Source organism: Polyangiaceae bacterium (assembly GCA_020633205.1).
Classification (GTDB): Bacteria; Myxococcota_A; Polyangia; order Polyangiales; family Polyangiaceae; genus JAHBVY01.
Genome location: JACKEB010000010.1, coordinates 978,314 through 1,035,259 on the forward strand (window position 1 = coordinate 978,314; position 56,946 = coordinate 1,035,259).

General features: G+C 62.6%; 55 protein-coding genes (2 of these 55 only partly in view). 27 read left to right on the plus strand and 28 right to left on the minus strand.

Annotated features, from left to right (window positions below):
- From H6718_04120 to H6718_04180, 13 genes are all read right to left on the minus strand, one after another.
- Window positions 1–365, minus strand: the 5' portion of a protein-coding gene (locus H6718_04120) for a hypothetical protein (GenBank protein MCB9584554.1). 34 nt of this gene lie to the left of the window's left edge; the window shows 365 of its 399 coding nt (coding positions 1–365); it begins with the start codon at window positions 363–365; its stop codon lies off the left edge, out of view.
- Between the two features lie 43 nt (window positions 366–408).
- Window positions 409–903 carry a hypothetical protein gene (locus H6718_04125; protein ID MCB9584555.1) on the minus strand — a complete coding sequence of 165 codons (495 nt, stop codon included), beginning with the start codon at window positions 901–903 and terminating at the stop codon, window positions 409–411.
- Window positions 904–919: 16 nt separating this feature from the next.
- Entirely contained in the window at window positions 920–2,398 is a 1,479-nt protein-coding gene (locus H6718_04130) for a hypothetical protein (GenBank protein MCB9584556.1), read from the minus strand.
- A gap of 48 nt (window positions 2,399–2,446) precedes the next feature.
- Window positions 2,447–2,980, minus strand: coding sequence for a hypothetical protein (locus H6718_04135; GenBank protein ID MCB9584557.1), 534 nt, complete (start codon window positions 2,978–2,980; stop codon window positions 2,447–2,449).
- Window positions 2,981–3,009: 29 nt separating this feature from the next.
- Entirely contained in the window at window positions 3,010–3,408 is a 399-nt protein-coding gene (locus tag H6718_04140; GenBank protein ID MCB9584558.1) for a hypothetical protein, read from the minus strand.
- On the minus strand, window positions 3,408–3,851 hold the full coding sequence (locus tag H6718_04145; protein ID MCB9584559.1) for a hypothetical protein: 444 nt from the start codon (window positions 3,849–3,851) through the stop codon (window positions 3,408–3,410). Before H6718_04145 ends, H6718_04140 begins: the two co-directional genes overlap by 1 nt.
- 85 nt (window positions 3,852–3,936) lie before the next feature.
- Window positions 3,937–4,938, minus strand: a complete 1,002-nt coding sequence (locus tag H6718_04150) for a Mu-like prophage major head subunit gpT family protein (protein MCB9584560.1) — start codon at window positions 4,936–4,938, stop codon at window positions 3,937–3,939.
- Between the two features lie 47 nt (window positions 4,939–4,985).
- Window positions 4,986–5,420 carry a hypothetical protein gene (locus tag H6718_04155; protein MCB9584561.1) on the minus strand — a complete coding sequence of 145 codons (435 nt, stop codon included), beginning with the start codon at window positions 5,418–5,420 and terminating at the stop codon, window positions 4,986–4,988.
- Window positions 5,421–5,430: 10 nt separating this feature from the next.
- Window positions 5,431–6,819 (minus strand): S49 family peptidase, encoded by a 1,389-nt coding sequence (locus H6718_04160; protein ID MCB9584562.1) that lies wholly within the window; start codon window positions 6,817–6,819, stop codon window positions 5,431–5,433.
- Window positions 6,816–8,450 (minus strand): DUF935 family protein, encoded by a 1,635-nt coding sequence (locus tag H6718_04165; protein MCB9584563.1) that lies wholly within the window; start codon window positions 8,448–8,450, stop codon window positions 6,816–6,818. Before H6718_04165 ends, H6718_04160 begins: the two co-directional genes overlap by 4 nt.
- Before the next feature lie 29 nt (window positions 8,451–8,479).
- On the minus strand, window positions 8,480–10,039 hold the full coding sequence (locus H6718_04170; protein MCB9584564.1) for a DEAD/DEAH box helicase family protein: 1,560 nt from the start codon (window positions 10,037–10,039) through the stop codon (window positions 8,480–8,482).
- Window positions 10,032–10,535 (minus strand): hypothetical protein, encoded by a 504-nt coding sequence (locus H6718_04175; protein ID MCB9584565.1) that lies wholly within the window; start codon window positions 10,533–10,535, stop codon window positions 10,032–10,034. The genes H6718_04170 and H6718_04175 overlap by 8 nt, the downstream gene beginning before the upstream one ends.
- Before the next feature lie 119 nt (window positions 10,536–10,654).
- A complete protein-coding gene (locus H6718_04180) occupies window positions 10,655–11,278 on the minus strand; it encodes a hypothetical protein (protein ID MCB9584566.1) in 624 nt (207 codons plus the stop codon).
- 212 nt (window positions 11,279–11,490) lie between these two features.
- Between H6718_04180 and H6718_04185 the strand changes: the two genes are divergently transcribed.
- From H6718_04185 to H6718_04200, 4 genes are all read left to right on the plus strand, one after another.
- On the plus strand, window positions 11,491–12,216 hold the full coding sequence (locus H6718_04185; GenBank protein ID MCB9584567.1) for a hypothetical protein: 726 nt from the start codon (window positions 11,491–11,493) through the stop codon (window positions 12,214–12,216).
- Between the two features lie 525 nt (window positions 12,217–12,741).
- A complete protein-coding gene (locus H6718_04190) occupies window positions 12,742–13,017 on the plus strand; it encodes a hypothetical protein (GenBank protein MCB9584568.1) in 276 nt (91 codons plus the stop codon).
- Between the two features lie 12 nt (window positions 13,018–13,029).
- Window positions 13,030–13,722: a hypothetical protein gene (locus tag H6718_04195; protein MCB9584569.1), complete on the plus strand. Its 693-nt coding sequence runs from the start codon at window positions 13,030–13,032 to the stop codon at window positions 13,720–13,722.
- A gap of 40 nt (window positions 13,723–13,762) precedes the next feature.
- A complete protein-coding gene (locus tag H6718_04200) occupies window positions 13,763–14,419 on the plus strand; it encodes a hypothetical protein (protein MCB9584570.1) in 657 nt (218 codons plus the stop codon).
- Window positions 14,420–14,526: 107 nt separating this feature from the next.
- On the opposite strand, the gene H6718_04205 is transcribed toward H6718_04200, so the two are convergent.
- Window positions 14,527–14,787, minus strand: a complete 261-nt coding sequence (locus tag H6718_04205) for a hypothetical protein (GenBank protein ID MCB9584571.1) — start codon at window positions 14,785–14,787, stop codon at window positions 14,527–14,529.
- Between the two features lie 382 nt (window positions 14,788–15,169).
- Window positions 15,170–15,454, minus strand: coding sequence for a hypothetical protein (locus tag H6718_04210; GenBank protein MCB9584572.1), 285 nt, complete (start codon window positions 15,452–15,454; stop codon window positions 15,170–15,172).
- Between the two features lie 207 nt (window positions 15,455–15,661).
- On the opposite strand from H6718_04210, the gene H6718_04215 reads away from it, so the two are divergent.
- Entirely contained in the window at window positions 15,662–16,039 is a 378-nt protein-coding gene (locus H6718_04215; protein MCB9584573.1) for a hypothetical protein, read from the plus strand.
- Window positions 16,040–16,839: 800 nt separating this feature from the next.
- On the opposite strand, the gene H6718_04220 is transcribed toward H6718_04215, so the two are convergent.
- The 7 genes from H6718_04220 to H6718_04250 form a co-directional block, all read right to left on the minus strand.
- Window positions 16,840–17,361 carry a CopG family transcriptional regulator gene (locus tag H6718_04220; GenBank protein ID MCB9584574.1) on the minus strand — a complete coding sequence of 174 codons (522 nt, stop codon included), beginning with the start codon at window positions 17,359–17,361 and terminating at the stop codon, window positions 16,840–16,842.
- Window positions 17,361–18,221: a hypothetical protein gene (locus tag H6718_04225; protein MCB9584575.1), complete on the minus strand. Its 861-nt coding sequence runs from the start codon at window positions 18,219–18,221 to the stop codon at window positions 17,361–17,363. Before H6718_04225 ends, H6718_04220 begins: the two co-directional genes overlap by 1 nt.
- Window positions 18,222–18,458: 237 nt before the next feature.
- Window positions 18,459–19,058 (minus strand): hypothetical protein, encoded by a 600-nt coding sequence (locus H6718_04230; GenBank protein ID MCB9584576.1) that lies wholly within the window; start codon window positions 19,056–19,058, stop codon window positions 18,459–18,461.
- Window positions 19,055–19,204, minus strand: coding sequence for a hypothetical protein (locus H6718_04235; GenBank protein ID MCB9584577.1), 150 nt, complete (start codon window positions 19,202–19,204; stop codon window positions 19,055–19,057). The genes H6718_04230 and H6718_04235 overlap by 4 nt, the downstream gene beginning before the upstream one ends.
- Before the next feature lie 187 nt (window positions 19,205–19,391).
- Window positions 19,392–19,700: a hypothetical protein gene (locus tag H6718_04240; protein ID MCB9584578.1), complete on the minus strand. Its 309-nt coding sequence runs from the start codon at window positions 19,698–19,700 to the stop codon at window positions 19,392–19,394.
- A 485-nt stretch (window positions 19,701–20,185) separates the two neighbouring features.
- Window positions 20,186–20,725 (minus strand): hypothetical protein, encoded by a 540-nt coding sequence (locus tag H6718_04245; GenBank protein MCB9584579.1) that lies wholly within the window; start codon window positions 20,723–20,725, stop codon window positions 20,186–20,188.
- 32 nt (window positions 20,726–20,757) lie between these two features.
- Window positions 20,758–20,916, minus strand: a complete 159-nt coding sequence (locus tag H6718_04250) for a hypothetical protein (protein MCB9584580.1) — start codon at window positions 20,914–20,916, stop codon at window positions 20,758–20,760.
- Between the two features lie 331 nt (window positions 20,917–21,247).
- Here H6718_04250 and H6718_04255 point away from each other — a divergent pair, with 331 nt between their 5' ends.
- Window positions 21,248–21,967, plus strand: a complete 720-nt coding sequence (locus tag H6718_04255; GenBank protein MCB9584581.1) for a hypothetical protein — start codon at window positions 21,248–21,250, stop codon at window positions 21,965–21,967.
- Window positions 21,964–22,296, plus strand: coding sequence for a hypothetical protein (locus H6718_04260; protein ID MCB9584582.1), 333 nt, complete (start codon window positions 21,964–21,966; stop codon window positions 22,294–22,296). Before H6718_04255 ends, H6718_04260 begins: the two co-directional genes overlap by 4 nt.
- Before the next feature lie 395 nt (window positions 22,297–22,691).
- Here H6718_04260 and H6718_04265 read toward each other — a convergent pair whose 3' ends face one another.
- Window positions 22,692–23,825, minus strand: a complete 1,134-nt coding sequence (locus H6718_04265) for a site-specific integrase (GenBank protein MCB9584583.1) — start codon at window positions 23,823–23,825, stop codon at window positions 22,692–22,694.
- Window positions 23,826–24,736: 911 nt separating this feature from the next.
- On the opposite strand from H6718_04265, the gene H6718_04270 reads away from it, so the two are divergent.
- Window positions 24,737–25,438 carry a siderophore-interacting protein gene (locus H6718_04270; GenBank protein MCB9584584.1) on the plus strand — a complete coding sequence of 234 codons (702 nt, stop codon included), beginning with the start codon at window positions 24,737–24,739 and terminating at the stop codon, window positions 25,436–25,438.
- Between the two features lies 1 nt (window position 25,439).
- Here H6718_04270 and H6718_04275 read toward each other — a convergent pair whose 3' ends face one another.
- Window positions 25,440–25,790 (minus strand): hypothetical protein, encoded by a 351-nt coding sequence (locus H6718_04275; GenBank protein ID MCB9584585.1) that lies wholly within the window; start codon window positions 25,788–25,790, stop codon window positions 25,440–25,442.
- Window positions 25,791–26,209: 419 nt separating this feature from the next.
- On the opposite strand from H6718_04275, the gene argJ reads away from it, so the two are divergent.
- The 8 genes from argJ (at window position 26,210) to H6718_04315 (ending at window position 37,879) form a co-directional block, all read left to right on the plus strand.
- Window positions 26,210–27,409, plus strand: coding sequence for a bifunctional glutamate N-acetyltransferase/amino-acid acetyltransferase ArgJ (gene argJ, locus H6718_04280; GenBank protein ID MCB9584586.1), 1,200 nt, complete (start codon window positions 26,210–26,212; stop codon window positions 27,407–27,409).
- Window positions 27,410–27,412: 3 nt separating this feature from the next.
- Window positions 27,413–27,865, plus strand: a complete 453-nt coding sequence (locus H6718_04285; protein ID MCB9584587.1) for a PDZ domain-containing protein — start codon at window positions 27,413–27,415, stop codon at window positions 27,863–27,865.
- A gap of 63 nt (window positions 27,866–27,928) precedes the next feature.
- Complete coding sequence (locus H6718_04290; protein ID MCB9584588.1) at window positions 27,929–30,583, plus strand: response regulator; 2,655 nt, start codon at window positions 27,929–27,931, stop codon at window positions 30,581–30,583.
- Between the two features lie 295 nt (window positions 30,584–30,878).
- The gene (locus H6718_04295; protein ID MCB9584589.1) at window positions 30,879–32,249 is read left to right on the plus strand and encodes a methionine adenosyltransferase; all 1,371 of its coding nucleotides are present in this window, start codon (window positions 30,879–30,881) and stop codon (window positions 32,247–32,249) included.
- 362 nt (window positions 32,250–32,611) lie between these two features.
- A complete protein-coding gene (locus H6718_04300) occupies window positions 32,612–33,883 on the plus strand; it encodes a putative metal-binding motif-containing protein (protein MCB9584590.1) in 1,272 nt (423 codons plus the stop codon).
- A 71-nt stretch (window positions 33,884–33,954) separates the two neighbouring features.
- Window positions 33,955–35,172, plus strand: a complete 1,218-nt coding sequence (locus H6718_04305) for a HupE/UreJ family protein (GenBank protein MCB9584591.1) — start codon at window positions 33,955–33,957, stop codon at window positions 35,170–35,172.
- Between the two features lie 40 nt (window positions 35,173–35,212).
- On the plus strand, window positions 35,213–35,833 hold the full coding sequence (locus H6718_04310) for a hypothetical protein (protein MCB9584592.1): 621 nt from the start codon (window positions 35,213–35,215) through the stop codon (window positions 35,831–35,833).
- Between the two features lie 117 nt (window positions 35,834–35,950).
- Window positions 35,951–37,879 (plus strand): polysaccharide deacetylase family protein, encoded by a 1,929-nt coding sequence (locus H6718_04315; protein ID MCB9584593.1) that lies wholly within the window; start codon window positions 35,951–35,953, stop codon window positions 37,877–37,879.
- A gap of 62 nt (window positions 37,880–37,941) precedes the next feature.
- Here the strand turns inward: H6718_04315 and H6718_04320 are convergent, their stop codons facing one another.
- Both H6718_04320 and H6718_04325 read right to left on the minus strand, forming a co-directional pair.
- A complete protein-coding gene (locus H6718_04320) occupies window positions 37,942–38,187 on the minus strand; it encodes a hypothetical protein (GenBank protein MCB9584594.1) in 246 nt (81 codons plus the stop codon).
- Between the two features lie 2 nt (window positions 38,188–38,189).
- A complete protein-coding gene (locus H6718_04325; protein MCB9584595.1) occupies window positions 38,190–39,140 on the minus strand; it encodes a diiron oxygenase in 951 nt (316 codons plus the stop codon).
- 379 nt (window positions 39,141–39,519) lie between these two features.
- On the opposite strand from H6718_04325, the gene H6718_04330 reads away from it, so the two are divergent.
- The 3 genes from H6718_04330 (at window position 39,520) to glnA (ending at window position 42,704) form a co-directional block, all read left to right on the plus strand.
- Complete coding sequence (locus H6718_04330) at window positions 39,520–40,386, plus strand: mechanosensitive ion channel family protein (GenBank protein MCB9584596.1); 867 nt, start codon at window positions 39,520–39,522, stop codon at window positions 40,384–40,386.
- 307 nt (window positions 40,387–40,693) lie between these two features.
- Window positions 40,694–41,032, plus strand: coding sequence for a P-II family nitrogen regulator (locus H6718_04335; GenBank protein MCB9584597.1), 339 nt, complete (start codon window positions 40,694–40,696; stop codon window positions 41,030–41,032).
- 259 nt (window positions 41,033–41,291) lie between these two features.
- Window positions 41,292–42,704, plus strand: a complete 1,413-nt coding sequence (glnA, locus tag H6718_04340) for a type I glutamate--ammonia ligase (protein MCB9584598.1) — start codon at window positions 41,292–41,294, stop codon at window positions 42,702–42,704.
- A 168-nt stretch (window positions 42,705–42,872) separates the two neighbouring features.
- Here glnA and H6718_04345 read toward each other — a convergent pair whose 3' ends face one another.
- Window positions 42,873–44,027 carry an ATP-dependent 6-phosphofructokinase gene (locus H6718_04345; GenBank protein MCB9584599.1) on the minus strand — a complete coding sequence of 385 codons (1,155 nt, stop codon included), beginning with the start codon at window positions 44,025–44,027 and terminating at the stop codon, window positions 42,873–42,875.
- A 26-nt stretch (window positions 44,028–44,053) separates the two neighbouring features.
- Here H6718_04345 and H6718_04350 point away from each other — a divergent pair, with 26 nt between their 5' ends.
- From H6718_04350 to H6718_04360, 3 genes are all read left to right on the plus strand, one after another.
- Entirely contained in the window at window positions 44,054–45,103 is a 1,050-nt protein-coding gene (locus H6718_04350) for a pyridoxal-phosphate dependent enzyme (GenBank protein MCB9584600.1), read from the plus strand.
- Window positions 45,104–45,248: 145 nt separating this feature from the next.
- Complete coding sequence (locus tag H6718_04355) at window positions 45,249–47,855, plus strand: protein kinase (GenBank protein ID MCB9584601.1); 2,607 nt, start codon at window positions 45,249–45,251, stop codon at window positions 47,853–47,855.
- An 11-nt stretch (window positions 47,856–47,866) separates the two neighbouring features.
- A complete protein-coding gene (locus H6718_04360; protein MCB9584602.1) occupies window positions 47,867–48,457 on the plus strand; it encodes a GNAT family N-acetyltransferase in 591 nt (196 codons plus the stop codon).
- On the opposite strand, the gene lepB is transcribed toward H6718_04360, so the two are convergent.
- A complete protein-coding gene (gene lepB, locus H6718_04365; GenBank protein ID MCB9584603.1) occupies window positions 48,458–49,087 on the minus strand; it encodes a signal peptidase I in 630 nt (209 codons plus the stop codon).
- Window positions 49,088–49,186: 99 nt separating this feature from the next.
- Between lepB and H6718_04370 the strand changes: the two genes are divergently transcribed.
- The 5 genes from H6718_04370 to H6718_04390 all read left to right on the plus strand — a co-directional run.
- Window positions 49,187–50,602: an AI-2E family transporter gene (locus tag H6718_04370; protein MCB9584604.1), complete on the plus strand. Its 1,416-nt coding sequence runs from the start codon at window positions 49,187–49,189 to the stop codon at window positions 50,600–50,602.
- Between the two features lie 299 nt (window positions 50,603–50,901).
- Window positions 50,902–52,365 (plus strand): HAMP domain-containing histidine kinase, encoded by a 1,464-nt coding sequence (locus H6718_04375; GenBank protein MCB9584605.1) that lies wholly within the window; start codon window positions 50,902–50,904, stop codon window positions 52,363–52,365.
- The gene (locus H6718_04380) at window positions 52,362–54,281 is read left to right on the plus strand and encodes a HAMP domain-containing histidine kinase (GenBank protein MCB9584606.1); all 1,920 of its coding nucleotides are present in this window, start codon (window positions 52,362–52,364) and stop codon (window positions 54,279–54,281) included. The genes H6718_04375 and H6718_04380 overlap by 4 nt, the downstream gene beginning before the upstream one ends.
- 90 nt (window positions 54,282–54,371) lie before the next feature.
- A complete protein-coding gene (locus H6718_04385) occupies window positions 54,372–56,129 on the plus strand; it encodes a hypothetical protein (GenBank protein MCB9584607.1) in 1,758 nt (585 codons plus the stop codon).
- A protein-coding gene (locus H6718_04390; protein MCB9584608.1) for a hypothetical protein crosses the window boundary here: on the plus strand, window positions 56,126–56,946 show its 5' portion. The gene runs 622 nt beyond the window's last position; only the first 821 of its 1,443 coding nucleotides appear in the window; it begins with the start codon at window positions 56,126–56,128; its stop codon lies beyond the right edge, outside the window. Before H6718_04385 ends, H6718_04390 begins: the two co-directional genes overlap by 4 nt.

The following is a 56,946-nucleotide window of genomic DNA, read 5'->3' on the forward strand; positions in this document are numbered from 1 at the left end:
CTCACCTTGCCCTCGCCGGACTGGATGTCCGTGGTGGCCACCGACACGGAGCTGACGTCTGTGGCAGTAGGCCCGCCCAAGATCATGAGGCCGCCAGCGACAAGCAGGAGGGGCGTGTCACCACCGGAGATGGTCACGTCGAGGTCCTGGTTTCCCTTGTTGGAGAGGATGATCATCGTCGGTGCGGCGATGGATCCGAACGACACGCTGAAGCTCGTGGCTGCTGCCGTTGCATCCGGGATGTCGATTTGAGTGGCGGCCGAGGCCTGATACGGAGCCGCTGCCTCGAGGGAGCTGCTGAGGGAGTTGCCTAGAGCGTCGATGAAGGAGAGGACGGTCTTTGCCTTAGCGTTGCTGTTTGCCATTCGGAAATTCCTAAAAGTCTAGAGGGGAGTCTTTGGACGAGGGTCAGCTCTGCGGATCTTCGTAGAGGGTCAGACCGTTGCGACGGATGCCGAAGCAAGTGAACTCAACGTCCTCCAAGAGTCCGTCAGGGCCCTCGGAGTAGGAGTCAGCCGTCGAGATGTACCGGCAGTTCAGCAGCTCGTGGAGGTGAGCCCGGTCCACAGAGTTGGGAACGCCTGGCTGTGCAGCGATCACGAACTGCACCGTGATGACGGGAATGATCACCGTGCCGTAGCTGACCCCGCTAGCGCTCTGTGCAGACAGGGCAGCACGCAGGTCAGCAGCCTGATCTTGGGTCATCTTCGCCTTCACGTTCTCGCAGGAGTACTTGCCCTTGGTTTGAGAACGTGGGCGATAGGCGGAGCCTGCACCGTACTGAAAGGCGGGCTCCAGCTTGTCGCTGTAGGAGATCTCGGTGAACCCGTCATAGACGGTGTCCCCGATAGTGAGGCTGATCTCTGACCAGCTGAACTCTAGTCCATTGATGGTTTGCGCCATTTCTTAGGTCTCCAGATCAGGCAGCCAGCGTGGCGACGAAGGCCACCTCAGCCGTGATTTCCTTGGCGTAGGCCAGGGGCAAAATGGATAGCCGCCCGGAAAACCGGAACGGATTGGTGAGGATCGGGTCGTTCCTGCTGGCAGTGAACTTCACGGCCGAGGCCATGGGCTTCACGAGCAGACCGGTCTGCAAGATGGCGTTGATCCGAGCCTCGATGCTCTGGATCTGCTTCTCACTCAGGAAGCCTGTCCGACGGTCCACCTGGAGCGGCTTGGACAGTATCCGCACGGCAGCCTGGTAAAACAGGCCGCGGGCCAGGTTGAGGACCCGGCGATGCTGAAGCCAGGTGGCGTCAGAGTCCGGCGAGGAGAGCAGACGCAGGTTGTTGATGTACGTGCCTGAGTAGCCCTGCCAGCTCCGAAGCACCGTGGCCTGGAGGTCATCCAGAGCCGAACCAACGCCTAGGGTTGCGTCCGTGTAGACAGGGTTCCCGTTGCTGTCCTTGATGGACACGCCCAAGAGCGGACCCCGGTCGTTGGCGTACTTGGAGTCGAGGGCCGCCCCATCCGTCTCGGGGGACATCACACTGACCAAGCCAGCGATGGCCAAGGACGGTGGACGACGCAGACGACCCGACACACCAGGGATGCTCGAGAGAAGGTCACACCTATCCGCTGTGACGACGAGGTCGGAAGACTCGACCGCACCACGGAACGTTTCGAAGGCCGTGAGGTAGTCGTTCGCCGTCTCGGTGCTCGACTGAGCCCTGAAGCTCACAATGCCGAACTTGTGCTTGTTCTGGCTGTGCAACGTCGCCAGCCAGGTGGCCACGGTCATCGCCATCGTGGCGTCCACATCCAGAGCCACCAGCACGAACTCCCAGTCCTTCGACGTGGAGGCCAGCGAGTCCAAGGCGGTCGAAAGCTCACCGTCCGTGAAGGTCTCCGGGAAGGCCTCGAAGCTGAAGGAGTCTCCCGCTACCAGCGTGCCCGCCGAGAGGTTCACCTTGACCCCACCAGTGAAGGCCGGGAGCGTGATGCTCGTTGCAGTTCCTAGCGGATACACGGGTCCGAAGGTCGTGCCCCCATCCAACGAGTAGCGGTACTTGATACCGCTGGTAGCGATCACACCCCCGCTCACCACCTCGATGTAGACTTGGTACTCATCAAGGGGGACGACGTTGGAGTCCACCGAGGGCGTGCAGGTTCCGGTGACGCCCGAGTCATCCAGGGTCGAGTAGCTGGAGCTATTCCCCGACGCCGTGCGAACGACAACTACGCTCGAAGCACCCAAATCGAGGGCGTAACAAGCAGCGTCCAGTGCTGCTCCGGCGGAGCCATACTCAGCGACCAGATCAGTCTTCGACCTGAAGACTTGGGGGTTGAAGGAGCCGGAGGCCGCAGGGCCCACCACGGCCATCGGCTGGCCGCTTAGGTTCTTGGTGTTGTTGAGGCCACCGTCAACTTCGGTGGTAGTAACTCTCGGAGTCGCCATTCAGCAGTCCTCGGAAAAGGGGTCTGCTGTTGAGGGGCGATAAAAGGATTAGACGACTGTGATGGTGTCGACTCCGTCTACGGTCTCCGAGGGCGCTTCATAGGTGCCCCCCAAGATCACGGTCTCGAGTTCGGCGTAGGCTGTGGCCGTCTCATCGGCGATGTCCTCGATGGGACTCAGCACGTTCATGGGCTGCTTGAGCTCCATGCCGGAGCTGAACTCGATGTCCTTCAGAACCAACTCGGGTTCGCCGAAGGTCAACAACGCTATGTGGGAGAGATGCATCGCTCGAGTCACCTGGTTGTGGAGAGCGGTGAGCGCCTTGTATTGAGCCAACTCGTTCTTGGGGTCGTCGGGGTCACGAGCCCAAATCCAAACAGTGAAGGCCTCTTCCCAGCTTCGGAGGACACGAGCACTGCTGGTGTTCTTGCGTGCCCCAACGATCTTGCCCAGCTTGGCGGACTGACCGGGCTCGATGATCACTCGAGTGTCGCCACCTGGGTCCTTGCTTTGCCTCGTCACCTGACGTCGGCCGAAGCGCACAACGATGCCTGCGGCCTCATCATCAAAGAGGGCCTGCATTCGTTCGATGAGTGCTGGGATTGAGGAACTCACTTGCCCCCCATGATTCGCTTCCACTCCTTCTCAAGAGCGTCGGTCACAGCCTTGGCGTGCTTGGGCCTAAGATTCCCACGAGGTAAAACCCCACGTTGAGGCACGCCCTTGCCAGTCGTATGGTAGTAGTACCTGCGCTCCTTCACCTTAAGCACAATCGTGGACCCAACAGCTGACCCTTGGATGGCGTCCGTCGCTGCGTTCTTGAGGGGGCGCTTGCCGTCCTTGGTGGGCTGCCACGCAGCTCCGGTGGCGGGATCAACACCGGAAGCGAGGTCCTCTTGGACCGACTTCGTGAGTGCCTCAGCGACCTTCGGGGCGGCCTTCTTGGCTAGGCCCTTCACTTCTTTGAGCTTGGCAATCCAAGAGTCGATGGCATCGATTGCGTCGGCCATCAGCTGTCCCCTTGGTTGTTGGGCCAGTCATAGGGGCTCTTGCCAGACCTCACGAGAGGACGACCCTTCGAGATGCCCGAGGTGCCCGGAGTGTCCTGACGGAGCGGGATGCCGAACAACCCGGTCTCACTGTTGGCCGCCTCCAGCAGATCGGCCTTTGCTTGATCGGCCTTGGCTACGATCTGAGCATCCTGGTCCGAGGATGGGCTGAAGCCGAGCCGCATGTAGCAATCGAGCGTCACCAGGTCCGTCAGCCAGATCAGGATGATTCTCGGAACTGATGTCGAGTCGAACGGTGCGTACCGCTTGGACAAGCGGGACCAGATGTAGGACGAGTAGTCCTCCAGCTTGGCCTCGACGAACCCATCCGTGTTGAGCTGAGCAACGTCGTCGGGGTTCATGCAGCTACGAGCAGTGAACTCAGTTGTGGTCAGGTAGGCCATGTGTCCTCAAAAACCAGAACCCCCAAGGAGCCGGCGACTCGTTGGGGGTTCGGTTGGCTTGGTCGCCTTCGGGAAGAGGCTAGGCTCAGCTGGCCTTGACCTTGATCATTCCGTAGGGAAATGCGGCAGTCACAGCGTTGCGGCCTCGTACGATGTACTCAAAAGCCTGAGAGCGACGGATTTCTGCATCCGTGAACTCGTCATGATTGGTGATCGTGAAGGCCTCACGCTCGACGTAGAGGAACGGTGCCGTGTCGGAGTCGACGATGGCGTCGGTGATTAGGTAGTACGAGGTGTCGTCACCACCAGCGGCCAAGCTCAACTCGGCAGCCGAGAAGACCTCGATGTCCGAGAAGCTGGCAGGAGCCAGGTCAGCCGTAGCAGCCACACCACCAACGGGACCGAAGCGGCCCTTGGTGATCAGGTCCGCACGAGTCTTGAGCTTCGGCGGAACCAGGACGGCCTTGACCTTGAGGTTCCTCGGCGTCTTGCCATCGGCACACATGATCGAGCCAACGTGGGCACACGCAGCTGCGAAGTTGTCGACGGCGGTGTTGTAGTTCCCATTGATCGGCAGGGCGTTGCCGCCATCCAAGAGGTTGGAATAGGTGCCAGCGCTTGAACGGAACGGGTTGTTTGGGTGAGTCTCAGAGAAGAAGAACTCACCATCGAACGACTTCACCGAAGCCTCGCCTCCGAGGATCGCCTCGGAGATCATGGCCTGAGGAAAGTAGGCCATGTAGCGACCGATGTCCGTTGCCCACTTGGCCGCACGCTTGAGGCCATGACCGTCAGCGTCAGTCAGCTCGTCCTTGCCGAGGCGAAGACCAGCAGCCGCTGGCTCCATCTCGACGGAGTGAGTCAGCTCGACCAGATCCTCGAAGGGAACCTCACCGATGCTGCCCGTGCGTTCGATGCGAGCGGTGGTCAGCATCCAGACGAGCTGCTCCACCTTGGACACGCTGTTCTCGACCTTGGCGCACTGATCCCACCACATATTTTGGGTGAGGCGTAGGTACGAATCCTCCGAGAGGATCCGGATGTTGTGATCCACTTGGTGGATGAAGGAGGGGGTAATTACGCTCATTGTCTACTCCAAGAAGAAGCTAAGAAAGGAAGCTAAGCGGCTAGGGATCAGACCCCGGGCTCACCCTGGATGCCCTGGAGGCCGATGACGCCGTGCTCAACGGCTACGCCGAGTGCACTGTCCACAGCCCACACTCGGCCAGCGAGTGAGGTGCCAGAGTCGTCACTGCTGACCGTTTCACTGTCCTCGACGTAGCAAGGGCCGAGGAGCATGGCGGACGTGACGGCGTTGCTGCCGCTATTTTCCCACCAGATCACGGTGACCTCACGGAAGAGCTTCACCTTGATCGGCTCATCGCCAGAAGCCGTCTTGGACTCCATGAAGGTCCCCACCGGAACCAGTCCGGTGTCCACCGTGCCGGCTACAGCCTTGCCGGTGCTTGTGTCGATGCAGCAGAGCTTGCCCTGTTCGGCAACCTCAGTGTCGGTCAGCGTGAACGTCCGAGTGCTCCAGCACTCCGTGCGGTTTTGTCGCTTTGCCATGTTGAAATCCTCACTTGGCCTTGGCCGCTAGAGCGGCACGGGCCTGAGATGCAGTCATGCGGGAGTAGACGGTCACGCCGTCCTTGGAGTGGACCTCGGGAGTTTCCGCCCGGAGACCCATGAGGGCCGCCACGTCGGGCTCACCGGGAGCGGGCTTGTAGGCCTGGCCCAAGGTGGTCACCTGGTCCTTGCCCTTGGTGGGCACGACCTGGGCAGCGGCTGCCGGATTCGGAGCCGGGTTCTTGGGGGTGAGAGCAACGGCCTGTCGAAGGTCCTTCAACGACAGCTGCTCCATGTACGCCCGGTACTTGGAGTCGCTCGTGAGGTCGGGACGCTTGGCCATCAAAGCCTTGCGTTCGTCGACCTGCTTGAGGGCCTTGATCTCCCGCTTGAGGGACACCAGCTCCTTGAGCACGTCGACTGACGCCGAAGCCGAAGGAGCGGACTCCTTGTCTTCCTCATCGTCCTCCGCCGGAGCATCCTCAGCAGCGGGCTCCTCTTCAGAGGCCTCACTTGCGGGTGCCTCCTCTTCGGAGTCGTCCTCACCCTCGAGGGCAGCAAGAGCCTTCTTGGCCTTCTTGGCCTGCTCCTCGTCCTCGGAATCCAGCATGGCCTTTAGGGCCTCTTTGAGTTCGTCCATCGTACTCACCGTTGGGGCATAAAAAGAATCTGAGATGGAGTCGGCCAACCCTTGCTGGACAGCACGACCCCCAATGAAGCTGTTGGCTTGGAGTGCTCTCCACCCATCAGCGGCGATGTTTGGCCGCCTCGAAGCAGCGAACTCGAAGAACACGGACGCCAAGTCATCGACCTGTGTCTGCATCGAGGCAGTTGCTTGCTCGCTCAACGGAACGAGGGGGTGACCATCAGCCTTGCGTGCTCCGCTCGTGATCACGGCGAAGTCGAGGCCAGCGTTCTGGTCGGCTCGGTAGTGGGAGCCCATCACGTTCAGCACGCCGACGTGACCCACGCAGCTCGTGTCGGTGATGTGGATCTCCTGGCCGCACAGAGCGAGGGCATAGCCAGCACTGCACGCCATCCCATCGACGTAGGTGATGAGCGGCTTTCCAGCCTTCTGGGCGATCCCAATGATCGTCTTGCACGTGGAGAAGAGCGAGGCGACGTCCCCACCAGGAGAGTCAATCCGCAGGACGATCTGAGCGGCGTCGGAGTCCGCTGCCTCCTGGACCATCTCCACAATTTCCCCGTAGCTAAGAAAGAAGCCCGGGGTGGCACTGAGCGGGCCCACGATGGGCACCACAGCAGCGTTCCCCACACGCTCCACTTCAGGCCCTGAGCCTGAAGCGAAGAGCATCGTGAGTGCACTAGGGGCGATGGCTAGGGGTTGTCCCTGGCCGGACCCAAATGCCTGACGTGCGATAGGAGCAGGAGTCTTCATTCCTGATCTCCGATCCCCACAAGTGGATCCTCAGCCTCGGGTTGCCCGAGTTCCGAGATGAACTTCTCGCCCTTCGGATCTTCGATGGGCGGAAGGCCCTGCGACTGTCGGGCCTCGTTGGTCCTGACCACCTTTGCGAGGTCGGTCGGTGCCAAGTCGAGCTTGGCGACCTTGGCACTCGTGACAGGCAGGTCCTCAGTGGTGACCCCCAATTTGCCAGCGACAGCTGAGATGGATTGCTTCGTAGGTTGCAAGCCAACCCGCTCTGCCAGATCGATCACCTTGGCCAGCTGATCAACATCAACGCCTTCGCTCTTGGGGTCGTCGAAGTCGCTGGTGTCGATCTCAATGTCGAGGGGTTCAACAACCTTCTTGGGTAGAAGGGGAATGTCGAAGTCGGTCATGAGCCGCCGGACGTCAGGCTGCTCGCCGAACTTGGCTAGGCCCTCAGACAGCGTGGTGATGGCAGTACCAACAGCAACGAGGGTGCTGGCCTGACTGGCCATGTCCTTCGGCTGCCGTGTGTCGTACTCGACCTGAGCGTAGGACCGATCCCTGAGGACCTCCTCGCCCTTGAGCATCACGCTGACCAAGGGGAGGAACTGCGTGTTGAGCGTCCCTGCTAGAGCCGAAGCACTCGCCTGGATGATGTCCGCCCGGATGCTCCGGTGCAAATCCGTCGTGGAAAATCCCTTGCCGCCTTCGGTGCTAACGACCTGACCCGCCAGGGCGATCATTAGGTGGTGGGCACCGTTGTCGACCTCGACCTGATAGATCTCGTAGCCACGCCCGTTGCTCTCCAGGAGCTTCACGTCGAAGCCCTGCGGGACCTCCAAGACAGCGTTCTCACTCCACTCGAGGTCGTCTAGCCAGTCCTGTCGTGTGGGCTCGTCCGTGCCTAGTGGTGCGGTTGCGATACGAGCCGGCAAGCTGTGCTTGGCGCTGTAGGACATCCGCCGTAGTTCGGCGTGGTCCCTCATGATGACGGCCCGGCCACAGGCAGCCCACAGGCCTTGGGCCCAAGGGTTGGTCAATCCGTATGGTAAATGAATTACGAATTTCCCCTCACCAGGGCGGATCTCGATCTCATTCACAACGCTCTGGAAGAACCACTGGTTCGTCTCAAACCGGTACCTAAGAAACTGAGGGTCGAGCCTGTAGAGTCTCGGGAACTCGAAGCCCGGAACGTCTCTGATCTCGGCGACCCCAACACCTAGAAGGTCTCCGTCAGCGACGAGTGCAGCCAGCTCACTAGGCGGGCACATCCAGTCGAACAGGCTCTCGGTCCCCGTCCGTGCAGCCAACTCTTGGGTGATGTCCGAGTCGCCGTAGAACCGCTTGGGCAACCGGACCAATCCCGAGGTCCGGGTCTGCAGCAGACCAGAGAAGAGCCCGTCCTGGCGGGCGTAGGCCATGATCTTCGCAGCCGGGCCGATGATCCCCTGGGCCGCTGCGTACTGAGCCGATACGAGGTCACGCTGGAGGTACTGGAGCTGGACCTGAGGGAGAGGGGCGATGTTGCCACCACGTCGATCACGAACCTCTTTGATGGTCTTGGCGGACGGACCTGTGCCCCGTCGGGTGTCCCCGAACCCAAGAGCGCTCAACGTCCTCTGCCACAGCGATGCCATACGCTGAGGCGGTTTCCACAAGTAGAAACTCAGTAACCGAGCCCACCATAGGGACTCGGCAGCTCACGACGACGTCGGCCTTGTCCCTCGTGGGCCTGCCTTGCTGCTTGGCTTCGTGCGGGGCGTGACCACAGGCACAAGCACAGGGCGTCACCACGATCAGGGCTCCGCCCCATGATCTGTCGGAGCGTCTTCTTCGACGTGACCCGCTGCTTGCCCCACGTGTCGACCTCCCAACTAGGTGTCGTGAGGTCCTGGTCCAAGAGGCTGTCCACCGGCAGTGCGATGGGGTCCTCTTCTCGAGCTAGGTGGTCATGAGCGTTGGACCAAAGCTCATCGTTCACCCTCCCGTAGATCTTGAACTGGCGGGCCTTCTCGCTGGACCTAACTCGGATGATTTTGAAATCGCTCGGGTGCAGTCGTGAGTGCACGATGAGGGACGAGTAGACGTCCGCACCGACCGAGCCTTCGGAGTCCAACACAATGGTTGCTGGCTCGGGGCTGCACCCCTTGTGCTTGGCTCGAGTCGAGGCGATCAGCTGAAGGAGCTTCGTAACGTGGCCATCTGCTGTGAGTCCACGATCCCCTAAAACCTCAGTGACCTTATGGCCTACTCGAATGGCCCAACCCGTCTCATCCCCAAATTCACCAGGGCCAGCAGGGTCACACCCAATGACGATGGGACCCGCTGCGACCATTTCATGCCAGAGGTCTTGGGCCGCCTCGAGAAGAGCGATCGGGATGATCCGATCGGTGCTCGACTCCACGAACTCCCCCATGACCCTTACTTTGAAAATTGGGCTCTCGGGTCCGTACTCCCGGAGCATCAGCTCGATCCAACTCTTGGTCGCCAGACCCGGGATCGCCTCACCACCCTCTAGACCAGCAACAACGTTGGCCGAGTCGTAGGCGCTCATGGCGAACGTCACGAAGAGGTCCGCCTTGCTCCTGTGAGAGTCGAAGAAGAACCCCTCGGCCTTCGTGGGGTTGCTCAGCAGCAGGATGGTCGAGCCACCCGCAGAGTTGCCTTGGATCGTCTCGTACAGCTCGTCCTTTACGCCCGAGGCCTCGTCGATGATGAAGAGGAGATTCCGGCCGGAATATCCGGCGAGCCCTTCAGCGTGGGTGGCAGCGACACCAATGATCTCCCGGAGTGCCGGGTGCTTGATGCCCGACTGGACGGTGTCGTAGACCTCACCCGGGATCCTGATCTTGGCGTTCCGTACGAGCCGCTTGATCTCTCGGTAGAGAATGCCGTTGCATTGCCGGTTCGTTGGGGCGAGTAAGATGACCCGTGCATCCTCACGGGTGAAATAGAACCAGAGAGCCAGGATGGCTGCCGTCGTGCTCTTGCCGGCCTTGTGCGAGCTACGAACGCTGACCCTTGGGTTGTCCCGACAGGCCTCGAGGATCTCACACTGCTTGGGGGTGGGCTCGAGTCCGAGGACGTCCCTTGAGAACCCAACCGGGTCGTCCCTATAGATTTCCTCAGGGCTAACCGTCTCGGCTTCGATCCTCCGTTGTCGGACTCGCTCAAGAGCGATCTCGAGTGAGCCAACAAACGTCTTGGGGCCCGCTGCCCTAGCCATCGCCACCAACTCCCGGGGACCGCTCGACCCTCAGCGTCTTGAGTGCGATGAGGACTTCTTCGAGTGCTTCGGGGTAAGGCTCGAGGGCGTCGGTGATCGCCTCTTCGATCCGCTGCCACTGAGGCGACTTCAGGATTTTCGACTCGGTGATGGCGGCCGACTCACCCGTGAGCTTGCCCAAGCTGGTGATGAGGGTCGTCGCTTTGTCCGCCAGCTTGAACCGCAGCTCGGGGCTGAGGTCTGCTGTCCGTAGGTGCCGCAGCTGATAGATGGCTTCGCTGCGCAGTTCACTGACCAGCTCGGCCGTGGAGGCGTTATCCGAGATCTCAACTGCCTGCCGCTCTTCAACTTCAACCTGCTGCTCGGGTTGATCCCATGCGGTAATTGGGATCCCGAGCTTGGCTTCGAGGGCCTTGCGCCTCTTGGCTCCCGGAAGCCGATCCCCCTGGTAGTAGTGGGTCAGCGTGTTCGAGGGCCACCCAAGGAGCTGCTCCACCTCGGCTCGGGTTCGTCCGCAGCGGTTGAGTAGGTACGCCCCTTGGTTGGGTTCCTTCGGCTTGTGTCGATCAGTAGAGGGCACGCCTCTGCGGATCAATCAAAGGATCCGCCGAATCCTCACAGCAGGTACTCGCCTCGAAGTCGCTCATGTCGAGTGGGTCCGGGCGGTGCCACCACGATGGGCTCCACCACGGGGTCGGGTTCGGCGTTCCTGCGGAACTGGCCTAGGCACCGGTTGCGGTAGGTGAGTGAGGTCTCCCCGTAGGTCGCACGCATGTGGTTCAGCCACTCGTGAGTAGCCAGGCCAGGGATGCCGGATTCAACGACGTCGAACGCTGACAGATGGAAGCGTGTCCAGCTGCTGCTGTCCTCATGATGCGACCGATAGAAGTACCCATTCTCTCGGTTAGGGGTGCTCGTCATCAGGACTCTCTCGGTACTCCCCACGACTTGCCATATGGAATCGTTGATCCCACAGGCCTCGTCTCCCAGGAACAGAATGTCACCGGAGTACCCGTAGGTAGCGTTGGTCCCTGCTATGGACCTGCCGTCAGAATAGCGCACCCCGATCATCACGTTGCTGTGGGCGTCACCGAAGATGGCAACTCGGGCTCCCTCAATGAGACGCCTGACCTCACGATAGACCACGCCCTGAGTTTGCCCTCGACTAGGGGCCATCAGAACCACTCGAGCATCGTCGTGGGTGGCGTAGAACCAGACGGCAGCGATTGCCTGAGCCATGGTCTTGCCCGACTTGTTAGCGCCTCGAACGGTGACTCGAGCGTTGCTTGGGACAAGGGCCTGGAGGACCTCAGCCTGTTGAGGGGTGGGCTCGATGCCCAGAACCTCTCGGGCGAACTCCACCGGTTCATCTCGATATTGGCTGTGGAAATATGGGACAGGCACGCCCTAGACGGGGCATCGATGATTTATCGATACCCCGGCTAGAAGTGATGGCGTCCACTCCCTTCTTCGTTGGTATCGATCCCGCAGACCTAGCTCAACGATCGAGCTACGACCCACGAGAGGAGATCGCGGATCACATAGACGGAGTCGTGGAGCCCACGACGGATGATGTCTTTGAGGGGTTCTCCCCTGGTGACTACGAGTCCAAGATCGAACCGCTCTTGGATCGCCTACCTGAACGTGAGGCGGACATCGTCCAGCTGTACTTTCAGCTCGGGAAGAAGCAGTCGGAGATCGCCGGCGTCTTTGGCATCACACAAGCTGCCGTGTCCTACCGGCTTCAGCGTGCAGTGAGGCGGCTCAAATTCTATGTGGATATGCCGACGTTCGATCCTCAAGAGTTGAGGGCGGACCTCATGACCGTGATCCCCGAGACCCCAATTGTTGATGTGCTCGTTTCGATCGCAGACACATCATGCCAGAGCGCTACGGCTGAAGAGTTAAGGGTCACGCAAGGAAGTGTTCGAGCACGTCTCATGACCGGGACGAGACGACTCAAGAAGATCGCCAAGACCAACCCCCAATTTGAACCGCACGCCAAACTGTTTGGGGGCCTCGTGGATCAGAAACTTTGGAACATCCTGCGAGCCGTATCACTCCCTCAATGGCACGACCCTGAATACCAAAAGACTCACGAGTGGGACGGGGTGAGCGGGTACCAAAAACCGCGGGATGGGATCACCCTCAAGAAGGGGAAGAGCCGACCCAAATAGGATCAGGCGGACCCCTAAATAGGTGCGCCCCCTCAACACCATTGCTGAGGGGGCATGTTTGAAAACCCTGAGCCATCAGTGCGGGAGCACAAATAGAACACGCCCCCCGAACCAAGGTGATCACGGGGGGCGTGTGAGCAGGACCGGTCCCTGAAGCTGAGGAGCGGGTGCCTACTTGGGGTTGGCTACAAGTGGATTCAGGGTAGTGGTACCCCGTCGGTCCGGCGATACTTCGGGGCCATGCCGTCAACCTCACTTCAGCAATGGCGTACCCAAGCGCTTGAAGCAGAGAAGGACCTGGAAGCGAATCGGAAGGCGGTTCGTGGGAAGCGATGGGCGGTGCAGGTGAATCACAACCACACCGCCATGCTTTCGTCCTACTTCCAGGCCTTTGCCAGGGGACTGCATTCCGAGGGCGTGAATGTGTTGGTTAATCAGGCTAACCCATCGTTTCGAATCATTTTCCGAATGGCAATGACGGCTGGAAGGGCTCTCGATTACGGTAACCCAAACGAGCGGAGTCTGGTGACAGACTTCGAACGGATTGGGCTCGCCCCCTTCATGAAGACCATGAAGGCACACGACAAGCGGAATGCCGCACGCTTCGAGAAGCTTAGGACCCTGATGACTTGGCGGAACGCAATTGCGCACCAGGACTGGACCAAGGTGCCGAACCAAGATCCAAACCTGCCTCTGCTCCAAGTGAAGAAGTGGCGAAGCGCATGCAACGGCCTCGCTACGTCAATGGACGAGGTTCTGAGGGAGTACCTGACGCAAGTGGTGGGAGTGTCACCCTGGTGATAGGCTCGGGGTATGGCCGATCCTGAAGCGAAGTTCCTACCTGGCGCTCACGTCCAGTTTCTACTGGGAAAGCGTGAGGTCCAGGGGACGGTCGTCGAAGATCGAGGCCCGCTTGGCGTCGGCGGTCGAAAGCTGGTGCGGGTTCAGATCGGCGATACGGAGTTCGAGGCTCCCGCGACAGATCTTCAGCGGCTGCCATTCGACCCCTCCCAAATCGCCGCCATTGATCGGCTCCTCAAAGCCGCAGGGGCCATCCGGCGAAAGGTCTACGAGTCAGCCTTCAGGATGTTCCAGGGTTCGCTCAGACACGTGTCGTTGGGCCTGTGGCCTGAGCATCTTGCAGAGCAATTCCGCCGGGACGTGGGGCTTGCGTTGCCCCTGTCCGAAGCAACCGCTGCATTGGATGCTCTGACCACCGTCGGAGCCCTAGTGAAGCGTCCTAGTGGGATCTACATCTCCACCGACTGGCTCCTGCGTTATCTCGACCGACGGTCCAAGCCGGCGACCCCCGCATCGAAGAAGCCAGCAGTCCAGGCGTACCTTCAAAGAGCTGCCAAGGCACCTGCGAAGAAGGCAGCGAAGGCCGGCCCGAAGATGACGACGGCAAGGGCGAGGGCCAAGGCAGCCAAGAAGGCCAGTAAGCGCTCAGTGGGTGTGAAGGCGGTCACCCAACGAGCCTTGAGGAAAAAAGCGAAGAAGGCCTGATCGTTGTTAAGATCTGAGGGTCGGGCGTCGTAGTCCGTGAGTGAACGCCTCCGTCACCCGTACCCGTAACGCCCCCAACACCCCGACCCTGTACTCGTCATCCTCCGACGACTGGTACACGCCCTCGGTCTACGTCGATGCAGCCAGGAGGGTCCTAGGCGGCACCATCGACCTGGACCCGGCGTCCTGCCCTGCGGCGAACGCGGTGGTCCAGGCCAAGGACATCTACACGGCCGCTGACGACGGCCTGACGCAGCCCTGGTGGGGACGCGTGTGGCTCAACCCGCCTTTTGGTCGTCGGGCCCACAGGAACGACTCCAGCCAGGCCAGATGGGCCGAGCGGATGACCGCCGCGTACGAGGACGGGGAGATCGAGGCGGGGGTCCTCATGGTGTCGCATGTCCCGGATAGGACCTGGTGGCCCCAGCTGTACCGGTACCCGCTCGTGGTGACGGACCACCGGGTGGAGTTCTGGAGGCCGGGCAGGAAGGGGAGGAGGCCGCTGACGACGTCGGCGTTCGTGTACGTCGGGCCCTACGTGGAGAGGTTCAGCCGGCTGATGTCCGGGTTCGGCAGCGTTAGGCTGCCTGGAAGGAGCTGCACCGTCTGCGGCACTGAGATGTACGGCCGGTCTGACCGGGCGTACTGTTCGGGAGCCTGCCGGCAGCGGGCGTACCGCGTACGGGCCGGAGGCTAGTACTCGGTACTCGGCCCGTGTGGGGAACTCCCGAGGTCCTGGCCCACACCTCGCCGCCTAGTCGGCCCGGTGGCCGGCGACAACTAGACCTCCCCATCCTGGTGTGGCTACTCCTTAGGGGACACCGTGGTGTCTCCACCCTCCACGCTCTCGAGGACGCAGGTTGTCTTGGCGGTGCAGAGGTAGGTGGCCTTGGGGCCGCAGCCCTTCACCAGCCACACGCTGTCAGAGATCTCGGTCACCGACAGCTGCCCGGCCGAGCAGTCAAACTGGGAGGCATGACGTTGAGTCACTGTGCTCTGCTGGCTTGCGCAGCCGAGCATCAGGCACCCAAGGGTCAACGCGAGACCAACACGTAAGTGGGGCATGAGTCCCCATACCCAACCTCGATGGGTGGCTCAATCGCCCCCGAGTGTCGTCCGCTGCTACTGTAGACAAACCTACCTGTAGGTGTGTCCTCCTTACACTGTGGTTGTGGGGAAATTTCGCCAACGAAGTTACTTACGAACGCGTTTTCGGATGGCCCCCGGCGTCAAACCCCCTAAATACTGTTGCCCCGGGGGGTCCGATCGCAAATCGAGCCAAATTTGGCTCTAAAAAACATAGCAAAAATGCCGTAAATTTGGCACTTTTCAATATATCGGCCTAAAACGAGAGTCTTTTCCGAGGCGATCAGAAATCCAGCTGTTTTAGGCTGGATCGTGCGTGTTCGATGCAATTTCGTGAAGGGGCCCGGATTGGGTGGAGCACTTAATCGTCGTCATCGTCGTAGTGGGCGCTGTGCACACTCTCCGTGTACTCGAGCCCACCATCGATCCTCTGATTCGCTGGGCAGCCGTTGCGATCGTACACCGGACGACCTCCCCACATCCTCTGCTCTTCAGTCCACGGTGAATCACACGCGACACGGTGCTCGTCAGGGTCCGGGGCCTCCGGGTCGTAGTCGTCACTGAACTCGTCTTCGTCGTCGTCGTCCTCGTCCTCGTCCTCGTCTTCGTCGTCCTCCAGCTCATCGTCCTCGTCTTCGTTCCTCATGGCGACCTCCGTCTCTGGACAGCCGACGATCCTGGCACCCCTCTGCCGCAGAGGGAAGGACCAATGAGCCCCTAGCTCGCCCCGCCGTGACACCACCCGTGCTTCCGGGTGGTCTTCAGAGGTTCTGCCTCTGTGGAGATTTCCACGGGGGTATTGACCGCGTGGGGCTTGGGGAGTGAGCGTCCATGCCTTTCTAGGAGGCAAGACATGGGATTGAATCAGACCGAGAGGGACGAGCTGGTCAGCGCCAAAGGGGATACTGACGTCATCACCGAGATGATGAGGGCTCTGGCCAGAGAGAAACGCCTGAGCGATCTCCATGACGCAATGACGCTTGGAGCCGAGTCGTGCGAATGGAACCGGAACGCGAAGAAGGCTCATCTCATTGGTCGGCTCCCAGGGATCATCAGCAACTGGTTCCTACTCAATAAGCGGAGTCCCGAGGAGCACCGGGCCTACATTGCGTACACGTTGGACAACAACGGGGAATGGGCCAGCAGGGTGACGACAGCCGCCAGAGTGTCTTCAGAAGAGTTCGCTCGAGTTGTTGGCGCACTTCCCGACGAGATATGGCCCGCCGGATAGAGCAAAGCCTCTCGGGGTGCCGGCCTGCCGGGAGCACGCTGTGGTCTGAGCTTCAGCTGCACCCCGAGGGATCCACGTCCTACGGGATCCCATGATCCCGACTTCAGAGGGATCCACGACAGAATACACACATAGATCCTCTTCTGTCGTGGATCCCCTGCGGGGCTTCTTGGAAGCGGGGGATCCAAATCAAAAGACCTTTGTGTGTGTATTCTGTCGTGGATCCCCCAACCACCCGAAGGCAGAGGGCCTCACGGCCAAGCTGCCTTCGGGTGGTGCACGCCATCGGCCCACCAGGACCAAGCCCCGCCACCTCCACGCAGAGGGGCCCTACGGGCCGTCTGCCGGGAGCACGCTGTGGTCTGTTGGACGAAGACCAAGAGCACGCTGTGGGAGCTTCCGCTCAAAGCCAAGAGCCCGGGGATTGGTAGGGGCTCCGCCCCTTCCCCCGAGAGGATTGCTTTGCCCTTCTCTGGCCAAGCTCTGTTCTCCCGGCCAAGATCCCTTCTCTTGGATTTCCCCCAACCCTTTGCCCATCCAACTTTCCACCGACAGCATATTCTGAATTGTCTATTCAGACTTCAGACTTTCAGACCGATTCAGACTTTCCGATTTCAGAATTTGGATCTCTCTAACTGTCTGATATCCAAGCTCTAATCCATATTCTGATCTTGCAGTCACGCCATAGCTCTATATGGGGGTTTGGGGGTGTCAGATCCTGCAGCTTTCAGACAATGGAAAGAGATCCCAGATACATATGGCGTGACTGCAACTTCAGAATATCGGAATTGGAAGAGATCTCAGGCACTTGAGGCCTCTCCAAATTCTGACGACTCCCCGGTTCGCCTCTCAAGCTCTTTGATCCACAGGGCGTGAGCCGTCTTCTTGGCCTGCTTGGCCGTGAGGTCTGGCTTGGTCAGGAGGAGAAGGCGGAGGGCAACCTCGAGGTACAGCGGCTCCGTCTCTACAATGCCGAGGTACTCCACGTACTTGTCCCGGAGCCGGGCCCACCGACGCTTCTCAGTCTTCGGGGTGGCGGAACGCCAATGGGCCTCCAGGGCGTTCAGCAGCTCCAAGACGAGGGCGTGGCGAGCTTCAGGGTTCTCGACCTCGTAGGCCTTCCTCTCGAGGTGAGCGATGCGGTTCAGCTCGGCCTTGCTCCCGTCCTTAGCCCGACGCTGAGGGACATCCAGAGAGCCGGTGGTGAAACCTCGGCGGAAGGCCTCCAAGGCCAAGGCGTGACGGCTGACGCCGGTACGCTTGGCCTCTTGGTCCAGTGCTTCGACTTCGGCCTCGCTGAGGTGAATGGTGACGCTGGCCATCAGGCTGCCTCCCAGTCGTCGTCTTCGTCCTCAAAGTCGTCCTCGTCGTATGGGCGGTCGTCACCCTCCAGAGGCAGTGGCTCCCAATAGTCGGGCCTCTCGGGAGCGGACCAAAGCTTGTCGTCTTCCTCGTGGTCCGGTGGTTCGTCGATACCCGGCCCTCCGAAGTCGTCCAGCTCGATGTCCTCCATTCCCGGCAGCTCGGGGAACTCCGCTGTGGAGATCCCCCGGTCTGCTCTCCGAACTCGGCCGAGTTCTCGGGCCCGCTCAAGCCAGTACCCAAGGTCAGTGGTCGGGTAGTGGACGCAGCCTGCCTTGCTGCACCTCTCACAGTAGAGGCCTGTCTTCTCCCCATCGTCGAGGGCCTCCACAAGGCCGTGGACCAGGCGATGCCGGTCGTCATGACTGGTGACATCCGGCGAGCCGTGGCCGTCTGCCAGGGCCTCGTAGGCACGCCAGAGTTTCCGAGCGGCTTTGGCCTGCTCCCAGAGGTTGGCCTTCTTGAGGGCTCTGGTTCTGGCGTCGTAGGCCCGCTTGTAGGCCTTGTAATCGGCGTCCTGCTGCCGCCAGTACCCTCGCACCCCGTCGTAGTGCTTGTACCGGCGGTCCCTCCAGACCAAACCTTTCCATGCGAAAAAACTGACCCCAGTCTTGGTGCCATTGCCGAGGGTCTTTCGAGCCAGGCCTTCCAGGCGGTCATATCCCGCCTGAACTTTGGTAGCCTTCTCCTCAAGAGCCAGACGCTCGTCTTCTGGAGAGCCCCTTGAGGGCTTCTCGAGCTTGGCCATGGCCTCCAGGACTTTGAGGGTCGTGTCAGCCAACCTGGTGGGCAGCTCGTCCCACAGTTCCTGGTCGCTCATTTTGCCCTCCTGAGGTTCGCCAAGAGGACCTTGGACATACAGATGGGATGATGACTACCCGTAACGGGGCCATGGCACTTCGGGCAGACTGGCAGCCCCGCCATGCGGCTCCAGACGGCGTCTCGGATTTTCTCCAGGGATATTTTTCTTGTTGGTGTAGTAGTAGACATAGTTCGATTCCTGCTTTGGTTCGTTCGATGGGTGAGAAGGGGGCTCCAGCTGACGGGGCCCCCTTCGCTATTTGGGTGTGACGATGAATTTGGGTCCCTTGCGATCCTCCGGTGCACTCCCTCCAGGAAAGAGCACCAGTGAGCGAGTCAAGAGCCCCCACATGTAGCTGTCCCTCATGTCCGGCTTCAGGCGGAGTGTCCGCCACGGTGTGGGCTGCTCCGTCACTACTGAGCATTCCACCGTTGGCCACTGCCACGGTTCTTGGTGGCGAGGTGCGGGCACATGGAAGACGTGACATCGAGCGTCCGGCTTGTTCATGGGCCCCACTGCCATCACTGAGGCGACCTCGTTGTCGCCAAGCCATCCGAGGCCGCCGCCAATCGCATTCCAGAATGGGCCAATGCCGCGGTAGACAGAGGACAGTTCGATCACGCCCTTCTCGGGCAACTCAACATGAAGTGAAGTCCCCTTAATGAACGACGGACGCTTCCCATTCAGTAGGGCACGGGCGACCCAGAGTAGATGAATGCCCGCCGCGGGACTGCTCGTCCTGATGTGCAGCGAAAGCTCATGCTGATAGTGCAGCATGACTTCCACGTACTCATCAGTGACGGTCACGTGCTCGACCGTGGGTGTTCCGGTTGGGATCAGGCTGCGGAGGTTCATCTCTGAGCCTCCTTTCGCTTCTCGAGGCCCTCGTTCAGGATCTCTTTCACGAGGTCAGAAAGCCGGCGATTCTCCAGGGCTGCCTGGATTCTCAGGGCTTGGTGAAGGTCCGGAGTGACGTGTAGGACGGGTTTCGGGTACGGCATGAGTTGCCTCCTTTCGCCTTAAGGAGGCCTATAAGTAGATTCGTACGTTTTCCGGTTCGGACCTCGAATTACACCCCCATGCAGACACCAATTTGAGGGATGCCCAAACCAAATACACCCTCTAGATCGAAAGTGGTCAGCTGGGCTGAGTACTCAAGTTCAAGGGCGTGAACCCTGTATTTGAGGGTCAGTCGAAGTTGTCGCCTCCCCACTTCTTCCGCAGTGCGGTCTTCTCGTCTTCAGAGCACTCACGCCAGCTCTTCAACTGCCGATAGTCCTCGGCGACCCTCACGTGCTGCCCCTGATACAGGAGGACATCCGTCGGGCGGTCAGGGTGCCGCACGCCGCCGTCCCACGGCAGTTCGAGCCACTCGTCCCGCGTGATGATCTCACCTACGGCATGCTCGTCACCGGCGATGCCTCCCGAGGTGGCGATGTAGATGTCGGCTTCCGGGTCTTCCGCTTGGAGTGCGGCGATCAGGTCTTTGACTTTCATGTCGACCCCCAATCCCCGATTGCATCCGGGTCACACGGAGTGCACTCGTCACCGAGTTCATCCACACTGCTGCCTTCACCAACACAGATGGTGAGGTCCTGATCACAGAGTCCGTTCCAGGAGTGGGTGGCACAGCCTCCCCACCATCTACCGTGGTGCGGAGACCAGTGGTACCCCGTGACTCGTAGGCATTGGCCTTCGCCAACGAGGACCGCGGTTTCAGATTTGCCACAGGGATTTGGCAATTCGGGAAGTCGCGGGACTTCTTCGTTGCCAGTCGTAAGTTCACCTCCAGACGTGGAGGCGGTGTTGGTTGTGGGGTCTACGGCGGTGGCACAGCCTGCAACGAGCAGGGCTGCCACCACGGTTGTTCGTGTGGTACATCTCATGGGTCTGATATCTCCGTATGGCTATCGAGGTGTTGGATGATGGAGGCCCCGGGAGTTGCCGCTCCTCGGGGCCGCCGACTATTTAGGGTTTGGGGTTCAGGCTGCGGCTCTGCGGAGCACGTCAATACGTGCAGCGAGGTCCTGGATCTCAGCGTCAGTGCTTTCAGCCAGGGCTCTGAACACCACCTTTTGGAAGTAGGGGTCTCGGGCCATTACGGGGCATGAGGACCAGAGAGCCTCGGCCTTTGGACGATCAGGCCTGACGACATGGACGAAGCGGAAGTCCTCGTCGTAGACGATGCGGAGAGCATGCTTGCCGTTCGTGAGCGGAACAGTCACGCCATACCCGTCCCACACCCACTTGTCCTCAGAGGCAATGAGCGTGGTGAGGTTCAGCCGTTTGATGGTTCGACGCATCGCCCTTTCGGTTGGAGCGTCCTTCAGAGGCCCATCACCATCACCACCCATGGCAGCAATGAGGTCAGCCATCGACACGCCACCGCTGTTGGCCTTGAGGCGCTCATCAAGAGTCCCGAACAAATCGAGGCTGGGGAACCCATCGGGCCCTGCCAGGTCGCACTCTCGGAGCTGCTTGGTCTTCTTGGTGTTGGTCTTCTTGGTGGTTCGCTTCTTCATGTTCTGTGTTCCTTTCGTGTTGAATTTGGTGGTCATCGTTTCTTCTTCAGGGACGCTTGCAGCGCTTCGAGTACGAGCGCCTGAAGCGTCGTGTCCTCGTCCACTGCCCGTGCCTTTAGGTCCTTGTGTGTTTCTGCGGGGATTTGGATTTTGATCCACCGCCACGGTTGATCTGTGTGCTTGATGGCCATGAGGGCTCCTTTCACCCACGGGGGGCTGATAAGTGGAAGTTCGTGTCGTTCGTTCCTTGCTGATCGACTACACCGATGGCGATCGCCGAAAGCTTCTCCACGGGCAGAAATCGACAGGGGCAATGTCGATTTTCTCGAAGCCGCAGGAAAACAGCTGGTTCCGCCACACAGCCGTAGGGCTGGCTGGCCTGGAGCGCGCGCTGTCGGGGGGTGTCATGCGGGTACTACGATTTCCGACCCGCGATCCTTAACAACGATCGACACCCCCTATGTCGATTTCTCAGATCGCCCGGAAAGCCCGCAATAGTCCGTTGATGAACTCGCTCTATGCATGAGCATTAAATCATCTGAGACATCGACATCATCCGTCAGCATCAACCCCGGCCTAGCCCTGCGACTCGATCCCATCGAGGGCGGGATTCGAGTGACGGGCTCCGAGACCCTGAAGGTTTCGGGCGGTTTCGACGAACTCCGCAAGAACCTCCACGCCGTCCTGTCGGCTGAGATCGTGCGGTTCATCCACGCAGAAACCCGTGGGCTGCCCAAGCCATTGTTCCCTGACGGGGCTCCCGGTCCGCTGACCATGGCAGTGCACTTCACCGTCTTCGAGGACGACACCGTTGAGCTGATCTGCAGGGGCCTTACCCGTAACGGCGAACACTTGGCGAAAAGCTTCAAGGGGCACACCTCGGAGCACCAGCGGTTGGACGAGTTCGTCCGTGATATCTGCGGGGCCTACCTCTTCGAGGTGTTCTACGACGGCGACACTGATCGGTACGTCGCAGAAAGGAAGGCAGCGGAGATCGCTGAGGTCCAAGCAAAGCGAACAGCATCCAAGGACGACCACGCGACCTGGAAGGGCCTGCACCTCCACATCCGGTGTGACGCCAGCCGATACCATGTGGTCGCTTCGGTCCACGACCGATGCCACACGACTCAGGTCTCCCTCTACGACGACACCGATGCCCGTCGACCACGTCAGCAGGTCCGTGAAGACCTGATCGATTGGGTCACCCAAGTGGTGGCTAGCTACGACCTGGAGGTGCAGTGATCGCCATCGTCACCCCCACAACCCCAGGACGCTACCGCGTCAAAGGGGATGTGGATGCCGTTGACCTGGATCGTTGTTCTCTGGTGGAAACACTTATCCAGAACCTCGACCCCCAAAAACTCAAAGCCAACCCCCAAGAGTCAGAAGACGCTGACCCTCAAGACCTGAAGCTCAACATCGAGCCCAACGGTTCGGGCCTCTACACTCTCTGGGTTCGGTACGCGGGCTACCACCAGGGGTCCCCTCGTTTCGATCACGAGGGTGCACGCAGATGGGTGGACGTGTTCTTGAGGGGGTACGAAGCGTATGTGGAGACGGGGGTCGTGTGAATCAACTTCGACCCGGGCATCAGCACCCCTCGTGGGTATCTCGTACATGCTGGTGCCCGGGTCACCTTCCAACTGTCACCATGATGGTGACGGTAGAGGTACTGGAGATCCGTTGCCAGTGAGGCCAGGCCCTGAGCTACCACCCATCATCCTGGACTGCTGCGACCAGCCGATGGAGCTGTGTCGATGCGAGCAGCGTTCGGATCGACGATGGGTGGCCGTTGGGATCACGATCGTGGTGCTGGTCCTGGCGGTCGTGGTGCTGGAGCGATGGCCCTTCCAATGATCGCAACGGTTGAGTCGTGGCCTTCATGGCCACAGCTGTAGCGATCATCGCTACAACTCAGTTGTCCCCATCATGGCGACAACTGAACCGTGTTCATCATGAACACGGCTCACCCCCACACGGCCTCCACGGCAGCCCGTGCCCTGTCGAGGCTGTGATGTGCGTAGCGCTGCGTTACTTCTAGCGAGCTGTGACCCAAGAGGCCCTGCACAGTCCTGGCGTCGACCTTGCCGCTCGCAAAGAGGCTGGTCGCAAAGTAGTGCCGGAGGCCGTGGTACTTGTCGCAGGTGATCCGCAGCCGCCGACACGCACGCAGCAGAGCCTGACGGAATCCATAGTCACCCCACACCTGATCCTTCCCATCGCGTCCGACGGACATCGACACGTAGGCCATGGGGTTGTCAGGCATTGCTTTGAGCCGAGGCTTGAGGAGCGTCATCAGCGGACCCGTGATGGGGATCTCACGTTCGTGACCACTCTTGGGCGGTGCTTCCTTCCCGTAGGTCCGAGCCAAGCGGACCGTGATGATCCCTCTCTTGAGGTCCACATCACGACGACGAAGAGCACGGACTTCACCAGCTCGGAGCCCAGCGTAGGCCGCAAGTGCGAACGCAAGTCTTCCAGCTCGACGTTGGGCGTTCACGAGGTCGGGCTGAGTTGGGTCGTCCCCCTCCCCCAAAAGCTTCCTCACGTCTTCAGGGTCCGGTGCTTCGACTGCGGTACGCCCAACCTTGGGCAGTGACGGGAACACGGGCGTGTCGTCCACCATCGTGCCCACGACGGACTTCAGCACGGTTCGGAGCATCACCTGTTGGTTGCGTCGTGAGGACGCTGAGAGGCCTTCCTTGATCAGGGTCGCGGCCCACTTCTCGATCTCGACCTTGGTGATCTCATCCAAGGGCCAGCCCAACCAGTGAGCCATGTGGCTGCTCTCAAGAACCTGGTTGTAGCTCCACTGCGTCGACGGCTTCTTGGTCACGAGGATGACATCCCGGTAGTGCTTCACGGCGTCGTCCCAAGTCTTGCCCTTCACCTTCTTCTTAGGGGTCTTGGTTGGGACCTCTGGCTTCAGCGTTCCGTACTGCTGCCACACCTCGATGAGTGCACGCTCCTCGGCTTCGGCAGCTGAGCGGTTCTGCACCTTGGCGACTCGCCGGTACCGCTCCTCGTTCGTCGGAGAGGTGAACCTCCGATCGATCACCCAATACTTCTGACCTTTGATCATGCGTCGTACGACGGCCATCTTCGCCTCCTATAGCCAGCCGGCACTGAGCCGGACTTTCCAGAGTCGGCGGAGCTTCCTCGCCTCGATCCCGTCGATGTTCGCTTGGGTGACCCCATCCGTGGATCGGGTTGCGGACCTCTCGAGTTTCTTCCGCAGGGAGTCTACGGATTCACCGAGGTGGTCAGCGGCCTGAGCCAGGGACATCCACTTCTTCGTCGTCGTTCGCACCTTCACGAATACACCGACGAGAAAAGTGCAGGACTTTTCTTGGGGCACTTTCTGGGTAACTACGGGGAAACCAGTCGAGCGAGAGCGTGGGAAACCTAGGGAAACCTCCTATTTTTCTAGGCTTTCGTGAAAAAATTGAACAATTCGTAAACCGTAGGTCTCCGGTTCAAGTCCGGAAGGTGGCTCTATGATCAGGCGCCCTGTTGGGCGCCTTCTGTTTTTTGTTTTCCGGACTTGGACCTTACTTGAGTACCGGGCTCGAACCTCGGAGACGCTTCTCGGCTCCGGTGCTTGCCTTGGTCCCGGTTTCAAGTCCGGAAGGTGGCTCTATGATCAGGCGCCCTGTTGGGCGCCTTCTGTTTTTTGTTTTCCGGACTTGGACCTTACTTGAGTACCGGGCTCGAACCTCGGAGACGCTTCTCGGCTCCGGTGCTTGCCTTGGTCCCGGTTTCAAGTCCGGAAGGTGGCTCTATGATCAGGCGCCCTGTTGGGCGCCTTCTGTTTTTTGTTCTCCGGACTTGGACCTTGCTGGAGTACCAGGCTCACTCTCGGAGACGCCCCATCGCTCCGGTGCTTGCCTTGGTCCCGGTTTCAAGTCCGGAAGGTGGCTCTATGATCAGGCGCCCTGTTGGGCGCCTTCTGTCTTTTGTTTTCCGTCGTTTGCCCCTTGCCTCACCGCACGTGGGCTCCAGGGCACGCTCATGCTGAACCCGAAGCGGTTGTTGCGCGACACGCTGGGCGGACTGCTCTTCAACGAATTGGAGGTAGCCAACGTCCAGGCGCTGGGGCCGCGCTTCCGGCTGTTGGAACTCAGCGGCCGGCCGCTGCGGCAATTCACTCCGGGTGCGAAGCTCCAGCTGATGCTGGACGAAGGTTCACGCACCTACACGCCATTCGAGGTGGATAGCGAAGCGGGCACGCTGAGCCTCCTCGTATATCTGCACGGCAATGGCCCGGGGAGTCAGTGGGCCAGCTCTGCTCGACAAGGTACGCGGGTGATGGCGTTTGGGCCCAGAGCCTCCATCGACCTCCCTCGGGTCCAAGCCCCCACCATCCTGGTCGGTGACGAGACGTCGATCGCGCTGGCCACGCTGTTCGAACAACACCACCGGGGGAGCGCAACGCTACTCGAGGTGACCTCGGTGGACGAAACCCGTCTGGCACTCGACGCCCTCGAACTCGAGCGCGTAACGTTGGTGCAGCGCCAAGTCGGCGACGCACACCGGAGCGAACTCGGCAGCAGCTTGCTCCGCCTGCAAGATACGCTGGGAGCAGCGTCCGCAGTCCTCACCGGCAACGCTCGCACGATTCAGAGCGTGCGCAGCGGGCTGCGCGACGCCAGGTCGCGGGGAAAGCAAACCGTGAAGGCCTATTGGGCGCCGGGCAAGCGCGGCCTTGACTGAGCTAAGGGCTCACGAACTCGTCCGTGCACGTTGCCTGCACCTGGGCGGCCGTCGTGTGTATGGAAGAGGTGTAATACCAGTTGGTGAGGTTGCCCTTGCGGCAGCCACCCAGGGCACCCGTCCGATCGCAAGCGCCAGTGGATAGCGTGTAACCAGCCGCAGGAGAGCAGATTGCCCTCACCTTTTCGTTTGGTTCCACGTGGAAATCGATGCAGATCATGGAGCCGCTTCCCGAGCCCGCGCGCATGTCGCAACTCCCCTTGACCACCGCGGGGTCTGCCTTGTTCTTGCAGGCAAACAGCGCACCGAACAAAACGATCGCCAACGGTCCGACGAGATCCCAACGCGCCATAACCAATCGCCCCTTTTGAAGTAACTGTCACGGGGAGCACGAGCCACGTGCTCCGTCGGCGGAGTATCTGCGAAGCCTTGGACAAAAGCTATTCCCCTCGCACGAGCCCCCGCGCATTCTCCCCGGTATGGGGGACGACACGAGCTTTCACCCGGTCGACCATGCGCGAATCGATGAGGCAATCTTGCCCCATCTGCCCGTCGAGCGTGTCGCTGCCCCGCGGCAATGAGGTAGCGAGGTCGCGGAGGAAGATGGCGAGGTCGCGCTGGATCTAAAGAACTTCACAGAGGCCCTCGCCGATGCGGAGCTTCGCGGCCTGCCCTTCGCCGAAGCCACTGAAATCTACAGTGGAATGGGCGGAATCACGAACTGAACCCACCCGGGACAACCCTGGTTGATTCGGCTATGCTCGCGCCGCTTTGACCGAACCGACAGCACCGCACCTCGTCCCTGGCTTTCGCTTTGCTGGCATCAGCGCCGGCATCAAGAAGCGTGGCGGCCCCGATCTCGCTTTGATTGCCTGCGATCGAGACGCAGTGGCTGCCGGGGTGTTCACCCAGAACATCGTCCGCGCCGCTCCGGTCGAGGTCGCCCACGAGCGGGTGCAAAGCGGAGTCGCCCGCGCGATCCTCGTCAACAGCGGCAACGCCAACGCGTGCACTGGCGAACCGGGAACCCGCGCAACCCTGCAGTCCAGCCAGGCGGTCGCGGAGGCGCTGGGTGTCGCCCCCGAGCTCGTGCTGCCGTGCTCCACGGGGGTGATCGGCCAGGTCTTGCCCGCGGAGCGCATCGTGGCCCACGCCGCCGGCTTGGTGGCAGAGCTGAAGGAGGACGCCGTTCCCTTCGCGAACGCCATCCTCACGACGGATCGCTTCGCCAAGCTAGTCCAGTGCCCCGTGGAAACGGACGCTGGCCCAGCAACGCTGCTCGGCATGGCCAAAGGCGCCGGGATGATTCACCCTGACCTGGACACGGGCCTTCCCCAGGCGACGATGCTCGCCTACCTGCTGACGGACGCGAAGGTCAGCGCGCAGGGTCTGCGATCTGCGCTGCTCGCGGCAAGCCAAGTCACCTTCAACGCCTGCAGCGTCGATGGCGACACCAGCACGAACGACACCGTGCTCGCCCTCGCCTCAGGAGTGCACGCTGGCACGGCATCTCGCGACAGCCTCGAACGCGCGATGCGCGAGGTGTGCAAGGAGCTCGCAAGGCTGATGGTGCGCGACGGAGAAGGCGCCGAGCACTCTGTCGCGATCACCGTTGCTGGGCTCACCACCGCCGAAGATGCCCGGAAGGCAGCGCACACCGTCGCGACCTCGCTTCTGGTCAAGACCGCTCTCACCGGCAAGGACCCGAACTGGGGTCGCCTGCTCGCAGCTGCTGGGCGGTCCGGCGTGCTCTTCGACCCAAAGCAAGCGAGCATCCACGTGGGCGACGTGTTGATCTGCGAACACGGCATGGGCCTGGGCGTCGAGGCAGAGGCGAAGGCCACCGCCATCATGAAGACGGACAACTACAGCATCACGTTGACCCTCGGCGGTGGCTCCCACGCCTTCACCTACACCACCTGCGATCTCGGACACGGCTACGTCGACGTCAACGCCGGCTACCGGACCTGAGCGATGTCCCCAGCATTTTCCCCGGGGAAATCATTCCCAAACTCCCGCCTGGCCGGGTTTGGGGGTGAGGTGCTCTTGGTGTGCGCCCTCCTCCTCACCCAAGTCGATTGCTCGCCGGCGCAAAACAAGGGAACCATCGGCGCTGTCTTGGCCCAGTCCCCCGACGGCAGGATCACCCTGCGTGAGGTGCCCCCGGAGCTCGCCGCGGGCAAAGCCGGGCTGCAAGCTGGAGACGAGCTCCTGCTGATCGACGGCATCGACGTCCGCCAGCTGGATGCAAAGACGATCCACCGTCTGCTCAGCGGCGAAATCGATCAACCCATCGACCTCACCCTGCAGCGCGGAGACGCAGTGATCCGAGTGACGCTGAAGCGCAGCGCCGTGCCCCGCCAAGCGCCAGCTACGAGCGAGCCCGCTTCGGAGAACCCGCTGAGCAGCGCGGAATCAGCCCCCTGAGGATGCGGGCAGTCGCACTGGAGGCTTTCCAGCACTCGGGACAAGCGTGCTACGGTGCGAGCCGTGTCTCTGGGGTCGGAGGAGCTCTACGACTTGTTCCTGGCGTTGGCTCCGGCACGCCTAGAATCCGCACGTCAGGCGTTGAGCGCCGAGTCCGGCGATCGAGAGTCCCGCCTCCAGGCTGCGCTCGTGCCCTTCGCGGTCGATGCCGCACTGCTTGGCGTCGACGGCCTGCGGGAGTTAGCGCTCGCGACCGCGGCGTCAGGGCTCGATGCACCCGAGGGTGATCTCGAACGCGCCTTGGAAGTCCTCGAGTCCGCCGCGGAGGCCCTCGCCCACGGCGACGAGAGCGGCGCCCGGGTCAACGAATCGGAGCTCAAGGCGCGCGCCAAGACGTTGCGCTCGCACCTGCCCCAGACCTCAGACGCCGTCCCCGACGCGATCGCTGAAGAAGAAGGCGATGACAGCGTGTGGCGACCAACGCTGGATCCCGACATGATCGGCGCGTTCCTCGACGAGTGCAACGAGCGCCTCGAGGGCTTGTCGGAGCGCCTGCTCGAGCTTGAATCGCGCGGAAACGACCGTGAGCTGGTGAGCGAGCTGTTTCGCGATCTCCACACGCTCAAGGGCTCGAGCGCATTCGCCGGCCTCAAGAAGATGAACCGCGTGGCGCATCTCGCGGAAGACCTGATTGGCGAGCTGAGAGACGGCAAGCGGGAGATCACCCGCGGCTTGATCGACGTCTTGCTCGAGACCCTCGATGTACTGCGGATGATCGTCGACAAGGCGCGGGCGCGCGCGCCCATCGACGTGGAGGTGGGGACGCTACTTCAGCGGCTGAAGGACCCGGAGGTCGTGCCGTTCTCGGCACCCAAGGCCGCAGCAAGCGCCGCGAGTGGAGCTGCGGCGAACCTCCCCCCCAAACCCCAGGCGCCACGCGCATCCAGCCAGGCGTCCGCAACGCTACGCATCGATTTCGAGAAGGTCGATCGCCTGCTCAATCTGGTCGGGGAAGTCGTGCTGGCGCGCGGCCGGCTCACCGCCGCTGCGGACTCTCAGGGCACCCTCGCCCGCGAGCTCTCGAGCCTCAGGCAGAAGCTTTCCCGGATCAAAAACCTCCCGGAAACGCTGGAGCGCGGTTCGGGGAGAGGCAACGTGGCGGATGAGCTACAGCGCACGGAGCGCGTGCTACGCGAAACTCAAGGCGACCTGGACAGCAGCCTCAGCGTGCTTGGCCTGGCGGTGAGTCAGCTGCGCGATGACGTGATGAAGCTCCGCATGGTGCCGATCTCGCGGTTGTTCTCGAAGTACCAACGCACAGTGCGCGAGCTCTCCCACAAGCTCGGCAAGGAAGTCAGTGTGGAGCTGGTCGGCGCAGAGACGGAGCTCGACAAGGTCCTCGTCGAGCGACTGGAAGATCCGCTGCTGCACCTGGTACGCAACGCGGTAGACCACGGTGTAGAAGCGCCAGACGAACGCCTGAGGGCGAACAAGCCTCGCGCGGGACGCCTAGTGCTCGGGGCAACTCAGCGCGGCGGACAGATCCTGGTGACGATCCAAGACGACGGACGCGGCATGGATCCCCAGAAGCTGCGCCAGAAAGCTCAGGAGAAGGGGATCCTCAGCGCGAGCGAAGCGCGAGAGCTCTCCGACTCTGATAGCTTCCAGTTGATTTTCCGCGCTGGATTTTCCACCGCAGCTCAAGTCAGCGACGTATCGGGTCGCGGAGTTGGCATGGATGTCGTGCGGGACGCGATCTCGAAGCTGAAGGGCAGTATTCATTTGGACTCGGAGGCGGGGCGCGGCACCTTGCTCGAGCTGCGGCTCCCGCTCACCCTGGCGATCACGCAGATCCTCGCGGCGCGCGTTGGTGGCGAGCTCGTCGCCATCCCCCTGGAAGCGGTTGCGAGCGCACAAACCGTCACTGGTTCCGAGCTAGAGGCCGTGGGCAGCGGCACGTGTTTGCGTGTCGCGGACGAGCTGATCCCGGTCGTGGATCTGGCGCGCTTGCTGGGGCTCGGCTCGACGATGACGAGTCACCTGGGCGACGGCGCCGAGCACAGCGTGGTGATCATCGAGCTCGGCACGGAGCGATTCGGGCTCTTGGTTCAGCAGGTGCTCGGTCGGCACGAAGTGGTCATCAAGAGCCTTGGCCCGTTGCTCGCCGGCACGCCTTGCGCGGCGGGTGCGACGCTGGTCGGTGATCGGATTTTGTTGGTGGTGGACCTGGCGGAGGTAGCGACCCGCAGTCGGGACGGCGCTCACGCCCTTGGCAGCTCCGCCGTAGCGGCCAGCATGGCTCTCGGTGCTTTGGCCGAGTCGGGGGGGAGGGCCCATGGCCAGGCACGCGCGCGCGTGCTCGTCGCCGAGGACAGCGACACGATTCGCGAAGCCATCCGACGCGAGCTCACCCAAGCTGGCTTCGAGGTAGTCACCGCGAGCGACGGTGGGGAGGCCCTGGAGATCGCAGCGAAGGAGAGCTTCGACGCGATTTCCACGGATGTGATGATGCCCCGAATGGACGGCTACGAGCTAACGCGGCGACTGCGCGCGGACCCGCGTTACGCCGAAGTGCCGATCGTCATGGTGACCAGCAAAGACGCCCGCCTCGACACGCTCCGAGGCTTCGACGCGGGCGCGAGTGCGTACATCACCAAGCCTGCGGATGCAGCCGAACTCGTGCGCACCCTCGACAGCCTGCTGGGACCGAAAGGCTGAAAAGCAGGGCGCTTCAGCGTGCCTTCGACGAAGGCTTCGCAAGCCCGCGCGTGACTTGCGCGAATTATTGAGTATGAATCGCTCGGAGCTTGCGTGAGCCCTCGCTCCGGTTCACAAGCCGCCGACTCGCTGCTAGGGTCCCGCCCGTTACGCAGCGCCTGACACGAGTCGGGCTCTCAAGCTCAAGTCTCATCGACTCCACGATGAGCGGCTTCGGCACCGCACCGCCACGAACCCTGAGGCGAGAGCGGATTGGTCCGAAGTCGAGGTCCGACTCCAAGATTGAGGAACCCTAATGTCCAGTTACCTGTTTACCTCTGAATCCGTTTCCGAAGGTCATCCCGACAAGATCTGTGACGCCGTCAGCGACGGCGTGCTCGACGCAGCGCTCGCACAAGACCCGCGGAGCCGCGTCGCCTGCGAGACCTTCATCAAGACCGGGTTCGTGGTGATCGGTGGTGAGATCACCACGGAAGCGTTCATCAACTTCGCCGAGGTCGCGCGCAACACGATCAAGGAGATCGGCTACACCTCGAGCGAGATGGGTTTCGACTACGCCACGTGCGGCGTGCTGGTCGCCATCGAGCCGCAGTCGCCCGACATCTCCCAGGGGGTGAGCGAAGGCGAGGGCATGTTCACCGAGCAAGGCGCCGGTGACCAGGGCCTGATGTTCGGCTTCGCGTGCGACGAGACGCCTGAGCTGATGCCAGCGCCGATCATGTACTCCCACGCACTGACCAAGCGCCTGGCGGCCGTGCGCAAGAGCAACAAGGTCGACTTCCTGCGTCCGGACAGCAAGAGCCAGGTCACCGTCGAGTACGTCGACGGCAAGCCGAAGCGCATCGACGCCGTGGTTATTTCCACGCAGCATTCCGAGTCGGTTCAGTACGACACCCTGCGCGACGCGGTCATGGACTTGGTCGTCAAGAAGACGCTGCCCAAGAACATGTTGGACAGCCGCACCAAGTACTTCATCAACCCCACCGGTCGCTTCGTCATCGGCGGCCCCTGCGGCGACGCCGGCCTGACCGGTCGCAAGATCATCGTGGACACCTACGGTGGCGCTGGCCGTCACGGCGGCGGCGCGTTCAGCGGCAAGGACCCGTCCAAGGTGGACCGCTCCGCTTGCTACTACGCCCGCTACGTCGCGAAGAACATCGTCGCAGCAGGTCTCGCCACCCGCGCCGAGGTTCAGGTTGCCTACGCCATCGGCGTGGCTCAGCCCGTCAGCGTCCGCGTCGACACCTTCGGCACCGCGAAGATCCCCGAGGAGAAGATCGAAGCCTACGTTCGCGAGAACTTCGACATGACTCCTCGCGGAATCATCACCCAGCTCGACCTGCTGAAGCCGATCTACAGCGCGACGGCAGCCTACGGTCACTTCGGCCGCAAGGAGTTCAGCTGGGAGAAGACCAACCGCGCGAAGGAGCTGCGCGCGCTGCTCAGCGACAAGGGCGCGAAGGTCGCTGTGCCCGCAAAGAAGGCTGCAAAGGCCAACGGGGCAGCAGCCTCGAAGAAGGCCAACGGCGCCGCAAAGAAGGCAGCGCCCGCAAAGAACGGAGCCGCAAAGAACGGAGCCGCAAAGAAGGCAGCCCCCAAGACCACCAAGGCCACTCCGAAGGCCAAGCCCGCAAAGAAGGCGGGCCGTAAGGGCGCCCGCGCCTGATTCGAGCAACGCGAGGTCTTGCCTCGCGGAATCGAAGGCTCAAAAGGTCACGCTTCGGCGTGGCCTTTTCTGCGTCTAGGCCGCCCCTTGTGCGAACGGACAAGCGCGTGCGCCAACGTATCCGCTGGGTTTCGTCTCGCCCGCATCCCGCCAGGATCCAGGCGAGACCAACAATTTTAGGCTTGAAGGATCAGCCACTCGGTCGACGTGCGCCTTGACCGTCGGGGTCGGCGAAAAAATTCCCGTAACGACGTAGCTCGCTGTGTAACGAGTCGGTTCCGATCGCGCGGGTCAGGTCGTGGAGCTAGGTTTTCCACCCTCCCCCGCCCGTGCACGGCACGAGGCATTCCCCGAGGTATGGCATGCGATTCCCTGCTTTCTCTCTTGGTTTGGTCGTCCCTGTAGCGCTCACCCTCGCCGCTGGCTGCTCCGATGCTTCGGGTGGCTCCGGCGTCACCGGCGGTAGTGGAGCGAACGGTGGCTCCAGTAATGGGTCCGGCGCGAGCGGTGGCTCCGACAGCAGCGGCGGTTCCCTCGGGATCGGCAACAATGGTGGTGGCGGCAACGACAGCGGCGGCGGCGGCGGTGTGCTGCAGGGCGAGCCGCCCTGCAATCCCGCCGACGTCAACGCCGACGGCGACGGCGACGGCTGGACGACCGCGCAGGGCGACTGCAACGACTGCACCGCGGAAATGAACCCCGGCGCATACGACTACCCGGGAAATAACGTCGACGACGACTGCGATGGTACGAAGGACAACGAACCGCTGAACTGCGACTCGGGTCAGCTCGCGATCAACTCCACCTATCCGGGAGACGCGCTGACGGCGGTCGACCTGTGCCGCGCGCAGAACGGCGACTCTTGGGGTGTGGTCGCCGTCGAGTACCTGAAGGCCGATCAAAGCCCGGGCATGAACGAGCTAAGCCACGGCTTGCTTCCCAAGTTCGGCGCAGCGACGCCGCGAGCCGGAAACACCTTCCTGGCGCTGTCATCGGGCACCGCACGAGATAGCAATCAGCAAGGCTTTAGGAGCCCCGCGGGCGATCTGCTCGGCGTCGATATGGGGACAACCTCCGGCACCCCGGGAGGTTTCCCCGTGGCGTCGCCTTCCTGCCCGCAGGCTCCCAACCCGAGCCAGGTCGCGAATGATCCTGCCGCGCTGCGCCTGCGTATCCGAGTACCCACGAACGCGAACGCAATCCGCTTCGACTTCATGTTCTACACCTATGAGTTCCCGGCGTGGATCTGCTCGGAGTACAACGACTTCTTCGTTGCGCTGATGGATCCGGCTCCTGAGGGCGCGATCAGCGGCAACGTGAGCTTCGACAACCAGGGCAACCCCGTCAGCGTCAACAACGGCTACCTCGAGGTCTGCAAGGCGCAAACCGCCGGCGGAAAGAACTTCGATTGCCCCCAAGGCACGGGCCTGCTCCAGGGCACCGGCTACGAGCCGGGCGCATCGACGGGCTGGCTACAGACCATCGCTCCCGTCACACCTGGGACAGAAGTGACCTTGATGTTCGCCATCTGGGATGCGGGCGATCACGTCCTCAACTCGACGGCGATCATCGACAACATCACCTTCGACGTGACGGATTCCTCGGTGCCGGTCACCGAGCCCCCGCCGAAGTGAGCACGAAATAGGCAACGACTTCGAGCGTTGCTGATCATGGCCCGAGCCAAGCACTCGCTAGGCTCGGGCCGATGTGTTTCTGCGCCCGAAGCGTGCTGACGCTCCTCGGCGCGCTCTGCCTGAGCGTGCTGGTATTCACTCCAGCAGCACACGCTCATCCGAACGCGCTGAGCCGCGTCGACGTGTATCTCGGCTCAGACAGCACGCGCGTAGAGCTCGACCTAGACGGGACCAGCAGTGTCGACCTCATCGCGCGACAGCTCGGCTTGGCACCCCCGCCAGATCTAGCGGACCTGGCGTCCCACCAGGCGCGCCTGGTGCGCTACGCCGAATCACACCTCTCCCTGAAGGCGGATGGCCAGCGCTGCACACCCAAGGACGCAGGCAATCAACGCTTCAGTCGCGCAAAGAACCGCCTCTACTTGCGGCTCGGATATCACTGCCCCTGGGCCCCGAAGCAGGTCGTCCTCGAATCACGTCTGTTCACCGACGAAAGCACGCCCCATCAGATCCTGGGTGGAGTTCATCGAGCTGGACGTTATCAGCGGAGCTTGCTCGCCCCGCAGCAGCCCGTCGCCTTCACCACGGACAGCTTGCCGCTAGCAGAGTCTGCTCCTCACACTTTCCGCATGGCAACGCCTCCCGCGAGTGCTGGGGTCGCGTTAGCAAACGCGAGGGCAGCGCCGGCGGCTGACCCTGACGCGGTCAGCGTTCCTCCGCCGCCCAAGCAGCCGACGGGGCTGTCGTTCAGTGCTTTTCTTGGGGAAGGCTGGCGGCACATCCTGGGTGGCTACGATCACCTGCTATTCGTGTTCACTCTAGTACTGGGCGCCGTGAGCCTGCGCGAGCTCACCCGCTGGATCACCGCATTCACCCTCGCGCACAGCCTGAGCCTGGCGCTCTCTGCACTCGAGCTGGTGAAGGTCTCGCCGCGTCTGATTGAGCCGCTCATCGCACTCTCCATCGTCTGGGTGGGAGTGGAAACCGCGCGTGGTCGCCGCGGTCACCGCCGCGCGGGCATGGTATTCGCGTTTGGTCTGCTGCACGGATTGGGCTTCGGCGGCGCTTTGTTCGAGCTGGGGCTCAACCGAAACGACGTGGCAACACCGCTCCTCGGATTCAACCTTGGCGTCGAGCTCGGGCAACTCGTGGTCGTCCTCCCTTGCTTCGCCGTTCTGGCTTGGCAGCGCAAACATCACGCGAAGTGGAACCTCCCCCTGCGCACCTGGGCAGGCGCCGTCTCGAGCTTGGTAGCGAGCATCTGGTTCCTTGAGCGACTCGTGGCATGAGTCGTTTCCGTGTTGGCATCTCCCTTGCTCTAGCTTGGGCATGTCCCTGCGGTTCACGGGCCTCGAAATCGCGAAAAAGCTCGCAGTACTCGCTATAGCTGGCGGGTTTCTCCAGCTCGCGTCGCCCACCGACGCCATGGCAGCGGCGTCGTCTTCTAGCAACACCCGTGACCAGGCGGCGTCATCTGACACGCACAGCGCCTCCGGACCTAGCTTCAGCGCATGGCTCGGCGCAATAGGCGGAGGCACGATGGACGGCGGGGTGGGATTGCGTGCGGGGTACACGCTGGATCGCCGACTCACCCTTAGCCTCGGGGGTGAGTTCGCGAGCATCCCGCCGTATGGTACCGAGAGCGAGTGCTACTACGGCTATGACCACTACAAGTGTGAGCACAGTCGGGTAAGCGCTTTCGCCGGCGTCGGATACGTATTTGAGCCTCAGGGTTTTTCCCCATGGCTACAAGCGGACGCTGGCGTCGCGTGGCTGACCGGCGGCTCGTCTTGGGTCCCCGACGAAACCATCGCGCGCTTCCAAGCCACCCTTGGGGCGGGGGTTCGCTACGGCTTCGAGCGGGCGGGGCTAGGCCTGCAAGGCACCGCGGGCGCGCTAGGAGACGTCGCAGTCTTCGGCGCTCGCTTGGCCGTCGACGTGCGCTTCTGAAGGTTCTTTTTTTGGGGGGAGGCGCGGCGTCTGCACACTAGACCGCCGCAAGAAACGATCACGTCCGCGAACAGTTCTGGCCCACCCGGCAGGAACCCAGTCCGTACGCTCCGAAGCATGCGTGGACGGAAGCTCCGATACCTAGGCTTTGTTAGCGTTCTGCTGTGCTCTTGCGTCGTGGCGTGCGCCGCGAGCAACGACGCGTCACCGCAAGGAAACGGCGGCAGCGGCGCGAGCTCAGGCTCTGGCCCAGGCGGTGGCGCGAACGGTGGCACCAGTGGGGCGAGCGGGAGCGGCGGGAGCGGCGGCTCCGGAGGAAGCGTGGAGAACCCGCCAGTTGAGTGTAGCGGCAGCGAGACCGACGCTGGGGGCTTCACCTTCATCGAGCTGGCGAAGTGGAAAGACAACGCGAAGGCGGCGTATTCGATGATTCACGACGATGCTTGCGGTCCCGGATTGCGCGGCATCGATCAACTCGCGGTACCCGCGCTGAACGCTCGCGGCTTGAAGGCCGGCATCGCGCCCTTCGTTCAAGCCTGCGAAGAAGGCCAGCTCTGGGACCTAGTCAAGCAAATCGAAGCCGCTGGTCACGAGATCGTCAACCACTCGTACACCCATCCGGAGATCTCGGTCGCGAACGCGCCCACCGAGGTGGTAGGCGCCAAGGCTGAGTTCGAGAAGTACACACAGAACCCCGTCACGTTCTACATCTTCCCCTTTGACTATTTCACCCCGGAAACGATATCGGCAGTTGGCAACGCAGGACACATCGGCGCGCGCGCGGGCAACCGCGATGACAACGATGGCTTCGACAACCCACCGATCAACAGCGCCGATCCAGGAAAGGACCTGGAGGTGGAGTTCGATGTCTGGCCGCGCACCTACTCCAAGTATGCCCTCTTCAAGGCGGAGGACATCCTCTCCGTCCATGTGTGGAACGCCATCGAGCGCGGCGGCTGGGCGCTACGCGAGTTCCACAGTGTGTCTCAAGAGGACGCGCCACCGACGGACGGCTCACAAGGCTTCGGCCCCGTCCCGCTGAAGACCTATGAAGCCCACCTCGACTTCCTGGTCGATGCCTACCGAGCGGGTGAAGTGTGGACCGCGACCCCCTCAACGGTCGTGCGCTATCGACACGCCCGCAGCGCTTGCAAGGCGAGCCTCAGCGGCAACACTTTGACCTACGACGCAACGGCCAGCGACTGCCAGCAGTTCGCCACGCCCGTGAGCGCGATCGTCAAGACAGGCAACGACGTTGCGAGCCTGCAAGCGCTGCAAGGCGGAACTGCCATCGAAACCCGCAAGCTCGGCCCCGGTACGTTCAGCGTGACCGCCGACCCAACGCTTGGAGACGTCGAGCTCGCGGGATGTGCCGTGGACGGACCGACGGTCTCCAGCCAGAGCATCCCCACGAAGCCCGAGCCGGCAGCCAGTGTGTGCGACCTGCAGCAGGTCATCGGGAGTGGTTCCCCGGGGAACATGGACGACCTGGAAAGGGACTCGACGGAGTTCCAGGTGCTGCCGAACCCATCACAGGGCGACGGCCGGGACGGCACCTGGTCTTGGTACCCACAGAACGTCGATGTCCAGCTCTACGCTGACGGGACGAACCACGTCCTGCGCTATGCGGGGAGCAACTTGGGGGCGTGGACCGGGGTCACCCTCGCGTTTCTCGGAGGTAACGGTGCAGGCGCTTGCTACGACGGGAGCGCCTACCAGGGCCTGCGCTTCAAGATCAAAGGCAGCGTCAACACCAGCGATGAGCTGAATGGCAAAGCGATCGTCAGTCTGGTCACCGCCGAAACCCAAACTCGAGTCTATGGCGGTGATCTGAACGGCGAAGGCGGCCATTTCAACAAGCAGATCGCGGTGACCTCAGCTTGGCAGACCGTCGAAATCCGCTGGAGCGACTTTGACAAGCCGACGTGGGGCCCCACCACAGCCTTGAGCGCAGTCGCCGTGAAGAAGCTGCAAGCCATTGACTGGGGCATCAGCGACAAGGCAACCGCTTTCGAGCTGTTCATCGACGACGTCGAGCTGTTCTGAGCGGGCCCCGGCTGCCTCGAAGTCCGGGAACGGAGCCCGATGTTAGCGAGTCACCGCGGGTACTAGACCCGGGTGATTCGCTCCTCGTCGTGCCCGCCGTTGAGGATCGCTTGAATCTTCAACGCCCGCCCGACGGCCTCATATAGACCTCCGCGCGGAATCAACGCATTGGCGAATCGCAGTTGATCGTCCGCGCAATCGAGCTTCTCGAGGCCCGCTTCGGACATCGTCTTGGCCACCACGTCGAGGGCGGTCTTCTTGCCCAAGACCTGGGCTAGCTTCTGGGTGACGGTATCGCGTCCAATCATGTTCATGCGAAGTGGGCGACTCTTGCCTCGACACGGGCTGCGCCCTCGGGACTCATGTCCTTGAGAGCTCCCACGAACATGGGACTCGTCATGCCGTACCAAACGAACGTGCGCCGATAGCCTTGTAGCTGGCTTTGCACGATACGCTCGGTTTCTTCGCCACTAAAGCCGCTTTGATCAGCCGATTTTGCACGGCCAGTCGCTCGACCAAGACTGCGCACGTCCATCTCAGCCTGCTGAGCAAGCAAGCCGTCGAACGCGGTCAGGATGTCTAGGTAGTCATCGAAGGCTTGAGCTATCGCCTTGGGGTTCGCCAGCGCGACGAGCTTCGCTAGTTCGAGCGCGTCGATCTTCGCGTGCTGCGCTTCTTCGAGCCAGTGGTGCTTGAGGATGCTGGCGAAGAGTGGATCCATCTCCCGATTGTCCTTCACGCACTCGGTGTAGTGATGTTGTGTCATCAGCTCGATATGAAGCGTGATCATCATCACCGCGATCGGCGACTTGCTGAGGATGACTTGGGCGACCTCAGCGGCAGACTCAAGCACTTCCGCTGGCGACGGGAAGTCACGGTCAAATGCCGCGCGGTAACGCTCGAAGAGGCGTTGGTGCTTGACCTCTTCATCAGCAAAGCGCACCAGAGCCCGAATCGCGTCGCGGTCCCCGAACATCTCGGCCTGCGCGTGCTGGACGACGGTTACCAAGATGTACTCTTCCACGAACGCGAAGAGGTTCAGGTACGCGTTGCCTGAGATCTGGTTCAACATCAGCGCGTCCTGGCTGGAGAGAAACGTCAGGCTCGAGTTCGGCACCAGGGCGTCAGGTAAGAAGGGTCGCGAGAAGTCGATCCGCGTGTCGGCTGGCATCACGTCATCCACGCGCCAGGCGGAGCGTTCCGAGTTCTTCACGCAGGTCGCGTAGTCGTAGTTGAACTTGAGCATCTCTGTCTCGATCACGCGTCCCCCCCGAGTCGCAGCTGTCTCTTGAGTCTCGCCGGTCTATTGGTGGCGCACAACGCCTCGTCGAAGATTCACCCGCGGAAATTAGGTTGGCGAGCGTTGGAGCATCGAAAGTGCGCACATGTCTTCAGCTGTCCGCGGCTGCTACAGTCGCCCAATACAGCCCTGCTGCGCTGTCGCTCGCGGCCGTTCGACACCTGCGTCGAACGTCAGCCGACGACTCCGCACGCGTGCAAATCGCCTTCGATTTGCGGAAAACGCGCTCCTTTGGAGCTTAGAACAAACGCAGCGGAATCCCCCCGATTCGCTAGGGACACGGCATTGAATGCCGAGTCAACGGCTAGCGAAACCTAGCCTCCGCGGGTTGCGAATCCGCATGCGTTGGCGTTACCCAAGAGACATGGAAGGGATGGTCGCCGGACTGGCAAGCAAGTTGATAGATTGGTCAGCACGCATCGTCGGCGTGTTGATCGCGCTACTCATCGCGCTGCTGATTGCGCGCTGGTTGCAACGCGCGGTCGAGCGCGTGATGGAGAAACGTGGCGTAGACACGACGCTGCGTGGGTTCGTTGGCGCGCTGGTACGTTACACGGTACTCACAACAGCTATTGTCAGCTGCCTCGGTGTGTTCGGCATCCAAACCACGAGCATCGCTGCTGTCCTTGGTTCCGCGGGGCTCGCGCTCGGCCTGGCGTTTCAAGGTACGCTCAGCAACTTCGCCGCAGGGGTGATGTTGCTGATGTTCAGACCCTTCAAGGTAGACGACGTGATTCTAGTCAGCGGCACCACGGGCAAGGTGACGCGCATCGACTTGTTTACTACCGACCTCGTCACCGGCGACAACCGCAAGATCATCGTCCCGAACAAGAACGTCTTCGGGAACACCATCGAGAACCTAACGGCGCTTGATACCCGACGGGTGGACGTCGAGGTCGGAGTGGACTACGGCGGCGACATCGACGTCACGAGGGAGACGCTCGAGACAGCTGCACGCGAGGTGGCACTCGTGCTCGATGAGCCAGCTCCTCACGCCGTGCTGACCGGACTCGGCGCGTCGAGCGTGGACTGGTCGTTGCGCTGCTGGTGCAAGACGGCAGACTACTGGTCGGTGCGCGAGGCCTTGATCCGCGCGGCAAAGCAAGCGCTCGACGCGAAGCAACTCGGCATCCCCTTCCCCCAGGTCGACGTTCACCTGGACGAGCCCGCTCTCAATGCGCTGACAAAGAAGCAAACGCCGAGCTGAAACACCGGCCCCTGGGCCGGTTCAGCTCGGCTGCGATCTCACTCAGAGCGGAATCGAGGGCGCTCCAGAGGCACCTCCAGACGCCAAATCAGCGTTCTTACCGCGGTGAATTGGATGCGAAACATTCGCGAAACCTTCGCACGGGTACTCCCGGGGCACGGCGAAACTCATCGAGTCAGCCGACGCGCATAGTAGGCCGGTCCTTCGCTGAACCACACAGCTTGGCCGGTCGGATCCAAGGCAGTAGCACTCAGTTCGTCTCTCCCTGGAGGCGGTGCGGAGGGGCTGCTCTCGCCGGGAGAGTCAGATGAAAAAGGTCGAAGCGATCATCAAGCCGTTCAAGCTGGACGAAGTCAAAGACGCGCTCAGCGAAGTCGGCATCCAGGGTATGACCGTCACCGAAGTCAAAGGCTTCGGGCGCACTGGCGGCAAGAAGGAAGTCTACCGGGGCTCTGCTTACGTCGTGGACTTCGTTCCTAAGGTGAAGGTGGAGATTGTCATTCCCGACGCTCTCACTCACCAGGTCATCGACGCCATCGAAAAGGCAGCAAAGACCGGTCGCATTGGTGACGGCAAGATTTTCGTCAGCCCGATCGATGATGCCGTGCGCATTCGCACCGGCGAGCGCGGCGACGAAGCGATCTGACGCTCACTCTCAATCAACGGCTGCAACCGACAGCTGCAGCTGATAGCCGCACGGAAATTGGCCTCTAAAGGCCAAAACAATGCGCCAGGCGCGGCACCTCGCTCCGCCTGGCAAAACCACGTCATACGCGCGTCACACGACGCGCACAAAACCATTCCACGAGCGGGTTGGCGCCCCTTGACGCCACCTAACCACACCCGCAAAAGTGGCGCTCCCTCGAGCGCCACTACTCGAGCATAGGGTAAGGAGCACACTGCAAATGACACCGAAAGAAGCGATCGAGTTTGGCAAGAAGAACGGCGCCGTCATGGTGGACCTCAAGTTCATCGACTTGCCCGGCAAGTGGAACCACACCAGCATCCCGATGCACCAGCTCAACGAGGGCGTGTTCGAGGATGGCGCTGGCTTCGACGGCTCGTCGATCCGCGGCTTCCAGCCGATCAACCAGAGCGACATGCTGCTGCTCCCGGATCCCAAGACGGCGCTCATGGATCCCTTCACCAAGCACCCCACGCTTTCTCTGATCTGCGACATCCAGGACACGCTGACCCGTCAGAACTACAGCCGTGACCCGCGCCACGTCGCGAAGAAGGCGGTTGCCTACCTCAAGTCGACCGGCATCGCTGACACCGCTTTCTTTGGCCCTGAAGCTGAGTTCTTCATCTTCGACGACGTGCGCTACAGCACCGCGCCGAACAACACCTTCTACAAGGTGGACAGCGTCGAGGCTGCTTGGAACACCGGCCGTGACGAGGGGCCGAACCTTGGCCACAAGGTCACCTACAAGGGTGGTTACTTCCCGGTTTCCCCCAACGACACCCAGATGGATCTCCGCACGGAAATCTGTCTGACCCTCGCGGCGGTCGGCATCGATGTCGAGGTCAGCCACCACGAGGTCGCCACCGCCGGTCAGGGCGAGATCGACATGCGCTTCGACGACCTACTGACGATGGCCGACAAGCTCATGTGGTTCAAGCACGTGGTGAAGAACTGCGCCTACCGCGCGGGCAAGACGGCGACCTTCATGCCGAAGCCCATCACCGGTGACAACGGCAACGGCATGCACATCCACCAGAGCCTCTGGAAGGATGGCACCCCGCTGTTTGCTGGTGACGAATATGCCGGCCTCAGCGAGCTCGCCCTCTACTACGTCGGCGGCATCCTCAAGCATTCCCGCGCCCTCGCTGGCATCTCGAACGCCACTACCAACAGCTACAAGCGTTTGGTGCCCGGCTTCGAGGCTCCCGTGAACCTGGCGTACTCGAGCCGTAACCGCTCCGCGGCTATCCGCATCTCGACCTACTCCAGCTCGCCCAAGGCGCGCCGCATCGAGTGCCGTTACCCAGACCCCACGGCGAACCCCTACCTCACCTTCGCCGCGATGATGATGGCCGGCCTCGACGGCATCAAGAACAAGATCCATCCCGGCAATCCCCTCGACAAGGACCTGTACTCCCTGAGCCCCGAGGAGCTGAAGGAAGTGCCGAGCATGCCGTACGGCCTCGACCAAGCCCTCGACGCGCTCGAGGCGGACCACGAGTTCTTGCTCCAAGGCGACGTGTTCACCAAGGACCTGATCGAGATGTGGATCGGCTACAAGCGCGAGAACGAGCTCGACGTGATTCGCAAGGCGGTTCACCCCCTCGAGTACGCGATGTACTACGACATCTGATCGATCCGTTCGAACAGCGTACGAAGCCCTCGAGACTCAGGTCTCGAGGGCTTTTGCGCTTTAGGGACCGCATGCGCTAGCCCCAGCTTCCTCGCTAGTTTTTTTCTTTTTTTGGGGGGGGAGGCCAACATTTCCGCGCGACAACTCGATGCCTGCGGCGTTTCGACCTCAACCGAAGCGGCGCGCCGGCGGCGGGGGCAGCGTTCCGTCCACGAAAGTCCCCACCGGTTCGTCCCCGAAGCAGATCCCCAGATCACGTCCGGTGCGTAGCGTGTCGGAGTCCATGCTCACGGTGCGAATCTTGCCAGACACCTCTTCCAGGGGAGTCAACTCGATCTCTCCACGGCGGATGCTCACCATGCCGCTACGGTCCGTTTCCGCAAGGTACTTCGTCGCTGCCGTGCCCAAGCGCAAACTGAGGATGCGGTCTTGGGTCACCGGGCTGCCGCCGCGCTGCAGGTGACCGAGCACCAAGCTGCGGGTCTCTTTGCCAGTGCGCAGGCCAATTTGTTCAGCAACCTGTTCCGCGATGCCTCCGAGCTGCGCGTGTTCAGAGAACTCCCCTTTCGCCGCCTTGAAGCGCATCTCTCCCCCCCTGGGACGAGCCCCTTCGGCGACGACGACGATTGAGAAGTGACGCCCCCGCGCCTCCCGACGCATGATCTTCTCGCAGACCCGTTCGATGTCGAACTCGATCTCTGGGATCAAGATGACGTCAGCACTGCCAGCGAGCCCAGCGTAGAGCGCGATCCATCCCGCGTAGCGCCCCATGAGTTCGACCACCATCACTCGCTCATGGGCCTGAGCCGTCGAGTGCAGCTTGTCGAGGGCATCCGTCGCGGTGTTCACCGCCGTCTGAAAGCCGAAGGTGACGTCCGTCCCGGCGAGGTCATTGTCGATCGTCTTTGGCACCCCGATAACGCGGGGTAAGCCTTGGCCAAGCAAGCGATGCGCCAGGCGCAAGGAGCCGTCTCCGCCAATTGCGATCAGAGCATCGAAGCCGAGGTTGTTGAAACGCTCGACCAGCCTGTCTGAGACGTCCCTCGCCTCGAGCTTGCCATTGACCGACACTGGGTAGGAAAACGGGTCACCGCGATTCGTGCTGCCTAGGATGGTCCCGCCGAGGTGTGTGATGCCTCGCACCGATCGGCGATCGAGTCGCACCAGGCCGTCCGGGTCGTCCTCAATCAGGCCACGATAGCCGTGACGAATTCCCCACACCTCCCAACCTCTCCACAAGGCGCTGATCACGACGGCGCGGATGACAGCGTTGAGTCCAGGCGCGTCTCCCCCGCCGGTGTTGATGGCGATCTTCCGAATCATGGCCGTCGATGGTAGCGGAAGGGACGATGACGCGAGCCCCGTTGTGCCTGGGAACCTACCCGACACCGCTCGAGCGCGTGCTCGTCACCCAAGATGGTCGCGGCGAGCTTTGGCTCAAAGACGATAGCGTGACGAGCCCGGTGTACGGCGGCAACAAGGTACGCAAGCTCGAGCATTTGCTCGCGGAAGCGACGGCACGAGACGCGCGCCGATTACTGACCTTTGGTGCGGCGGGCAGTCACCACGTCTACGCAACGAGTCTGTTTGGGCTGCAGCAAGGCTTTGATGTCAGAGCGGTCTTGTTCCCTCAACCTTGGAGCGAGCATGCAGAGCAGATGCTGCGTGCGACGCTGGCTTCGGGCGCCGACTGCGTGGCAAGTCCGGCTGGCCCGACCGCGATCCCACGAGTGCTGCGCGCCTGGGGTCGCAAAACCTTCATGATCCCGCCTGGCGGTTCGTCTCAAGTGGGCTGTCGCGGCTACGTCACGGCCGCCGCGGAGTTGTGCACGCAGCTGCACACGCGAGAGCTCGGCCACTTCGATGAGCTCGTAGTTTCCAGCGGGTCGTGTGGCACCGCGGCCGGGCTGATCGTCGGTTTGGCGGGCGCTGGCGCGCCTACTCGGGTCATCGCGGCGCCGGTCGCTGAACCAGCCTGGGGGATGCGCCTACTCTTGCACGAGCTCGTGCGACGAAACGGCCTGAGGCACGGGGGAGCGTTCGGTGTGGATTCACGACACACCGGCCGCGGATACGGCTATCCAAGCCCCGGCGGACAAGGTTCGTTCACGTATTCGGAAAAAATTGGACTCACAACGGATCCGACCTACACCGCGAAGGCTTTTGCCACCGCTCTCAGTCGTTTGGACCGAGGTTGGCTCACGGATGGCTCAGGAACCCCCACGTTCTTGCGGGCAGATCCCCTACAGAACGCCCGTCGAGAGGACGAAACACACAGCAGATTTCGCGTGCTCTACTGGCATACTCTGGCGGCTCCGACTGGGGCCGCTCTACAACCCACGAACTTGTGGACCTCGCCACTGCCTACTGACTTCCAGCGCCTATTGGTTCGCGTCTAAGCTCTCTGGCCCCTAGGCAGACCAACCCGATCAAGCCTAGGTTCCAATTCCGGCTCGCTGACTCAAGCACACCGGGACAGCTCACCTGTTCATTCGCGCCGTGCGATTCCGCCCAGTTGGGCGAGCCACCCCTTCGATCCCTCGAATGCCGCCCCCGAATACGTCCAAGGTCCCAGCCGGAACGCTTCTGGAGGGCAAGTACCGCATCACGAAAGAGATCGGACGCGGCGGCATGGCAGCCGTCTACGAGGCCGAGCACGTCGAGATCGGCAAGCGCGTCGCCGTGAAGATCTTGGCGGCCGAGCTCGTGAACTCACGGGTCGTGCTGGGACGCTTCTTGCGTGAAGCGAGAGCCACCGCCGCCATCCGCAGCCCCTATATCTGCGACGTCTACGACAGCGGCGAGTGGAGCGATCGGCCGTTCTTGGTGATGGAGTTGCTCGAGGGCGAGAGCCTGTATGAGCTTCTCTCCCGCGAACGGCGCCTGAGCCTCGATCACGCCCTGCGCATTGCGAGTCAAACGGCGAAGGGCTTGATGAAGGCTCACGGCTCGGGAGTCGTGCACCGCGATCTCAAGCCTGAGAACATCTTCATGGCGCGCACCGAGGAAGGTGACACGGTCGCCAAGATCCTCGATTTCGGCCTCGCCAAGTTTTACGAGCCTGCGAATGAAGGCGGCGAGTCGACACGCCTGACCCGCGAAGGCGCGCTGTTCGGAACCCCGGCGTACATGGCGCCCGAGCAAGCCAAGGGCCAGGGTGAGGTCGACCACCGCTGCGACCTTTGGGCGCTCGGTTGCATCGTCTACGAGTGCCTAACGGGCAAGACCGTGTGGAACTCGGATCAGGGCGTCGCGATGATCCTCGCGCAAATCGCGGGAGCGCCCATCCCGCGCCCATCGCGCCTGCGCCCAGACCTTCCCCCGAACTTCGACGACTGGTTCCTCAAGGCACTGGATCGCGAGCCGGATCGCCGCTTCCAGTCAGCAAAAGAGTTCGCCGTCTCTTTGGAGCGCGCCCTCAAGCCTGCCCCAGGCGCCGCGAAGCGCGCCAGTCTGCACAGCGAAGAAGAGGGTCAGCTGATCGACAAGCTGGTCGAGCCGGCGTCTCCAGATTCGTGGAACGGCATCGCCGCGCAGCGCCAGTCGCCGGATGCGGAGCCAGGCCCCCAAAGCGCACCGAGTTCCAACGAGCCGCAGCTGCCGAGCATTGCAGCGCCGGACGCCCCCGCGGGCGGTTCAGGGCTGGGCAAGGCGATCGCGGTGCTGCTGTTGGTCGCCGCGATGGCGATCGGTGGCTACGCATTCTGGCTCTACGTCGTCCATCCGCCGGAGCCGAGTGGCCCTTCCCCCGCGGCGTCCAGCGTGGCGAGCGTGGAGACCCCGCCGGCTCCGCTGCCAAGCTCCTCGGAGCCGCTCGAGACCGCGCCCTACGCGTTGCAGATCGCGAGCGCGCAGAAGCTCCTGAGCGAGAACAAGCAGACCGAGGCGCTGTCGATGTTTCGCGAGGCGTTCAACGCGGGCGGTACACGCGTCGCGCGTGGCTTGCTCAACCAGGCAGGCACGGCGCTGCGCCCAGACAAAGGCTACTGCCACCTCACCGGTCTGAGTCGCCCTCGTCCTTTCGACAACACCAGCAAGCCGTCACGCACCACGGTGGCTGTAAGCGACGCCGGTCCGCTCTTCGTGTGGGTGGACAACCACGAGGACTCTCGCAAGCGCCAAGCCTACGGGGTACTCCTGGATCAAGCGCTACGCCGTGTAAGCCCCGCCCGCGGCTTGACCCCCGAAGCTGAAGGTGCGAGCCACCCTCAGCTCATTCCCGCAGGGAACCGCATCGCGCTGCTGTACTGGGATGGGCAGGGCAGCGCGCCGGGTGTCTACGTACGCCTCGTCGAGCGCGATGGTCGCATCGCGGGTCCAGCGCGCCGCATCAGTACGCGAACTCGCAACGACTACTCCCCAGCGCTGGCCCGGGCTGAAGACGGCACCTTCTGGGCGGTGTGGCAGGAGAACGACAAGGGCGACTTGTTCACCCGGCACCTCGACGGTGAGCTCAAGCCGCTGGGCGACGCCGTACGCCTCACGGCGTTCGGCTCCGAGGACACCACCGAGGCAAGGCACCCTGCGCTCGACGTAGCCCATGGACGCCTGAACATCGCCTTCGAACTCGTCAAGGGCCAGAGCACCCTGATCATGGCCCTGACCATCGCGCTCGAGGATCCCGATCTCGCCAAGGGCATCTCTGACGAAGCTCCCAAGCAAGACGGCAAGAAAGCGCAGGGCGACGACAAGGAAAAGGGCAGCAAGGACCGGCACCTCGGCACCTTGCACCAGGTGAGCGCTGACGAAGGCAAGCACGCGCAGCCCCAGATCGCCTGCACCAAGATTGGTTGCTTCGTGGTGTGGGATGACGAAAAGGCGGGTGCCCTCGCCGCGTTCTACGATAAGTCCTCGACCGAACCGATGTGGCGCAGGGAGCTAGCTTCCCTGGGGAATCGCCCGTCAATCGCAACCAACGGGAACGAAGCTGCGGTGGCGTGGTTCGAGGTCAAGAACAAGCGTGTGATGTTCGCGCGCATCGGACGCGACGGAATCGAGGAGCCGAGCTTGGTCGGCAAGATGAACGCGTTCCAGCCCTACCCGGACATCATCGCGACGCCCAAGGAATGGTTCGTCTCTTGGCGTGACTTTGAAGCGGGTCGTCTTGAGGGCTATCTCGTCCGCGTGGTGTGCGGGGAGCACAACAAGTGACCACGCCACATATGCTCACCATTCCGGCTCGCTCCACGGTGCGGAGCAGCCCGGTGGAGAGCAACCGAATCATCCTTTCTCCCATCGATCCCGCCGATGGACCCGAGCTCTGGACGGCGGTAGACAACTCGCGCTGGCACCTCGAGCGCTGGCTGCCCTGGGTGCCCTTCAACAACTCACCTGAGGCCTCGCAACGCTACGCCGAGGCCTGCGCCCAGGACTGGGATGCTGGCCGCGCGGTACGCCTGGCAATCCGCAACAAGAAGGACCGTGAACTACTTGGAGTCGTTGGGCTCGACTCGGTGGTCCACCTGCATCGCTCCTGCGAGCTTGGGTACTGGCTCAAGCGCGAAGCGTGCGGCAAGGGCCTGATGACGGAAGCAGCCAAGGCGTGTGTCGGGTTCGCCTTCGACACCCTGGCTGCGCATCGCATCCGGTGCGCGGCAGCGACCGAGAACTACGGCAGCCTGCGAGTGATCATGCGACTGGGTTTCCGCTTCGAAGGGGTGGCACGCCAGGCCGAGTACGTCGGTGGGCGCTGGGTGGACCACGCCGTGTTCTCCCAGCTAGCGATCGACCGCACTGCGGAAGAAGCGAAGTAGCTAGCGCACGGAAATCCAGCGCAGCGTTCCGTGCCGCACGAACACGCCGGTGACCTGCCCCAGCACGGCGTCTCGCTCGACGTAGCCAAACGCACGCCCGTCGTGGGAGTTGCCGCGATTGTCACCCATCACGAGGAGCTTTCCGGGAGGAACCTGTTCGGGACCGAAGTCGGGGCCACCTCCGAAGCTCAAATCCAGAGCATGCGCTTGGCCGCTCAGAACCTCGACGGCGGAATCAGCCGCGTGGGAGCGCTCGGTCGACTTTCCATCGAGCCAAAGCGCGCCATCCTTCACTTGCACGCGATCTCCCGGCAACGCCACCACTCGCTTGAGCAAGACTCGTGAGTCCTCCGGGGACTCAAGCACGATCACGTCGCCGCGCAGAGGCAAGCCCTGGGTCAAGTGCAGGGTCGTGAAGGGCACGCGCACTCCATAGGCTCGCTTGTCTACCAAGACGTGGTCGCCAACCTGAACGGTGGGCAGCATCGACTCCGAAGGAACCTGATAGTGGTCCGCCAACGAGGAGCGGCTCACGAGGACCACGGCGGCGAACGCAAACAGCCCGACCCACTCCTTCAAAAAGCGGCCGAGTCCGCGCTGCCAGGGTCGCTTGCTTTCCATCGAAGACATGTTGCCGCTCCCAATCCGAGGCTGCAGCCAGCACCCTCAGGGCCTCAACACGCGTGTTGCGGCGGATATTCTCGGAAGTTGTGATACCCAAGAACGCGCATGTCTAGGGAGGAGACGCGGAGGATTTTCCCGCGCTGGCTCATCGCGCTGGCGGTGATCGGCGGCGTGCTGTGGCTGTTCCTGCACTTGAAGTCCGTGCTGACGCCGGTCTTCTTCGCGGCGGGGATCGCCTACATGCTGGATCCCGTCGTGGACCGCCTCGAGGCGCGGAAAATCCCTCGAGCGCTCGCCATCGTGATCTTGCTGGCAGGTGTGTTGGTGTTCCTGGCGCTGGTGGGCTTGCTGGTGGTCCCTGGCGTGGTGCGGGAAGTTGGCGCGTTCGTAGGTGACCTGCCAGCCCAGCTCAACGCACTGTTAGTCCGCCTCGAACCCTGGCTCCGCGCCCAAGGGGTCGAGCCACCGCACTCGGTGAAAGAGGCGCTCGATCAGTTCGGAGTCGACGCGAAAGACGTCGCGGGCAAGGCCGCGGCACCCGCTGGTGCTGTACTCGCGGTGGTCCTCGGTGGCACGGCGAGCGTGCTCGGCGCCTTGGGCAACCTCCTGATCATTCCGGTCTTCGCCTTCTACCTGCTTCACGACTGGGACGTGATGGTGGCCAAGATCCGACAGTTGATTCCGTGGAGAATCAGGCCTCACGTCGTGGATATCGCGGGGGAGGTCGACGAAATCCTCGGGCAGTTCCTGCGTGGGCAGCTGCTCGTGATGCTGATGCTAGCCGTGCTCTACGCAGTGGCCTACTCACTGATTGGAGTACGTCTCGCGATCCCGATCGGCATTGTAGCGGGGCTGCTGGCTTTCATCCCCTACGTCGGCGGCGCCGTGGCGCTTGGTCTGGCGCTGCTCATGACACTGCTCGCCGGGCAAGGCTGGACCCAGGTGGGGCTGGTGGTCGGCGCGTATGCCGTGATTCAGGTGCTGGAAGGCTTCGTCATCACGCCTCGCATCATGGAAGACAAGCTCGGCCTGGGTGCGGTCTGGGTGCTTCTGGCGTTGATGGTATTCGGCGAGCTGTTCGGCTTCATGGGCGTGCTCTTGGCGGTTCCCGCCGCCGCGGTGACCAAGGTCTTCGCCCTACGCGCCGTCGCCTACTACAAGAAGAGCGCGCTGTTCCTGGATGGGGGTCCAGATCCTGACGTTGCTTCGCGAAGATCCGTGCTCGTTGGGATCCTCAAGGAAACAGGAGTGGAGGATTCCCCGGAGACCGCCGCCGCCAAGCACGCGGCAGAGACGGCCGACGAAGCGTCGGCAGCAGACGCCGGCGACGTAGCAGCAGGGCCGGGCAGTGTGGGGTCATCCCCGGACGCCGTCGTCCGAGAAGTTGCGGAGGCCCCGCAGCGGACCTCACCCCCTGAGGAAACGGCTGAGGACGACGCCGAGACGGCAGACGCGGAGCCTGACGGCGCGGAAGCGGACGCTGTTGAGCGCGATGCTGACACGGAACGAGAGCCTGATTAGGCCAGTGACGGTGTAACCTAGCGCCGCGAGCACAAGGCGAGCCGAGACGAACGCGATTTGTGCTCCGAGCAGCTGGGGCCAATTTGTTGCGAGAGCCTCGCTGCGCAATGCTCAAGTGACGTTCGATGGTGCAGCGCACAGACGATCTGGAGAGTGGAGCTCCGAGCGACCCCGTCGCGAGCACCCCAGCGGCGCGCTCACTGATGCGTTCGAGCTATCCACCGCCGTCATCACGGCCTGTGGGCTCAACGCCCTTCAACTCGAGGCCCCGCGCGTCGGAGCCGCCACCGTCCCATGGGGTGCGTCGTCGACGCCTTAGTCGCATCCCATTTCTGCCGTTCGTTCCAGCGGCGGTCCTGGTGTTGAGCGCGATCGTCGCGGTGTCCATCGTGCTGCTCGGCGTGAGCGCGCTGAAGAGCCAGAGCGACGAAGCTGCGTCTCTGCGCGCTCGCATCCTTAGTCAGACGCTGGCGGCGCGGCTGCGCGCCACATCTAGCGAGGACCGCCAACACGTGATCGAACGCGCCGCGAGTCGTTCGGGTGCCGAGCTCCTGCTGGTCACTCAAGACGGCGTGGTGCGAGTGGACGGCAGCTTGGGCGCCCCGAGCTCGACGCAGTTGGTGGAGCTCTTGATCGAAAACGAGGGTGAGACCCATACCCAGATGGGCCGGGTGCGCTTCTCGGCAACGCCGCTCGGTCCGCCGCTTGGGCACCTGACGCTACTGACCTTCGTGCGCGCGCCAGAGACGCCCTATGCCGCAGGCTCGTTGATTAGCTCAGTTGCTTTCCTCACGGTATTGCTCGTCGGCATCGCGATCGCCGTGGGGTTCGGTCTGGCCCGCGACGTCGTTCAAGACGTCGAGTTCACTGGCAAGCGAGTCGCTGAAATGGCGATGTTCGGCGCAGAGCCAAGCGGTAGGCTGATCCCGGTACGTAGCGCAGACCAAGTGGGCCTACTGACGAGCGCCTTCAATGTACTGGTGGATCGCTTCGCCGCCGCTGAGCACGCCTACCGCCAGGACTTGGCCACCGCCCAAGCCCATGACCGCGATCGCAGCGCATTCCTCGCGGCGCTGAGCCATGAGCTTCGGACACCGCTCAACGCGGTGCTCGGTTTCGCCGACGTGCTGCTGGCAGAGGTCGACGGCCCGCTCTCGGAAGAGGCCCGGGAAAACTTGGAGATTGTGCGCAAGAGCGGCGATCACCTGCGCGCGCTGATCGACGACATCCTCGACCTGTCAGGGCTCGAGTCAGGCGAATTTCAGCTCTCGCGCGGAAACGTTGACCTCTACGGTGTGGCTGCCCAGGTGGTGCGCGAGGCGCGGGCCACGCTCGGCGGCAAACGCATCGAGCTGCGCCTGCTCGGACGAACAAGCATCGTCTGGGCGGACGAGCGAAGGATACGGCAAATCATCGGCAACCTCGTGGGCAACGCGGTGAAGTTCACGCGCGAGGGCTTCGTAGAAGTCAGCGTCGTGAACCACGGACCGCGCTCTCACGTGTCCGTCAAAGACACGGGCCCGGGCATCGCGCCGGAGATGCAGAGCGCGATCTTCGAGGAGTTTCAGCAAGCGGGAGATCTCCACGCGCGGCGCGCCGGCAGCGGTCTCGGCCTGGCCATCACGCGGCGACTGGTCGCGATGCACGGAGGTGAGATCGAACTCGAGAGTCGCCTGGGCGAAGGCTCACTCTTCACGGTGAAACTCCCCGCGTCCGCCGATGTTGCGCCGCGCTCCGCACCCCTGCACGAGGTCCCGGAGTGAACCCCGCGGCGAGCAAGCTGATCCAGCGCGTGCTGGGTTGGCAGCTGGTTTTCAGCATCTTCACCACGCTGCTCCTGGCGTTCGGTGGCCCGGCGCTGCTGCTCTTGGGTCGCGCCGTGAACTCACCAGCGAGTCGGGGCATCGCAGCGTTTGGGCTGCTTGGAAGCGTGCTGGCGTTGACCACCAGCTGGCTCAGTCTACGTCGTCACCGCTTCTTGCTTCGCGCGCTCGCCCTCGGCTCACGCTCAGTTGAGGCCAGTGAGCTCTCATCACTCTCCGGGGAACCATGGCGCGCCACCCTACGCTGGACCGTGCCAAACCTCCTGGCCTATTCCGCGCTGATCACGCCGCTACGCCCGGCGTTGCTCGACCAGACGACGGGCGTGAGCCTATACCTGCTCTGCAGCGTTATCGTCGCCGCATCGTCCCTACCTCTAATGGTCTTGATCCGCGCGGCAACTGCTCGCGCGATCCAGCTCGCCCCACCGGAGGCGATGGCGGAGGTCGTCGAGGAGGCGTTTCAAGTCGCTCCGAATCAACGCCCCGTACCGAGGCGCCTGATCACCGCCGTCGCGATGCCCGTGCTATTCGTCGCGCTCGGGTCCGCCCTGATCGCCGGCAGTCACTTGAGGCGCTCCGATGAGCTCGACCGCGAAGAGACGGCTCGCGCAATGGCCCGCGCGGCGCTCGAAGCAGGACCAGGTTTCGTGCCCGACGCGGGGGTTCACGATGCCGTGACAGAGGCCCGGCGCTCGGGCTTCGCCCCCCGCCTGCTCGGCAACGAAAGCGGTTACCGTGTGGATCATTTCGACAACGGTATCGTGCAACTCACGGTGCCCCTCGACGAAGGGAGCGCGGCGATTCAGTTCAGCGGCTCCACCGTGCCCGTGGTGTCCATCGCAGCAATTCTGATCACGTTGCTGGTCGTGGGCGCGGCGGCGTTCGCTGGCGGCTTGCTCGGGCGCGAGTTACTCAGGGACTTGCAGCTCGCGACCGGGAGCTTACGCACGCTGAGCACTGAATCGTTGCTGCGCGGAGCCGCCCCTCAACTGGGCCCCGTTCGCTTCGCACCAGTGGGCGCGTTGACAGACTCCGTGGAGCAGCTGACCGAGCGCTTCCGAGAGTTTGCTCGCGCTCAAGAGCGCGCGATCGATGCCCGAGAGGCGGCGGCCCGCATGCGAGGTTTGTTCTTCGCCAGCGTGAGCCACGATCTGAAGAGCCCCTTGAACGCGATCCTCGGATTCACCGAGCTCGTCCGCTTGGAGCCACTGACCGAAGGCCAGCAGGAGAGCCTCGAGCTAATCGACCGCCGCGGTCGTGAGCTGCTCGCGCTGATCGAGACCATCCTCGACGCAGCCCGAGTCGAGGCGCGTCAGCTGTCTCTGGTCGTCGACGAGGTCGAGCTCGGCGAACTACTGGAGGCCGCCGTCGCCAAAGCCCACGACCTGGGGGGAGACTCCCCAGCGCGCATCGAACTCGACGTCGACGACCCCCAAGCCCACCTCAGCGTCGACTTGGTACGCGCTGCCCGCGCCCTCGCCACATTGATTGGCCATGCGTTGCGCACCGCGGATCGCGACTCGAACGTCTTCGTCGTCGCGCGGCGCGAGGCGCGCAGAGTACATCTCGACATCAGCGTGCCGCGGACCGACACCAGCGCGACTCAGCTCGAGGGCTTGCTCGATCCGTCACAGACCGTCGGTAGCCGCCAGCACCGCGGCCTGGCTTTGGGCCTCAGCTTGGTGCGCTCGGTGATCCAGCTACACGGCGGAACCGTGCGCGCGCTCGCAGCGCTGCCCACGGGTTCCCGCATCGAAACGCTTCCACGTTTCCGTGTTTCGATGCCTGTAACCGACGCTCCAGTCAGTGATCTCCCAAGCGAGCCGCGACTGATCTCTGCCCTGCCGAAGGGCTAACCGATCGGTTCGGGATCGGGGGTGAGGAACGCTGTTCGAGAAACCCGAGCGCTGACGCACCCCGCTTTTTTTTGGCACGATGCGCGCGCCATGCCCCGTCTCCTCCCCCGCCTGTGGCTCTGCCTACTGTTCACCCTGTGGAGCGTCGCGCGCCCCGCGTCCGCCGCCAGTTCAGACGAAGAAGCGAAGCGTCACATCCAAGCGGCGATGAAGGACTTTCAGAAGAATCGCTTCCTGAAGGCGGAGGGACGCCTGAAAACCGCAGGCGCCGTGTGTCGCAGCGGCGACTGCGGAAAGCCGACCCTGGTCGCCATCTGGAAGTACCTGGGCGTGGTGTACGCCAGCGGCCTGGAAGACTCGGACGCGGCGAGCGCGTGCTTCGAGCAAATGCTGCTGCTCGACAAGGAGGCGAAGCCGGACGAGCGCTTCCTGGATGATTCCGTACAGAAAGCCTTCGATGCCGCGTCAGAGACCGTGCTCGCCGAGGAGCGAGCCGCGGAGGAAGCGAAGAAGCGAAAGGAGGCCGATGCGCTCGCTCAACAGAAGCGCGTCGAAGAGGCACAGAAGCAGCGCATCGCCGCGCACAAGCAGCGCCTGGCTGAGCTCAAACGCCAGAAGCTGGAAGAGGCCGAACGCCGCGCCGAGGAAGAACGCCTGGAGAAGGAACGCAACGCCGCGGAGATCCGCGCCGTCGAAGAGGAAGATCGGCGCCTACGTTGCGATGTCGACGAGCCGCTCTCGCTGCAAGACGCCGGCTGGGTCGAGCAAGCTCAAGGCTTCCAGGTTCCGCTTTTCCTCAAGGTACCGAAGCTGCCCAGCGACACCATGAGCGTCAAGCGCGTGGTGGTCGAGTTCTCCGCACCAGGTGCGGACACGCCTCAGAGCATCGAGCTGAAGCCAATGCAAGGTGGCTACGGCGGCTACCTGCCCTGCGAGGCATCGCTCAGCGCGGGCGAGCTGAGCTACCAAATCAAGGTGATCAACAGCTGCGACGCGCTGATCGGAAGCGCCGGGAGCGACGCAGAGCCGCGGCGCATCAAGCTCAAGCCGGCAATCGACTTCGCTCAACCCCACCTACCCGGTCAGCTACCACCTGAAGCCTGCGCGAAGGAAAGCTCCTCGCTGACCTGTGAGCTGGATGACGACTGCCCCGGCGAAGGAGCGCGTTGCGTCGAGGGCAGCTGCACCGCCGCGCAACCCAAGATCGCTCCCACGCGGCGTATCAGCATCCTGCGAAACCGCCTGAGTTTCGAGGCGGGCCTGGACTTCGCTCCTATCTCTTCCGACGCCGCCTGCGCTCCCAGCAACGTGAGCGATGGTCGCTACTCATGTTTCCGCCCGGATGGCTCCGAGCTCGAGCGAGATCCCGAGGCTCCTGGTTCCTTCTCTACCGTTGGTGTCGGGAGCCTGCGCTTGAGCCTCGGCTACGATCGCGTGTTCGGCGAGCGCTGGCTCGTCGGCGCGCGCGGCGGACTCACGTTGCTCGGCCATCCAGAGCGCGCGGATGGCAAGAGCGTCTTACCCGTACATTTCGCGCTGCGTGGCGCCGTGTACTTCGGAAACGAGCCCTTCGCCGAAGCTCGCGTTCGCGCCTATGCCGCCATCAGCGCGGGCCTCGGGGACTCCGCGGGCCGGGTGGACGGTGTCTCCGTCCGCAGCCAAGCGAAGGGGCTCGAGGCCGTCCGAGTGTGGCAGAAGGGCGGCAGTTTGTTCGCAGGCGCCGGTCTAGGGCTCGAGATCCCGCTGTCTCGCGCCGGGGCAATCTACGGCGAGCTGGGCGCCCGGCAGTATTTTCCGACTTCACTCACCGCATTCGGACCGACGCTGGGCTACGTTCACGGATTGTGAAGCGCGCCCGCTCACTGCTCGTCGTCAGCGGGGTACTCCTCGGTACCTGGTTCGCCCTCACGGGGTCCGCGCAAGCTGAGACGCGCGATGAGCGAGAGGGCGGGGCAAGCGATAGCGAAGTCCCCAAAGACGCGGGCGACGACGCCGAGTCCCCCGAAGAGTCGACGCTGGAACCGACCGATGAGGTCAAGACGCGTCCTGACGAGGTCTCAGGCATCGAGCGTGGTGGGCGCGAAGCGGGCGATCTGTCTCGAGAGCTGGCCGGTGGATTGTTGTGGTTGCCGCGCCAGACCGTGGAGCTGTTGTTCTTCGCATCCGGCAACGCTGCGGGTCTGATCGACGACGAACAAGTGATCCCTCGCGTCGAGGACTCACTCAACCCGCCCAAAGGCGAGATCCGCGCCTTCCCGACCTTGTTCATCGAGACCGCGGGCCCATTGAGCGTCGGCGTGCGGCTCCTCGCGCGGGCAGACAACTTCGGCAGCACGGTGCGCTTCGGCTTTGGTGGACGGCGAGAGCTGGTCGCGGAGTCCAGGTTGCGAGCGACGCTGTCGGAGCCACGCCCCATCGCGGTCGGAATCGAGCTCTTGCACGATGTCCGCGGCTCCCGCGGCTACCTCGGGGTGGGGCAAGATCCAGCGAGTGACCCTCGAAATATTTTCCGCGCGGATTCCACCGAACGGGAAGCTCAGTACGAAGAGATCCGCGAGCGCTTCATCACGAGCCTTGGTGTTCGTCCCCTGGATGACCTCGAGCTCTTGCTCTCGTCTTCCATCACGCTACGCCACCTGCAAGACACCGAAGACGCGGGCGAGCG

Coding starts and splice junctions, on each gene's coding strand:
- H6718_04125 (MCB9584555.1), bottom strand. CDS start 903: ATGGCGCAAACCATCAATGGACTAGAGTTCAGCTGGTCAGAGATCAGC.
- H6718_04130 (MCB9584556.1), bottom strand. CDS start 2,398: ATGGCGACTCCGAGAGTTACTACCACCGAAGTTGACGGTGGCCTCAAC.
- H6718_04135 (MCB9584557.1), bottom strand. CDS start 2,980: ATGCAGGCCCTCTTTGATGATGAGGCCGCAGGCATCGTTGTGCGCTTC.
- H6718_04140 (MCB9584558.1), bottom strand. CDS start 3,408: ATGGCCGACGCAATCGATGCCATCGACTCTTGGATTGCCAAGCTCAAA.
- H6718_04145 (MCB9584559.1), bottom strand. CDS start 3,851: ATGGCCTACCTGACCACAACTGAGTTCACTGCTCGTAGCTGCATGAAC.
- H6718_04150 (MCB9584560.1), bottom strand. CDS start 4,938: ATGAGCGTAATTACCCCCTCCTTCATCCACCAAGTGGATCACAACATC.
- H6718_04155 (MCB9584561.1), bottom strand. CDS start 5,420: ATGGCAAAGCGACAAAACCGCACGGAGTGCTGGAGCACTCGGACGTTC.
- H6718_04160 (MCB9584562.1), bottom strand. CDS start 6,819: ATGAAGACTCCTGCTCCTATCGCACGTCAGGCATTTGGGTCCGGCCAG.
- H6718_04165 (MCB9584563.1), bottom strand. CDS start 8,450: ATGGCATCGCTGTGGCAGAGGACGTTGAGCGCTCTTGGGTTCGGGGAC.
- H6718_04170 (MCB9584564.1), bottom strand. CDS start 10,039: ATGGCTAGGGCAGCGGGCCCCAAGACGTTTGTTGGCTCACTCGAGATC.
- H6718_04180 (MCB9584566.1), bottom strand. CDS start 11,278: ATGGCTCAGGCAATCGCTGCCGTCTGGTTCTACGCCACCCACGACGAT.
- H6718_04185 (MCB9584567.1), top strand. CDS start 11,491: ATGGCGTCCACTCCCTTCTTCGTTGGTATCGATCCCGCAGACCTAGCT.
- H6718_04195 (MCB9584569.1), top strand. CDS start 13,030: ATGGCCGATCCTGAAGCGAAGTTCCTACCTGGCGCTCACGTCCAGTTT.
- H6718_04205 (MCB9584571.1), bottom strand. CDS start 14,787: ATGCCCCACTTACGTGTTGGTCTCGCGTTGACCCTTGGGTGCCTGATG.
- H6718_04210 (MCB9584572.1), bottom strand. CDS start 15,454: ATGAGGAACGAAGACGAGGACGATGAGCTGGAGGACGACGAAGACGAG.
- H6718_04215 (MCB9584573.1), top strand. CDS start 15,662: ATGGGATTGAATCAGACCGAGAGGGACGAGCTGGTCAGCGCCAAAGGG.
- H6718_04220 (MCB9584574.1), bottom strand. CDS start 17,361: ATGGCCAGCGTCACCATTCACCTCAGCGAGGCCGAAGTCGAAGCACTG.
- H6718_04225 (MCB9584575.1), bottom strand. CDS start 18,221: ATGAGCGACCAGGAACTGTGGGACGAGCTGCCCACCAGGTTGGCTGAC.
- H6718_04230 (MCB9584576.1), bottom strand. CDS start 19,058: ATGAACCTCCGCAGCCTGATCCCAACCGGAACACCCACGGTCGAGCAC.
- H6718_04235 (MCB9584577.1), bottom strand. CDS start 19,204: ATGCCGTACCCGAAACCCGTCCTACACGTCACTCCGGACCTTCACCAA.
- H6718_04240 (MCB9584578.1), bottom strand. CDS start 19,700: ATGAAAGTCAAAGACCTGATCGCCGCACTCCAAGCGGAAGACCCGGAA.
- H6718_04245 (MCB9584579.1), bottom strand. CDS start 20,725: ATGAAGAAGCGAACCACCAAGAAGACCAACACCAAGAAGACCAAGCAG.
- H6718_04250 (MCB9584580.1), bottom strand. CDS start 20,916: ATGGCCATCAAGCACACAGATCAACCGTGGCGGTGGATCAAAATCCAA.
- H6718_04255 (MCB9584581.1), top strand. CDS start 21,248: ATGAGCATTAAATCATCTGAGACATCGACATCATCCGTCAGCATCAAC.
- H6718_04265 (MCB9584583.1), bottom strand. CDS start 23,825: ATGGCCGTCGTACGACGCATGATCAAAGGTCAGAAGTATTGGGTGATC.
- H6718_04270 (MCB9584584.1), top strand. CDS start 24,737: ATGCTGAACCCGAAGCGGTTGTTGCGCGACACGCTGGGCGGACTGCTC.
- H6718_04275 (MCB9584585.1), bottom strand. CDS start 25,790: ATGGCGCGTTGGGATCTCGTCGGACCGTTGGCGATCGTTTTGTTCGGT.
- H6718_04285 (MCB9584587.1), top strand. CDS start 27,413: ATGTCCCCAGCATTTTCCCCGGGGAAATCATTCCCAAACTCCCGCCTG.
- H6718_04295 (MCB9584589.1), top strand. CDS start 30,879: ATGTCCAGTTACCTGTTTACCTCTGAATCCGTTTCCGAAGGTCATCCC.
- H6718_04300 (MCB9584590.1), top strand. CDS start 32,612: ATGCGATTCCCTGCTTTCTCTCTTGGTTTGGTCGTCCCTGTAGCGCTC.
- H6718_04305 (MCB9584591.1), top strand. CDS start 33,955: ATGTGTTTCTGCGCCCGAAGCGTGCTGACGCTCCTCGGCGCGCTCTGC.
- H6718_04310 (MCB9584592.1), top strand. CDS start 35,213: ATGTCCCTGCGGTTCACGGGCCTCGAAATCGCGAAAAAGCTCGCAGTA.
- H6718_04315 (MCB9584593.1), top strand. CDS start 35,951: ATGCGTGGACGGAAGCTCCGATACCTAGGCTTTGTTAGCGTTCTGCTG.
- H6718_04320 (MCB9584594.1), bottom strand. CDS start 38,187: ATGATTGGACGCGATACCGTCACCCAGAAGCTAGCCCAGGTCTTGGGC.
- H6718_04330 (MCB9584596.1), top strand. CDS start 39,520: ATGCGTTGGCGTTACCCAAGAGACATGGAAGGGATGGTCGCCGGACTG.
- H6718_04335 (MCB9584597.1), top strand. CDS start 40,694: ATGAAAAAGGTCGAAGCGATCATCAAGCCGTTCAAGCTGGACGAAGTC.
- glnA (MCB9584598.1), top strand. CDS start 41,292: ATGACACCGAAAGAAGCGATCGAGTTTGGCAAGAAGAACGGCGCCGTC.
- H6718_04345 (MCB9584599.1), bottom strand. CDS start 44,027: ATGATTCGGAAGATCGCCATCAACACCGGCGGGGGAGACGCGCCTGGA.
- H6718_04350 (MCB9584600.1), top strand. CDS start 44,054: ATGACGCGAGCCCCGTTGTGCCTGGGAACCTACCCGACACCGCTCGAG.
- H6718_04355 (MCB9584601.1), top strand. CDS start 45,249: ATGCCGCCCCCGAATACGTCCAAGGTCCCAGCCGGAACGCTTCTGGAG.
- H6718_04360 (MCB9584602.1), top strand. CDS start 47,867: ATGCTCACCATTCCGGCTCGCTCCACGGTGCGGAGCAGCCCGGTGGAG.
- lepB (MCB9584603.1), bottom strand. CDS start 49,087: ATGTCTTCGATGGAAAGCAAGCGACCCTGGCAGCGCGGACTCGGCCGC.
- H6718_04370 (MCB9584604.1), top strand. CDS start 49,187: ATGTCTAGGGAGGAGACGCGGAGGATTTTCCCGCGCTGGCTCATCGCG.
- H6718_04385 (MCB9584607.1), top strand. CDS start 54,372: ATGCCCCGTCTCCTCCCCCGCCTGTGGCTCTGCCTACTGTTCACCCTG.